Origin of the sequence: Actinophytocola sp. (assembly GCF_045807065.1) — a bacterium.
Lineage (GTDB): Bacteria > Actinomycetota > Actinomycetes > Mycobacteriales > Pseudonocardiaceae > Actinophytocola.
The window spans coordinates 1-41,879 of sequence record NZ_JBJMIE010000229.1 but is presented as its reverse complement, the minus strand read 5'-3'; the positions used below and the strand labels follow the sequence as shown (position 1 = coordinate 41,879).

General features: G+C 71.0%; 39 protein-coding genes and 1 pseudogene. 16 read left to right on the top strand and 24 right to left on the bottom strand.

What is annotated here, in order from left to right; all coding sequences use genetic code 11:
* The first annotated feature begins 138 nt into the window (after positions 1-138).
* Together ACJ73U_RS13685 and ACJ73U_RS13680 are read left to right on the top strand one after the other, a co-directional pair.
* A complete protein-coding gene (locus ACJ73U_RS13685) occupies positions 139-879 on the top strand; it encodes a maleylpyruvate isomerase family mycothiol-dependent enzyme (protein WP_407777969.1) in 741 nt (246 codons plus the stop codon).
* 62 nt (positions 880-941) lie between these two features.
* Entirely contained in the window at positions 942-1,574 is a 633-nt protein-coding gene (locus tag ACJ73U_RS13680) for a response regulator (RefSeq protein WP_407777968.1), read from the top strand.
* A 64-nt stretch (positions 1,575-1,638) separates the two neighbouring features.
* Here the strand turns inward: ACJ73U_RS13680 and ACJ73U_RS13675 are convergent, their stop codons facing one another.
* From ACJ73U_RS13675 to ACJ73U_RS13650, 6 genes are all read right to left on the bottom strand, one after another.
* Positions 1,639-4,122: an ABC transporter permease gene (locus tag ACJ73U_RS13675; protein WP_407777967.1), complete on the bottom strand. Its 2,484-nt coding sequence runs from the start codon at positions 4,120-4,122 to the stop codon at positions 1,639-1,641.
* Positions 4,122-4,877 (bottom strand): ABC transporter ATP-binding protein, encoded by a 756-nt coding sequence (locus tag ACJ73U_RS13670; RefSeq protein ID WP_407777966.1) that lies wholly within the window; start codon positions 4,875-4,877, stop codon positions 4,122-4,124. Before ACJ73U_RS13670 ends, ACJ73U_RS13675 begins: the two co-directional genes overlap by 1 nt.
* Positions 4,878-4,965: 88 nt before the next feature.
* Entirely contained in the window at positions 4,966-6,096 is a 1,131-nt protein-coding gene (locus ACJ73U_RS13665; protein WP_407777965.1) for a GAF domain-containing sensor histidine kinase, read from the bottom strand.
* A 74-nt stretch (positions 6,097-6,170) separates the two neighbouring features.
* On the bottom strand, positions 6,171-9,548 hold the full coding sequence (cydC, locus tag ACJ73U_RS13660; RefSeq protein ID WP_407777964.1) for a thiol reductant ABC exporter subunit CydC: 3,378 nt from the start codon (positions 9,546-9,548) through the stop codon (positions 6,171-6,173).
* Positions 9,545-10,519: a cytochrome d ubiquinol oxidase subunit II gene (cydB, locus tag ACJ73U_RS13655; protein WP_407777963.1), complete on the bottom strand. Its 975-nt coding sequence runs from the start codon at positions 10,517-10,519 to the stop codon at positions 9,545-9,547. Before cydB ends, cydC begins: the two co-directional genes overlap by 4 nt.
* Positions 10,520-10,530: 11 nt before the next feature.
* Positions 10,531-11,973, bottom strand: coding sequence for a cytochrome ubiquinol oxidase subunit I (locus ACJ73U_RS13650; RefSeq protein ID WP_407777962.1), 1,443 nt, complete (start codon positions 11,971-11,973; stop codon positions 10,531-10,533).
* 303 nt (positions 11,974-12,276) lie between these two features.
* Here ACJ73U_RS13650 and ACJ73U_RS13645 point away from each other — a divergent pair, with 303 nt between their 5' ends.
* The gene (locus ACJ73U_RS13645) at positions 12,277-12,699 is read left to right on the top strand and encodes a hypothetical protein (protein WP_407777961.1); all 423 of its coding nucleotides are present in this window, start codon (positions 12,277-12,279) and stop codon (positions 12,697-12,699) included.
* A 4-nt stretch (positions 12,700-12,703) separates the two neighbouring features.
* On the opposite strand, the gene ACJ73U_RS13640 is transcribed toward ACJ73U_RS13645, so the two are convergent.
* Together ACJ73U_RS13640 and ACJ73U_RS13635 are read right to left on the bottom strand one after the other, a co-directional pair.
* The gene (locus ACJ73U_RS13640) at positions 12,704-14,188 is read right to left on the bottom strand and encodes a toll/interleukin-1 receptor domain-containing protein (protein WP_407777960.1); all 1,485 of its coding nucleotides are present in this window, start codon (positions 14,186-14,188) and stop codon (positions 12,704-12,706) included.
* Between the two features lie 9 nt (positions 14,189-14,197).
* On the bottom strand, positions 14,198-14,686 hold the full coding sequence (locus tag ACJ73U_RS13635; RefSeq protein ID WP_407777959.1) for a hypothetical protein: 489 nt from the start codon (positions 14,684-14,686) through the stop codon (positions 14,198-14,200).
* Between the two features lie 344 nt (positions 14,687-15,030).
* Here ACJ73U_RS13635 and ACJ73U_RS13630 point away from each other — a divergent pair, with 344 nt between their 5' ends.
* A complete protein-coding gene (locus ACJ73U_RS13630; RefSeq protein ID WP_407777958.1) occupies positions 15,031-15,630 on the top strand; it encodes a TMEM165/GDT1 family protein in 600 nt (199 codons plus the stop codon).
* Here the strand turns inward: ACJ73U_RS13630 and ACJ73U_RS13625 are convergent.
* From ACJ73U_RS13625 to ACJ73U_RS13615, 3 genes are all read right to left on the bottom strand, one after another.
* Entirely contained in the window at positions 15,560-16,309 is a 750-nt protein-coding gene (locus ACJ73U_RS13625; RefSeq protein WP_407777957.1) for an ANTAR domain-containing protein, read from the bottom strand. The genes ACJ73U_RS13630 and ACJ73U_RS13625 overlap by 71 nt on opposite strands.
* Positions 16,309-17,139, bottom strand: a complete 831-nt coding sequence (locus ACJ73U_RS13620) for an ANTAR domain-containing protein (RefSeq protein WP_407777956.1) — start codon at positions 17,137-17,139, stop codon at positions 16,309-16,311. Before ACJ73U_RS13620 ends, ACJ73U_RS13625 begins: the two co-directional genes overlap by 1 nt.
* A gap of 79 nt (positions 17,140-17,218) precedes the next feature.
* Positions 17,219-17,824: a TetR/AcrR family transcriptional regulator gene (locus ACJ73U_RS13615; protein ID WP_407777955.1), complete on the bottom strand. Its 606-nt coding sequence runs from the start codon at positions 17,822-17,824 to the stop codon at positions 17,219-17,221.
* A gap of 48 nt (positions 17,825-17,872) precedes the next feature.
* On the opposite strand from ACJ73U_RS13615, the gene ACJ73U_RS13610 reads away from it, so the two are divergent.
* Positions 17,873-18,733 carry an oxygenase MpaB family protein gene (locus ACJ73U_RS13610; protein WP_407777954.1) on the top strand — a complete coding sequence of 287 codons (861 nt, stop codon included), beginning with the start codon at positions 17,873-17,875 and terminating at the stop codon, positions 18,731-18,733.
* A gap of 7 nt (positions 18,734-18,740) precedes the next feature.
* Here the strand turns inward: ACJ73U_RS13610 and ACJ73U_RS13605 are convergent, their stop codons facing one another.
* The 3 genes from ACJ73U_RS13605 to ACJ73U_RS13595 are packed head-to-tail and all read right to left on the bottom strand — an operon-like array spanning position 18,741 to position 21,503.
* Positions 18,741-19,406 (bottom strand): helix-turn-helix domain-containing protein, encoded by a 666-nt coding sequence (locus tag ACJ73U_RS13605; protein WP_407777973.1) that lies wholly within the window; start codon positions 19,404-19,406, stop codon positions 18,741-18,743.
* Between the two features lie 22 nt (positions 19,407-19,428).
* Positions 19,429-20,631, bottom strand: coding sequence for a fumarylacetoacetase (gene fahA / locus ACJ73U_RS13600; protein ID WP_407777953.1), 1,203 nt, complete (start codon positions 20,629-20,631; stop codon positions 19,429-19,431).
* A complete protein-coding gene (locus tag ACJ73U_RS13595; RefSeq protein WP_407777972.1) occupies positions 20,628-21,503 on the bottom strand; it encodes a hypothetical protein in 876 nt (291 codons plus the stop codon). Before ACJ73U_RS13595 ends, fahA begins: the two co-directional genes overlap by 4 nt.
* 67 nt (positions 21,504-21,570) lie before the next feature.
* On the opposite strand from ACJ73U_RS13595, the gene ACJ73U_RS13590 reads away from it, so the two are divergent.
* Positions 21,571-22,749, top strand: a complete 1,179-nt coding sequence (locus ACJ73U_RS13590; protein WP_407777952.1) for a homogentisate 1,2-dioxygenase — start codon at positions 21,571-21,573, stop codon at positions 22,747-22,749.
* Positions 22,750-22,884: 135 nt separating this feature from the next.
* Positions 22,885-25,107: a PQQ-dependent sugar dehydrogenase gene (locus ACJ73U_RS13585; protein ID WP_407777951.1), complete on the top strand. Its 2,223-nt coding sequence runs from the start codon at positions 22,885-22,887 to the stop codon at positions 25,105-25,107.
* 40 nt (positions 25,108-25,147) lie between these two features.
* On the opposite strand, the gene ACJ73U_RS13580 is transcribed toward ACJ73U_RS13585, so the two are convergent.
* A complete protein-coding gene (locus tag ACJ73U_RS13580; RefSeq protein WP_407777950.1) occupies positions 25,148-25,768 on the bottom strand; it encodes a LysE family translocator in 621 nt (206 codons plus the stop codon).
* 71 nt (positions 25,769-25,839) lie between these two features.
* Between ACJ73U_RS13580 and ACJ73U_RS13575 the strand changes: the two genes are divergently transcribed.
* Positions 25,840-26,610, top strand: a complete 771-nt coding sequence (locus tag ACJ73U_RS13575) for a DUF2470 domain-containing protein (RefSeq protein WP_407777949.1) — start codon at positions 25,840-25,842, stop codon at positions 26,608-26,610.
* A 129-nt stretch (positions 26,611-26,739) separates the two neighbouring features.
* Here the strand turns inward: ACJ73U_RS13575 and ACJ73U_RS13570 are convergent, their stop codons facing one another.
* The 4 genes from ACJ73U_RS13570 to ACJ73U_RS13555 form a co-directional block, all read right to left on the bottom strand.
* Positions 26,740-27,801, bottom strand: a complete 1,062-nt coding sequence (locus ACJ73U_RS13570; RefSeq protein ID WP_407777948.1) for a hypothetical protein — start codon at positions 27,799-27,801, stop codon at positions 26,740-26,742.
* The gene (locus tag ACJ73U_RS13565; protein WP_407777947.1) at positions 27,801-28,301 is read right to left on the bottom strand and encodes a SigE family RNA polymerase sigma factor; all 501 of its coding nucleotides are present in this window, start codon (positions 28,299-28,301) and stop codon (positions 27,801-27,803) included. The genes ACJ73U_RS13570 and ACJ73U_RS13565 overlap by 1 nt, the downstream gene beginning before the upstream one ends.
* Before the next feature lie 188 nt (positions 28,302-28,489).
* Positions 28,490-30,898: a DNA ligase D gene (gene ligD / locus ACJ73U_RS13560; RefSeq protein WP_407777946.1), complete on the bottom strand. Its 2,409-nt coding sequence runs from the start codon at positions 30,896-30,898 to the stop codon at positions 28,490-28,492.
* Positions 30,899-30,916: 18 nt separating this feature from the next.
* A complete protein-coding gene (locus tag ACJ73U_RS13555) occupies positions 30,917-31,699 on the bottom strand; it encodes a CPBP family intramembrane glutamic endopeptidase (RefSeq protein WP_407777945.1) in 783 nt (260 codons plus the stop codon).
* 35 nt (positions 31,700-31,734) lie between these two features.
* Here ACJ73U_RS13555 and ACJ73U_RS13550 point away from each other — a divergent pair, with 35 nt between their 5' ends.
* The 3 genes from ACJ73U_RS13550 to ACJ73U_RS13540 all read left to right on the top strand — a co-directional run bounded on the left by ACJ73U_RS13550 (position 31,735) and on the right by ACJ73U_RS13540 (position 33,805).
* A complete protein-coding gene (locus ACJ73U_RS13550; protein ID WP_407777944.1) occupies positions 31,735-32,193 on the top strand; it encodes a PPOX class F420-dependent oxidoreductase in 459 nt (152 codons plus the stop codon).
* A gap of 117 nt (positions 32,194-32,310) precedes the next feature.
* Positions 32,311-32,559, top strand: coding sequence for a hypothetical protein (locus tag ACJ73U_RS13545; RefSeq protein ID WP_407777943.1), 249 nt, complete (start codon positions 32,311-32,313; stop codon positions 32,557-32,559).
* 22 nt (positions 32,560-32,581) lie between these two features.
* Positions 32,582-33,805 carry an arginine deiminase gene (locus tag ACJ73U_RS13540; protein ID WP_407777942.1) on the top strand — a complete coding sequence of 408 codons (1,224 nt, stop codon included), beginning with the start codon at positions 32,582-32,584 and terminating at the stop codon, positions 33,803-33,805.
* On the opposite strand, the gene ACJ73U_RS13535 is transcribed toward ACJ73U_RS13540, so the two are convergent.
* Positions 33,786-34,682 (bottom strand): serine hydrolase, encoded by an 897-nt coding sequence (locus ACJ73U_RS13535; RefSeq protein WP_407777941.1) that lies wholly within the window; start codon positions 34,680-34,682, stop codon positions 33,786-33,788. The genes ACJ73U_RS13540 and ACJ73U_RS13535 overlap by 20 nt on opposite strands.
* Positions 34,679-35,551: a LysR family transcriptional regulator gene (locus tag ACJ73U_RS13530; RefSeq protein WP_407777940.1), complete on the bottom strand. Its 873-nt coding sequence runs from the start codon at positions 35,549-35,551 to the stop codon at positions 34,679-34,681. Before ACJ73U_RS13530 ends, ACJ73U_RS13535 begins: the two co-directional genes overlap by 4 nt.
* A gap of 73 nt (positions 35,552-35,624) precedes the next feature.
* Between ACJ73U_RS13530 and bla the strand changes: the two genes are divergently transcribed.
* From bla to ACJ73U_RS13515, 3 genes are all read left to right on the top strand, one after another.
* Entirely contained in the window at positions 35,625-36,512 is an 888-nt protein-coding gene (gene bla / locus ACJ73U_RS13525) for a class A beta-lactamase (protein WP_407777939.1), read from the top strand.
* A 163-nt stretch (positions 36,513-36,675) separates the two neighbouring features.
* The gene (locus ACJ73U_RS13520) at positions 36,676-37,185 is read left to right on the top strand and encodes a SigE family RNA polymerase sigma factor (RefSeq protein WP_407777971.1); all 510 of its coding nucleotides are present in this window, start codon (positions 36,676-36,678) and stop codon (positions 37,183-37,185) included.
* Positions 37,185-37,979 (top strand): hypothetical protein, encoded by a 795-nt coding sequence (locus ACJ73U_RS13515; RefSeq protein ID WP_407777938.1) that lies wholly within the window; start codon positions 37,185-37,187, stop codon positions 37,977-37,979. Before ACJ73U_RS13520 ends, ACJ73U_RS13515 begins: the two co-directional genes overlap by 1 nt.
* A 2-nt stretch (positions 37,980-37,981) precedes the next feature.
* On the opposite strand, the gene ACJ73U_RS13510 is transcribed toward ACJ73U_RS13515, so the two are convergent.
* Positions 37,982-38,527, bottom strand: coding sequence for a ferritin (locus ACJ73U_RS13510; protein WP_407777970.1), 546 nt, complete (start codon positions 38,525-38,527; stop codon positions 37,982-37,984).
* 132 nt (positions 38,528-38,659) lie between these two features.
* Here ACJ73U_RS13510 and ACJ73U_RS13505 point away from each other — a divergent pair, with 132 nt between their 5' ends.
* Entirely contained in the window at positions 38,660-39,799 is a 1,140-nt protein-coding gene (locus ACJ73U_RS13505; RefSeq protein WP_407777937.1) for a GNAT family N-acetyltransferase, read from the top strand.
* A 25-nt stretch (positions 39,800-39,824) separates the two neighbouring features.
* On the opposite strand, the gene ACJ73U_RS13500 is transcribed toward ACJ73U_RS13505, so the two are convergent.
* Positions 39,825-40,769 carry a DUF5926 family protein gene (locus ACJ73U_RS13500; protein WP_407777936.1) on the bottom strand — a complete coding sequence of 315 codons (945 nt, stop codon included), beginning with the start codon at positions 40,767-40,769 and terminating at the stop codon, positions 39,825-39,827.
* A gap of 10 nt (positions 40,770-40,779) precedes the next feature.
* Positions 40,780-41,574 (bottom strand): glycerophosphodiester phosphodiesterase, encoded by a 795-nt coding sequence (locus tag ACJ73U_RS13495; protein WP_407777935.1) that lies wholly within the window; start codon positions 41,572-41,574, stop codon positions 40,780-40,782.
* Positions 41,575-41,609: 35 nt separating this feature from the next.
* On the opposite strand from ACJ73U_RS13495, the pseudogene ACJ73U_RS13490 reads away from it, so the two are divergent.
* Positions 41,610-41,879 (top strand): annotated as a pseudogene (locus ACJ73U_RS13490) (cytochrome P450); the annotation flags it as partial.

The following is a 41,879-nucleotide window of genomic DNA, read 5'->3' as shown; positions in this document are numbered from 1 at the left end:
CGGCCTGTACCCGGTGTCTTCCCTCCCTGCGCTGCTCAGCGAGGGTCGCTCCGCTCCCGTCGCCTCCGCTGCTCACTCAGTCCAGACACCGGCGGCCGCTCACGGCCGGTTCGTCGGTGGTCCATGGTTGGGTGTGGCGTGGACGAGCGGAGATTCCTGGAGTGCCTCGAGGCCGACTACACGCGGCTGCGCGAGGTGGCTCCCGATGCCCTGGACGCGCCGGTGCCGACCTGCCCGGGGTGGACGGGCGACGACCTGGTGCGGCACGTCGCCGAGGTGTACCTGCACAAGGCCGAGACCATGCGGCGGGGCGCGTGGCCGGCGCCGTGGCCCCCGTCGTTACCCGACTCGCTGACGGCACTTGACGACGCCTACCGGCAGCTGGTCGGCGAGCTGACCTCGCGGAGGCCGGCGGACCCGGCGCTCACCTGGTACGGCCCGGACCAGACCGTCGGGTTCTGGTTGCGCCGGATGGCCCAGGAGACGGTCATCCACCGCCTGGACGTCGAGCTGGCGGCGTCGGTCCCGCACGATCCGATCCCGGCCGACCTGGCCGACGACGGGGTGGACGAGCTGCTGACGTGCTTCCTGGCGTACGCGTCGGCGGAGTACCCCGACGAACTGGGCGAGCACCTGTCCGAGTGCGACGGCCGGACGGTGCAGATCGCGACCGAGGAGTCCGGCTGGCAGGTCCAGCTCGGCCCGACGGAGGTCACGGTCGAACGCGGCCACTTCGACGCCGAGGCGGGCGTGTCCGGGGAGGCGGGCGCCGTGCTGCGCTGGGTCTGGCGCCGGGCGGGGGACGGCGCGGTCCGGCTGGACGGCAACCGGTGGGTCACCGGGAAGCTGCGGACGCTGTTGGGGGTCACCACGCAGTAGCACTTCACGCGCCGGCCCACGGCGAACGGGTCGCGGTGGCCGGGAGGCAATAGTCTGGCCGCATGGCCGTGCGGGTGGCGCTCGTCGATGATCATGAGATTGTGCGGCGTGGGTTGCGGGACCTGCTCGACGGTGAGCCCGGTATCGAGGTGGTGGCCGAGGCCGGGGGCGTCGAGGAGGCGTTGGCCCGCGTCCAGGCGACCTCGCCCGACGTCGTGGTGGTGGACGTCCGGCTGCCGGACGGGGACGGGGTGGCGTTGTGCCGGTCCCTGCGACAGCTGGAGCCCGCGCCCCGCTGCCTGGTGCTGACCGCCTTCGACGACGAGCGCGCCCTGGTCGAGGCGATCATGGCCGGCGCGTCCGGGTATCTGCTGAAGCAGGTCCGCGGGCAGGACCTCGTCGACGCGGTGCGCGAGGTCGCCGCCGGACGATCGCTCCTGGACCCGGTGACCACCGCGCACGTGCTGGAGCGCATGCGTGCGTCCGCCAAAACCGACGAGCTCGCGGGGCTGACCGAGCGTGAACGCGACGTGCTCGAGCTGGTGGGTGAGGGGCTGACCAACCGCCAGATCGCGGAGCGGCTGTTCCTGGCGGAGAAGACGGTCAAGAACTACGTGACCTCGGTGCTCGCCAAGCTCGGCATGGAGCGTCGCACGCAGGCGGTGGCCTGGATCGCGCGGCGACCGAACCGCTGAGACCGCCGGGAAGGCCGAAGCGGGCGGTCCCCCTGCGCCTGGGGAACCGCCCGCCGCCAACCGGTCAGGCGGGTGCGACCGCCGCCTCCACCGGTCGGGTCCGAAGGCCCACCCAGGTCGACATCAGGGTGGCGCCGAAGGTCAGCAACGCTGCCGTGCCCGTCACCGCCAGGTAGATCGCCATCGGGCCCTTCGGCAGCAGCGAACCGTCCGTGACCAGGGTGAACGGGACCAGCGTCGCGAACGCCACCACCGTGCCCAGGACCACGCCGATGATCGTGGTCATGCCCGCCTCCACGGTCATCATGCGGAGGACCTGGCCCTTCGTGGCACCCGTCAGGCGTTGCAGGCCGAACTCACGACGGCGGCCGCTCGTGGCCATCACCAGGCTGTTGACCACCGAGATCGCGGTGTACGCGATGAGCATGCCGGCCATCAGGTAGTTGATCCACGAGCCGACCTGCTGGTCCTTCGCGTAGCTGGAGACCAGGGAGTCGCGGTCCACCACGGCCAGACCCGGGTGCGCCGCCGCCAGGCGGGCCAGTGCCGGCGCCACCCGTCCCGGGTCGTCCGTGCGGACGACGATCTGCGACGGCAGGCCCGACGTCGTGTGGGTCGCCACCAGGCTCGCCGGCATCAGGACCGTCTCGAAGCCCTTGCGCGCCGGGTACAGCGCCACGATCCGCACGTCCACGGAAGCGCCGTCACCCATGCGGATGGTGATGCGGTCGCCGATGCCCCTGCCGATGGCCGCCGCGTGCGCCTCGGGCAGTGCCACCGTGTCACCGGTCAGGTCGGACAGGCGGCCGGCGGTCGGGTGGAAGGCCGTGGTCTGGGCGGCCGCCGAGCCCGACACCCCCTGGACCGGCCAGCCGTCCTCGGACTGGGCGGAGTCGTACGGCTTCGCGACGTACACCGTGCTCGTCGCGTACTCCGACGCCGCGCGCACGCCGGGCAGCGCCCGCACCTCGTCCACCAGACCGGCGGGCACGTCGCCCGCCAGCACCAGGTCGGCACGCAGGTTCTCGACGAACGCCTCGTTCGCCACCGCGATCGTGGTCGTCTGCAGGTAGATGTTCGCCGTCGCCACGCCGGTGGCCAGCATGATCGGGGTGACGACCGCCGCCACCCGCACCGCGCGGGTCTTCGTGGACAGGACGGCCAGGTGGCCGGCGGCACCGGAGAAGGCCCGGACCGGCCAGCGCAGGACCGCCAGGAGCACCTTCGTGATCCCCGGCGCCACCAGCGCCAGCGCGATCGCCCACAGCATCACCGACGGGCCCGCCGTGCTCGCCGCGACCGGACCGGTCATCACCGCGACCGTCACGATGAACAGCGCGATCCCGCCGCCGAACGCCAGCACCGCCAGCACGACCCGCACCCAGCTCAGCCATCGCCGCTGGATCGCGGCGTCGGCGAGCGCCTCGGTCGGGCGGGTTCGGGCCGCGCGCCGGCCCGCGACGAGCGCGGCGAGGAACGAGCCGATCAGCACCGCGCCGGTGGCCACGACCATGGGGATCCAGCCGGCGTGGTGGACCATCGCGGTCGGCGCCAGGCCGTGCGCCACGAGCTGGTCGAACAGCCACGGGCCGGAGAACCTGCCCAGCAGACAGCCGAGCGCGACCGCGAACACCGCCATGACCAGCGACTCGCCGATCACCATCCGCCGCAGCTGGCCCGGGGTCGTGCCCACCGCACGCAGCAGGGCCAGCTCGCGCTGCCGTTGCTGGATCGACAGGCCGAGCGTCGTGGCCACCACGAACAGCATCACCATGATCGCGAAGCCGCCGAACACCGCGGCCAGCACGATCAGGTCCGCGCCCGACCGACTCGACTCCGGGTACTCGGCGATGCCCCGATCGTCACCCGAGAGCAGTGTCGCGTCGCGACCGTCCAGCACCTTCGCGATGCGTTCGCCGGCGTCGACGGAAGCCCGCACCCCGATCAGGTCCACCAGGCCCGGGTGCCCGGACAGCCGGTCGACGTCCGCGTCGGCGACGAACACGGCCGTGCCCGGCACGAGCCCCGAGACGGTGAACGCCTTCGCCTCGCCGCGCACCCCCAGTGACACCCGCTCCCCCACCCGGGCACCCGTCCCCTGACCGAGCACGACCTCACCCGACGACGGCTCGGTGCCGGACGCCAGCCGGACCGGCGTCAGCGCGGCCGACGACCAGCCGTGCGCGTCGACGCGGTCGCCGCCGAGGAGAACCGGCATCGTCACGTCCCCCACGGCGGCCGTCACGCCCGGCACCCGCGACAGGTCGGTCACCAGCGCGCGCGGCAGCCGGGCCCGCTCGCCCAGGAACGCCGTCTCGGTGTCCTCCTCCGGGTCGTCCGGGTTCTCCTTCGGCAACGTCCACGTCTGGTTGCCGGTCACGACGAACCGCGTGTTCGCCAGCCGCTTCGCCGGCACCTCGGACCGGATCCCGGTCTCCATCAGGCCGCCGCACGCCAGCACGAGCATGGCGCCGACCGTCATCGCGAGGAACGTCGCGACGAACGCGCCCTTGCGGAACCGCAGCGTCCGCATCGCGATCCGGAACATCAGTGCGTCCTCGCCGGCTCGTCACTCCACGCGCCGAGGTGGGTCATCCGCTCGGCCACCGCCTCCGGCGACGGCCGGTGCAGCTCGCCGACCAGCCGCCCGTCGGCGAGGAACACGACCCGGTCGGCGTAGGACGCGGCGACCGGGTCGTGGGTCACCATCACGACCGTCTGCCCCGCCTGGTCGACCGACGCACGCAGCAGGTTCAGCACCTCGCGCGCGGTGCGGGTGTCGAGCGCGCCGGTCGGCTCGTCGGCGAACAGCACGGCCGGGCGGGTGATCAGCGCGCGGGCGATCGCGACCCGCTGCTGCTGGCCGCCGGACAGCTCGCCGGGCAGGTGCCTGCGCCGGTCGGACAGACCGACCTGGGCCAGCACGTGGTTGACGGCGTCCTTGGGCGCGCGCCGGCCGGCGAGGCGCAGCGGCAGGGTCACGTTGTCCTGCACGGAGAACGCCGGCAGCAGGTTGAACGCCTGGAAGACGAAGCCGACGCGCTCGCGGCGCAGCTTGGTCAGCTCGACCTCGGACAGTTTCGACAGTTCCTGGTCCTCCAGCAGCACCGAGCCGCTGGTCGGCCGGTCCAGGCCGGCCGCGCAGTGCAGGAACGTGCTCTTGCCGGACCCGGACGGGCCCATGACGGCCGTGAAGGTCGCCCGCGGGAAGCCGATGGTGATGCCGTCGAGGGCGGTCACGGTGTTGCGGCGCCCCCCGTACGTCTTGCGGACCTCGGTCAGCCGCACCACGTCTGCGCTCATGTCATTCTCCTGTCGCACAAGGAAAGCTTCGCGTCTGCGCACGCCTCGATCACTGGTGCGGGCAGGCGGAACGACGGTGGGGGTAGCCCTACCGCTCGAGCGGCACGGTCCAGGTGACGGTCGTGCCCTTCGGCGAGGACCGCACGACGCACCGGCCGCCGGCCTGGCGCGCACGCTCCTCGAGGTGCTTGAGGCCGCGGTGGGTGACGCCCTCCGGGATGCCGCAGCCGTCGTCGGCGACGACCAGCTCCAGCGCGTCACCGCGTCCGATGTGGACGGACACCTTGTGGGCGCCGGAGTGGCGGACCACATTGGACAGCGTCTCCCGCAGAGCGGCGCGGGCGTGGTCTGCGAGCGCCGGCGGGACGCCGGACAGGTCGCCGTCGATGTCGAGCTCCGGTGGGAAGCCCAGCAGCTCGCCGGCGATCGCGACCTCGGTGCGTGCGGACTCGGCGAGGTCCGTGACCTGGTCCGCCTCGGGGTTGCGGAGCGTGCGGACGACCGCGCGGACGTCGGCGATGGACGCGTCGAGCTGGTCGATGGCGTCGGCGAGGCGCTGGGCGTCCTTGCGGGCGAGCTTGCGCGTCGGGCGGCGGGCCAGCAGGTCGAGCTGCATGCCGGCGGCGTAGAGGCGCTGGACGAGCACGTCGTGCAGGTCGCGCGCGATGCGTTCGCGTTCCTGGTACAGGGTGAGGCGGGCGCGGGCGGTGGCGCCCTCGGCGAGCACGAGGACGAGCCCGGCCTGCGCGGCGAACGCGGTGAGCACCTCGACCGCCGGCTCCGCGAACGGCCGCGCGCCGCGGCGCCGGTAGACGGTGAGGGCGCCGAGCCTGCGCTGGGTGGTGCCGAAGGGAGCGGCGGCGAACGGGCCGAAGTGACGCAGCTCGCGCGGGACGAACGGCGCGGTGCGCGGGTCGGCCGCCACGTCGTCGACGACGGTGGCGACGCCGCTGCGCGCGGTGCGGGCGGCGGAGCTGCGGGCGGACAGGACGAGCCCGATGGGGTTGGTGAAGGTGGGCCCGCCGTCGCCGTGCGCGGCCTCGACGGTGAGGGAGCCGTCGTCGGCGCGGGTCATGACCAGGCCGAGGTCGGCGTCGGCCAGCTCGGCGGCGTGACGCACGACGAGGCGCAGCACCGCCTCCGGGTCCTCACCGGACAGTGCCGCCGTCGCGATCTCGGTGGAGGCGCCGAGCGCCTGCGCCGCAAGTGCGGGTTCCATCTCGACGCTGAGGCTAGTTCGCACGCGGCGTCGGTGTGCGCCGGTACGCTCGGGTCGTGCCTTCACGGGGCACGTCAGGACAGTTCGAGGATCGCGTCGGCGCGGGCCGCCTCCTCCGGGCGGTGGGTGACGTGGACGACCGTGCGGCCCTTCAGGCTGGCCAGGATCTTCGCTGCCGTGGGTTCGTCGAGGTGGGCGGTCGGCTCGTCGAGCAGGAGGAGGTCGGCGTCGGCGAGCAGGGCGCGGGCCAGGGCGATGCGTTGGGCCTCGCCGCCGGAGGCGGTGGTGGGGTCGTCGTCCAGGCGGTCGGCCCAGGTGCCGATCTCGGCCTGTCGAAGGGCCTGGCGCAGCTGGTCGTCGGTGGCGTGCGGGTCGGCGATGCGGAGGTTCTCGCGCAGGGTCGTCGCGACGAGATGCGGTTCCTGCGGGACCCAGGCGGTCTTCGGGAGTCGGACGGTGCCGCGCTCGGCGGGCAGGAGGCCGGCCATGAGCGCGAGGAGCGTGGACTTCCCGGCGCCGGACGGACCGACGACGGCGAGGTGCGTACCCGGCTCGATCTCCAGGTCGACGTTCTGGAGGGTGGGTTTCGCCGCCCCTGGCCACCGGACGTCCACCTCCCGCAGCCCGATGCCGTGAGAGGTGGGTTCGACGCCCTGAACGCGCCTCTCAGGGCACGCGGTGTGGGCGGCGCGGAGCGGGGCGAGGTGCTGGGCCGCGGCGGGGAGCGGGGTGAGGGTTTCCGTCAGGGCCAGTGGGACGAGGGCCAGGACGGGGACGAGCAGCGGGTTGACGTTCGTGGCCAGGGCGATGCTGACGACCGAGGCCGCACCCAGTGCCAGGACGATCAGCGCGGTGGCGGCGCCGGCACTCAGGGCCTGGCGGCGGGCCTCACGGGCGAGTTCGGCGTCCTCGCGTGCCAGGTCGGCGCGGAGGGCGTGGTGCCGCCCGAAGGCGATGAGGTCCGGCGCGGCCGCCAGGAGCGTGAGGACCTTGCCGGCAACGCGGCGCCGGCCCGCGGCGAGCGCGCGGGTGGCGTGCCGGTCCACCGCGAGCGCGACGGCCGGTGCACCCAGGCCGGCCGCCGCGACCGCGATGGCGAGCGCGAGTCCGGCCGCCGGCAGGATCGCCGACTGCACGGCCACGGCCGCCACGCACACGAGTGCCGCCACGAGCGGCGGCAGCAGGACGCGCGGGGTGAGGTCGCGAACGGTGTCGAGGTCGGTGGTGAGGCGGCGGAAGTCGGCGGTGCGCCAGATCCCGACCCGCTGGTCCGCGGCGGCACGGAAGGCGGCGTCGTGCGTGACGAGGCGCTCGGCGTAGCGGAGCCCGGCGCGAGCGAGCCCGAACGCCCGGACCCCGACGACCGCGACGCTGAGGGTGAGGATTGGCGGCTGGGTGGCCGCCTTGGCGATGAGCCAGGCGGAGGTGGCCGCGAGGGCGACGCCGGCGAGGAGCGCGGTCGCGCCGAGCGCGGCACCGGCCAGCAGCCGCGGGGTGACGAGCGTGCGCAGCGGAAGGCGTTGAGGCGCCACGGTTTCGGTGGTGTTGACGGATCGGTTGGACGGCGGTGCGGCGGCGATGGTGCCCGCACGGTGGCTGGCGAGGATGACGGCGGCGTTGGTACCGGCGGTGGTGTCGGCGATGGCGGCCTGGACACGGGCGGCGTTGGCGGGGTCCTGGTGGGCGGTGGGTTCGTCGAGCAGGAGGAGGTCGGCGCCCTGCTCGACGCGCAGAAGAGCACGGGCCACGGCCACCCGCTGCCGCTCACCGACGGAGAGTTCACTGGTGGAACGGTGGAGAAGGTGAGCGAGGTTGAGCCGCTCCGCGACATCGAGGACCGCTGCCGGAACAGTTCGAGTGGACGGTCCGTTGGTGCAGGTCGTCGTCTCGGTTTTGTCGGTGGCCGCGAGTAGCATTGAAATCGGGGGACCCCCGGCCGCACGAATGGGACTTTCGTGCACGCCACAGGGTGCGAGGGCCTTCGGCGACAACGAGCACTGGCCAGAAATGTCGGTGCCCTCTGATAGCGTCGAAACCGGGGCGCTCTCGGCCGCACGAGTGGGACTCTCGTGCGAGCCACGAGGTGCGAGGCTGTTCGGCGACAACGGCAGCTCGGCAGAAATGTCGGTGCTCGCTGGTAGCGTGGAAATCGGGGGACCCCCTGGGATACGAAAGGTCCTTTCGTATCCCGTGTGGGACTTGGGCTGGGTCGACGCCAGTTCTTCTGCCACTGTGTCGGCGGTGAATCTCGGGGTTTGTGGGACCCAGGCGATTCTGGCTCGCCACGCTTCTATGTCTACCTCGGACAGGTCGTGGTCGCCTACCCTGATGCCGCCTTCGCTCGGGGCGACGAAGCCCAGTAGGGCGGCGAACGTCGTTGACTTGCCCGAAGCGCTCGGGGTGTTCAGGTGGATCGTCTCGCCCGGGGTTGCGGTGAAGGAGATGCCGTTCGGGGCGTTGCCGTTTCGGCGGCGGACTTTCAGGTTGGTCACCGTCAGTACGCCTGTGGCGGGGTTGGTGCCGAACGTCGGTGGGTCCGGGAGGTCGGCTATCTCGCGGACCGTCTCCATGCCCGCCTCGCTCGCGTGGTGGGCGGCGCCGGCCTGGCGCAGCGGGAGGTAGCACTCCGGCGCCAGGATCAGCACGAACAGGCCCACCGCCAGTGGGAGATCGCCGCCGACCAACCGCAGTCCGATGAGCACCGCCACCAATGCGACCGACAGGGTGGCCACCAGCTCCAGCACCAGCGCGGAAGCGAACGCCACCCGGAGCGTCGCCATCGTGCTGCGGCGTTGGGTGTTCGAGATGCGGCGGATCGTCTCCGCCTGGGCGTCCACGCGGCGGAACGCCGTCAGGATCGGGCGCGCCTTGACCAGTTCCCGCAGGTGGCGGGCCACGCGCTGCTCGGTTGCCGCCGCTTCGCGGACTCGGTCCCGGGTGTGCAGGCCCACCAGCGCGGCGAACAGCGGCACCAACGGCAACGTCGCGCCCACCACCAGTGCCGACGGCCAGTCCGCTGCCAGCAGCACCGCCAACACGCCGAGCGGGAGGACGGCGGCGTTCACCAGCGCCGGGAGGTACACGGTGAAGTACTCGTCCAGCGCGTCGAGGCCGCGGGTCGCCAGAACGGTCAGCTCGGCGTCACGTGACACCGTCCACTCCGGACTCAGCGCCAGTGCTCGGTCCAGTAGGCGGGCGCGTAGCTCTTCCTTCGCGCCCGCCGCCGCTCGGGCCGCCACCACCTGGGTCACCCAGGTCAGGACCGCGCGGGCGAGCACCGCGCCGGCCAGTACCACCAGCAGCGGCGAGCCCGTCACCACGCCTGCCAGTGCCCACGCCTGCACCACCAGTGCGCCACCGCTCAGGCCCGCCAGCACCGCGCAGGCGGCCAATGCTCGGCGCGCCGCGCGCGACAGTCGCGGCAACGCGCCGAGCGGGCCGGTTCGCCTCATGCCGTCACCCGCTTGCGGAACACCCAGTACGTCCAGCCCTGGTAGACCAGCACCGCGGGGGTGCCGAACGCCGCCACCCACGTCATCACGGTCAGCGTGTACGAGCTGGACGCGGCGTCCGCGACGGACAGCGAGTACGCCGGGTCGAGGGTGGATGGCAGGACGTTCGGGTAGAGCGCGCCGAACAGCGCCAGCACCGCCGCGGCGAGCGCCACCCCCAGCAACCCGAACGCCTGCCCCTCCCTGGCCGCGGCCAACTTCAGCCAGGCGAAGACCGCGGCGACCAGCACCGCGAACACCGCCAGCCAGGTCCAGTCGGCGCCGGACCGGACCTGCGCGAGCACCACGACCGCGAGCAGCGGCGCCAGGCCGACCGGTGCGAAGGCCACCGCGAACCGGCGGGCGCGGTGCCGCAGCGGGCCGTCCGTCTTCAGCGCCAGGAACACCGCGCCGTGCACCAGCGCGAAGCCCGTGAACGCCAGCGCACCCAGCACGGTGTCCCAGCGCAGCGCGGCGAACGGGGACCCGACGCGGTGCCCGTCGGCGTCGATCGGCAGGCCCAGGATGTTCCACGACAGCAACAGACCCACGCCCAGCGTCGCGACCAGGGAACCGGCGCCGATGACCACGTCCCAGCGCGCCCGCCACCGGTTCTCGTCGACCTTGCCGCGCCACTCCAGGGCCACGCCGCGGCCGATCAGCGCCAGCAGGACGACCAGCAGCGGCAGGTAACCGGCGCTGAACAGTCCCGCGTACCAACCCGGGAACGCGGCGAACGTGGCGCCTGCCGCGACGATCAACCACACCTCGTTGCCGTCCCACACCGGGCCGATCGTGGTGAGCATCGCGCGGCGGTCAGGCTCCGTGCGGCCGAGGAACCGCAGGAGCATACCGACGCCGAAGTCGAAGCCCTCCAGGAAGAGGTAACCCAGCCACAGCACCGCGATCGCGACGAACCAGAAGGTCTCCACCGCATAGCTCCTCAGTAGGCGAACGTCAGGGTCGACTGCTCCGCCGGTTCCTCGACCGGCAGTCCACCTCGGACATACCGGCGGATCAGCGCGACCTCCACCACCGCGAGCACGCCGTACACCAGCGTCAACGCGATCAGCGACGTCAGCACCTCGCCGACCGTCAACCCGGACACGGCCCGGGCGGTGAACATCCACACGCCGTCCACACCGGACGGGTTGGGCGCCACCACGAACGGCTGCCGACCCAGCTCCGTGAAGATCCAGCCGAAGCTGTTGGCCAGGAACGGTGTCGCGATGCTCGCCAGCGCCAACCGGGGGAACCACACCGACCTCGGCACCCGGCCGCGGCGCGTGAGCCACAGCACGGCGACGCCCGCCAGCGCGCCGATCGCGCCGAGCCCGATCATCAGGCGGAAGCTCCAGTAGGTGACCGGCAGGTTGGGCACGTAGTCGATCGGCCTGCCCGACAGCTCGCCCAGTCGCGGGTCGACCGGGTAGTTCGTGCCGTACTTTTCCCGGTACTGCCCGACGAGGTCGTCGACGCCGGTGACCGGGGCGTCGAAGTCACCCTTGGCCAGGAAGGAAAGCAGCGCCGGCACCGTGATCGACTTGACGTTCTCGCAGTCGGGACTCGACACGTCGCCGAGCGCGAACACCGAGAAGCCGGCCGGTTGTTCGCTGTGGCACAGCGCTTCCGCGGACGCCATCTTCATCGGCTGCTGCTCGAACATCAGCTTCGACTGGAGGTCACCGCTGATCGCCAGCCCGGCGAACGCGACGACGCCGACCCAGGCCCCCAGCCGCACCGACGTCCGCCACATGCCCTCCCGCGACCGCCACAACCGCCACGCACCGATCCCGACCAGAAAGGTCGCGGCGACGGCGAAGGCGCCGAAGATCGCGTGCGGGAAGGCGGCGAGCACGGTCGAGTTGGTGAGCACCGCGCTTATCGAGGTGAGCTGGGGCCGCCCGTCGACCAGCTCGACGCCGACCGGGTGCTGCATCCAGGAGTTGGCCGCCAGGATGAAGTACGCCGACGCGACCGTGGCCAGCGAGAACGCCCAGACACAGGCGAGGTGCGCCTTCTTGGGCAGCCGATCCCAGCCGAACATCCACAGCCCGAGGAAGGTCGACTCGACGAAGAACGCGACCAGGCCCTCCATGGCCAGCGGCGCCCCGAAAACATCACCGACGAAGCGGGAGTACTCGCTCCACGCCATGCCGAACTGGAACTCCTGGACGATGCCGGTCACCACCCCCATGGCGAAGTTGATCATCAGGAGCTTGCCCCAGAACTTCGTCATCGCGAGGTAGCGCTGGTCCCCGGTGCGCACCCATGCGGTCTGCATACCCGCCACCAGCAGTGAAAGGCCGATCGTCAGCGGCACCATCAGGAAGTGATAGACGGTCGTGATGCCGAACTGCCAACGTGCGAGGTCCAGAACGTCCACGTGTCCAGGTTGCTCGCCCGTGCCGTGGCGCGGCAGGGCTCCGGGTCCTGTTCTGGCGGGACCTAGGTCCTGGAGATGACTGGCACCAGAGCCGGCGAATTGTTGCGTCCTGATAAAAAGTCATCCGGTCGTGTGACACACACAAAACATAATGACCGAAAGCGTGTCAACCCGCTGCCCAGCTCCGCCGGGATGTGAAGATGGTATGACGCTGTCGCCGGTTTGGGATCGAGGGTTTGTGGGATGAGCACGGAAATTTCCAGAAGGGTAGTCATCTGTGGATCAATGAAGAACCTCGGTCTCATGACGAGGATCGGCGAAATACTCGAGTCCACTGGCCTCGAGGTCGTGACACCCGTGCCCGACGAACCCGAAGGGCCGTGGTCGGTGGAGATGTCCACGGACCTGAAGCGGAAGGCGTCGCGACGTCATATCGCGCACATCAGGCACCATGCGACCGCCGCGGTGCTCGTCGTCAACGTCGATCGCGACGGGGTGCGCAACTACGTCGGACCCAATTCGTTCGCGGAGATCAGCATCGCGTTCGCCGATGACCGCCAGGTGTTTCTCCTGCAGGGCATGCCCGAGTACTACGCCGACGAACTCGCCGCGTGGGGTGTGAATTGCCTGCAGGGCGACCTACGCCCGTTGGTGAGAGACCTTGGCGGTCGGCATGAGATCGACTGGCCGGGGTGGCAGGACCTCTTCGGCGTCCCGGTCGCCTGACCCGTCACCAGCCTGGCTCCGGCTGCGACAGTCGGTTGGCCGGTATCTCCCTCAACGGCGACTGCCCGGTGGCGCTGACGATGGCGGCGATCACGTCGGGGTGCGATCGAAGCTCCGGTAGCCGCTCGGGTCTGGCGTTGAACACGAGATCGGCCACGCGGTGTGCGTCGAGCTGACGCAGCAACGTGCTGAACGGAAGGTCGAGCGCCGTCCTGCCGCCGGGACGCGGGCTGTTGAGGTACGTCAACTCGGTGATGATTCCCGCGTCCAACTCCGAGGTGTAGCTTGCGAAGTAGGCGGAGTTGACCTCCGATCCCGCACGCCGCGCCACGATGAGTTCCGGTCCGGTCGTCGGCATGGGGTCGAACAGCAGCCGCGCGACGTACTCGGGAGTGAAGGCCCGTCCGGCCAGCGCCTCCGGCACGCTTTCCCAGCGCCTCTCGAGCTCACTGGCCGGCACCGCGTCGCGTGGCAACCCCTCGGTGATCGCGGAGAGGTCGTGCAGCCGCCGCTGCCAGGCCATCGTGATGTCCGACGTCGCGGAGCTCTGCCGGGACCTGAACGGCGGTGTCACCCTCGTCGACGACAGGACCGACTCGTATCGCTCGTACCGCGTCCCACCCGGCTCGTACTGCAGGAGCTTGCGGGTCGCGAAGTCCACGATGTTGGCTTCACCGCCCACGAGCACGATCTGGCCCGTGTCGAACAGGTCCCGGTACTCGTTGATCGTGTCCGCACAGAGATCGGACTCGATATAGCTCGCGGCGGGCACGAAGACCGTCTGTGCCGCCAGGACAGCAAGGCGCGTCGCCCGGTTGGCTTCGCGTGCGATGAAGTCGGCGTTCCTGCCGCGGGAAACCTGGTCGAGGAAATGTGGATCGAAGAAATGCAGGAAAAGCCGGTAGAACGGCGCCACCTGAGACGCTTCCTGCCAACTCTGCCTGCTCGGCAGCAGTGGGCGCCGGCCCAGTGGCGCGGGTTTCACGAGGGGCTGGCGAGTGAGCACACGGATGAGCTCTTCGGCGCCGGCGAGAGTGAAGTCGTCGACACGGTAGCTCGTGCCCGAGTTGGGGCCGAGCCAGGCTGGAATATCCGCCGTCGACCTTCCCGGCAACAACACGGGCAGGAATTTGCGCACCGCCGACGCCCGGTCGGAATAGACCTCTTCGCGGATGAGCGCGGCCTCCCACTGGACACCGAGGCCCTGCTCGGCGGGCGGTTTGCCTTCCCCCCGCCGTCGATACTCCGGTGACGCGACGACCAGGACGAAATCTGCCGCTCCCACTTCTTCGAGCATCCACAGCGGCCAGTCCTGGCGCCTCGTCGCCGCTGGTAGGTCCAACCTGGCGTCGATGCCGTTCGCGCGCAACAGGTTCCACAGGGCCCATACCTGGTCTATGTGCGCCGGGTCTTCGTGGGCATACGAAATGAAGACTCGCGGCGGAGGCTCGACTGTTCTAGCCGAGGGCGTGGAATCGGGCCTGGACATGATCGCGGTTCACAGCTCAAGATATCTTCCCGCGACCAACTGTCGTTCCCACTCAGCGTACGTACCCGCCGCTTGGCCGAACAGCGGCGTCGGCGGCTCGGCCGTGCACCGCGAGATCAGTTGGGCCGATGTCAGAACGTGGGATTCAGGGATCGCGATCGGCAGGTCTGCCGGCCGCTGGCTGAAGTACAGGGGTTGTTCCGCCTGCACGAGCCGACCCAGTTCATAACACGTCGTGCGGCCGACGTAGCCGCGCGGCGCCACGACATAAGTGAGACCCGCCCGCAGAATTCGATGCAGTGCCACGGTCTGCACCGTGGGGTCGTCCCACGTGGGTTCGTCTGTCTCGAATCTGACGAACGGAATTCCCTGCTCGATGATCGCGCTTCCGAGCGGGCTCGTCACGGTCCAGCCGGCGCGGTCGAACTCCAGCCAGGCCAGGAGGACGTCCTGGTAATGCCGTCGAAAGCTGCCGATGATCGAGACGGTCGACCCCATACTTCACAGAGTGTGCAGAGGGGGGACGGATTGCACCCGGATCAGTACTGTACGTCCGCCTTGGGCAGTTGTTTCAAACATATGATCGAGCAAATTGACGTGCGTGAGGTCACGGTCGGTGCTCGGGTGGGTCCGGTAGACTCGCGGGTGCCAGAGGGGAGTAGTTCCCGTGATCGGCCTTCGGGGCGGTCCGGCGAGTGCGTCGACATACTGATCCGCTTTTGCGGGTCCGGTGCCTCACCCGTTCACGAGCGGGCGAACGAGACCTCCGGCCGGGTTGTGCAATGCCCGGCTGGAGTCGTGATGCCTCCGGACGGGCCCGACGCGGAGGAGTATCCGTTCCTATGGGCCACTGGCTCCTGGCTTTCGTTTCCGCCTACGGTGCGGTTTTCCTGCTTGAGCTGCCGGACAAGACGACGGCGCTGACGCTCGTTCTCTCCGGTCGTTTCCGTAGTCGGCCCGTGTTGGTCGGGGCGACGGTGGCGTTCGCGTTGCAGTCGGTGATCGCGGTGGCGTTGGGGAGTGCGATCACGCTTCTGCCGGAGCGGGTTGTCGCCGGGGCGATTGCCGTGTTGTTCGGGATCGGGGCCTTCCTGTTGCTGCGGGAGAGCCTCCAGAAGGAGTCGGACGAGGCCGATGGCGGTGGCACGTCGAGTCGGGACACCACCAGGTTCGCGCGGGCCGCGATGGTCTCGTTCGGCACCTTGTTCCTCACCGAGTGGGGGGATGCCTCGCAGGTCACGGCCATCGGGGTGGCCGCTCGCTACGCGAGTCCCGTCGCGGTGGGGATCGGGACGTTCCTGGCGTTGGTCAGTGTGACCGTGTTGGCGCTGCTGGTCGGGCGCAAGCTGCGGGCCAGGGTGCCCGCGCACTTCATCCAGCGGGGAGCGGCGGCGGTGTTCGCGGTGTTCGCCCTGCTGGCCTTGTGGCAGGCAGTCCTGTGATGACCAGTGCGCCGGTCAGCACGTCGCTCGCCACGTCGTGCAGTTTCGCGTTGTGGCTGCGGGCGTAGCGGCGTAACAGCTCGAAAGCCTGGGGGATGGGGAGGTCCAGCCGCTCGGCCAGCACGCCCTTCGCCTGTTCGATGACCACCCTGCTGTGCAGTGCGTGTTGCAGCTGGTCCGCGAGCTCCGCGCGGGCGCGCTCCTTGAACACGGTCACGCCCAGCGACACCGCGTTGGCCATCGCCTGGCCCAGTTCCGCGCTCGGTGCGCCGGTCCGGGTCGCGTACACCGTCAGCGTGCCGAGTACGCCGTCGCGGTTGAGGCAGGGCACGGCGTGTGCGGCGGCCAGGCCCGCGTCCATGGCCGCCGGGGCGAACTTCGGCCAGCGCGGTTCCGCGACGAACAACGTCGGGCACTCGACCGGCACGCCCGACCGGTACGCCTCGACGCCCGGGCCCTCGTCGAAGTCGACCTCGCACCGCGCCATCGCCTCGCCCAGCTCGCCGGAGCTCGCGACCACGTCCAGCACACCGTCGTCGGCGAAGAGCACGGCCACCGCGCGCACGTCGAGCAGCTCCGCCGCGCGGATCGCGAGGCGCCGCAGGTAGGCGTCGACGTCGCCGCACGCCATCAGGTCGTCGGTCACCGCCAGGAACGCGTCCAGCACTGTTCGATCCATTACTCGAACATCACCTCCCGATTGACGACCCGCAGCGCGAGGACGCCGATCGCCTCGTTCTCGGCATAAGCCCTGGCCCGCAGGACGGCGAGCGCGTCACCGACCGGGCAGCGGAGCCGGGCCGCGATCATCCCCGTGGCCTGGTGCACGACGCTCCGGTCGTCGGCCGGCGCGGGTTCGGCGACGAGGACCCGGTCGAACAGGGCTCTGGCCACGTCGTCGACCATCGCGAGGGCCGTGTCGCCGGGTGCGTTGAACGCGGTCAGCACGCCGATGCACGTCCGGCTCAGGCACAGCGGCGCCGCCGTGACCGACCGCACACCGAGCTCGGTCACCGCCGGCGTGTACTGCGCCCAGCGGGCCAGCATGGTCGACGCGTCCGCGATCACCAACCGTCCGGTCTCGGCGGCATCGTGCACGGGACCCTCACCGAGCGTGAACTCCAGCTCCTGGGCGGCCGCCGCTCGCGGGCTGGACGCGATAGCCGCCTCCTCGTACCGCGCGGTGCCGAGCAACGTCAGTGCGGCGCCACGGGCACCGAGCGCGCCGGCGACCACGCCGAGCGATGCCGGCCCGAGGTTCGCGGTCATCAAACGCCTGGCCTGTGCCCGGTAGGCATCGGCCGACCGGCGCAACCGGTGTTCCACCCGCCGCTGCGTGGCGGCCATCGTGCGGTGGAGCCGGCGCATGCGCACACTGCCCTGGTCCACGAGGCTCTCGTGCCGTGCGGCGACCTCCGCGGCGACCGTCGCGGCGCGTTCCGCGTTCAACTCGGCCCGGGCGCAGACCCACGTCCAGGTGCCTGCAGCCGCTGGTTCCGGGAACGGCACGTGTGGAGTGTAGGTCCGCTGGTGGTCACGAAACGTGGCGAGGAAGCAAATGGTCACCGGAAAGGAGTAGCTGAATCCCTCATCGGAGGCCGCCGGTGGTGCGGACCATGGCGACGAGGAAGTCGGTGAGGTGTTCACGGGTGACGTCCAGCTCACCGCGCAGCCAGCTGGCGAACAGCTCCAGCGTGCCGTGGACGAGGGTGAGCGCGGCCAGTTCGCGGTCGCGTTCCGGCGGGGCCTCGTCGCCGAGCATGACGACGCCCTGTTCGGCCACGAGCCGGGCCATGACGCGGACGGTGGCCTGGCGGGCGCGGCGCAGCTCGTCGGTGGCCTGCGACTGAAGCAGCAGGTGGCCGCGGCGCGGGTCGACCGTGAAGAAGTCGATGACCGCCGCCACCACCGCCCGCACGCGCACGTCCGGGTCCGGCTCGGTGTTCCTGATGGTCTCGGTGACGGTTTCGAACACCTGGGCCGTGACCTGCTCACGGACGGCGAGCACTAGGGCCTCGGGGTCGCGGAAGCTCTCGTAGAAGTAGCGGTCGTTGAGCCGGGCCCGCGTGCAGACACCGCGGACGGTGACGCGCTCCCACCCGCCCTCGGCCAGCAGGCCCAGGGCGGCCTCGCACAGGGCGGCGCGGCGCTTCGCCCTGCGCTCCGCGGGGCTGGCGCCGCCGTACGTCCGCATGAGAACCTAGGTTATCTGGTGACGGCCTTCACCAGAAGGGAGCGGGGCATGCGCCAGCCGATCGAGCCGGGGACGCGGTTGTGGGACGAGACCGGGCTGGTCACGTTCTCGCTGACCGCCGCGGCCGCGTTCGCGTTGCAGGTGATGCACCCGGCGGTCGGGGCGGTCGTCGGTGAGCACTCCGTGTTCCGGACGGACGCGATCGGCCGCGCGCGGCGGTCCATCGCCTCGGTGATGACCTGGGTGTACGGCGGCGAGGAGGCACTGACCGAAGCCGATCGGCTGCGAGTGCTGCACGCACCACTGAAGTCCACCGTGGACGGCGTGACGCACAAGGCACTGGCGTCCGGACCGTGGGCGTGGATCATCCTGACCGCGCCGTACGCGTACGAGACGGGCGCGCGGTACTTCTCGCGGCGAGCGTTCTCCCCCGCCGACGCCGAGGCGTTCTACGCGGAGCTCGTGCAGCTGGCGCGGAACCTGCACGTGGCGGAGAAGGAGATCCCGCCGACCTACGACGCGTACCGCAAGTACTTCGACGACATGGTCGACCACACGCTCGTGGCACACCCGACGGCGTACGACTTCCTGGCCGGAACGCGCCGGGTTCCCCCGCCGCCGGCCATGCCTCGCGCCCTGCGTCCACTGTGGCGGATCGCCATGGACGTGCCGGGACGGGTGCAGTACTTCGTGACGGTCGGGACGCTACCCGCGAAGGCCCGGGAGATCCTCGGTCTGACGTGGACGGACCGCGACGAGCGGGCGTTGCGGGCACTGGGTTCCGTGGTCGGCCGGGTGCTGCCGTTGCTACCGGAACGGTTGCGGTACTTCCCCATCGCGTACGAGGCGCGGCGGGTCGAGCGTGCTCGACAGGCGTTGCGACGGGCGCTGGTTCGCCGACCGGTGTGACCCCGGGTCAGCGCAGGGCCGCCGCCACCGCGGTGGCGGCGGTCAGGACCTGGGGGCCCACCATCTCGCCGTCCAGGGACTGGAAGCTGATCACGCCGACGCTGGCGCGCAGGCCCGGGACGCCGCGGACCGGGGCCGCTATGCCGGAGGCGCCGGACTGGAGTTCGCCCGTGGTGGCCAGCCAGCCGGGGTTCTCCTCGCGGAGGCCGATGGCCTTGCCGGCGGCGCCGCGGGACAGCGGGTGACGGGTCCCCACCCGGTACGCCACGTGGTAGGTCGTCCAGGACGGTTCTATGACCGCGATGGCCTGGGCCTCCTCCCCGTCGGCCACGGTCAGGTGGGACGTCGCCCCCACCGACTCCGCCAGCTCGCGCAGCGCCGGGAGGGCGGCCAGGCGCAGTTGGGGGGTCACCCGGGCGGCCAGGCGCAGCAGGCCCAGGCCCAGGCGGACCTTCGAGCCGTCGCGGCGGACCAGGCCGCGGTCCTGCAGCGGCACCAGCAGCCGGTACACCGCCGCACGGGACGCGCCGATCGCCGTGGCCAGGTCGCTGATCGTCGGGGCCTCCGACTCCGAGTCGGCCACGGCCTGCAGCAGGGCCAGGCCGCGTTCCAGGGTCAGTGAGCTTTCCCGGCCGGCCGCCGTGGATGACGGCCGTGCCGACGAGGGCTGGATGGGGCGGATCGGGCGGGCCACGTCAGAGGTCCACTGCCGGGAGCACGGTGCCCGCCACCGGCGCGATGCCCACGACCGAGCCGTCCTCGCCCGGGGCCGTCGCTCTGATGACCACCTCGTCGCCGTCCTCCAGGAACGTCCTCGTCTCGCCGTCGGACAGCGCGATCTCTTCGCGGCCGCCCCACGACAGCTCCAGGAAGCAGCCGCGCTGGGTCCGCTCCGGGCCCGAGACCGTGCCCGACGCGAACAGGTCACCCGGCCGCACGGTCGCGCCGTTCACCGTCATGTGGGCCAGCTGCTGGGCGCACGAGTACGACATGTGCGCGAACTGCGGCCGGGACACCACCGTGCCGTTCCACTCGATGGCCAGCCGCAGGTCCAGGCCCCACGGCGCGTCCTCCGCCAGGTACGGCAGCCGTGGGTGGCCGACGTCCGGGACCGCGATGCGGGCGGTCGCGAGCGCGTCCAGCGGGGTCACCCATGCCGAGATGGACGTCGCGAACGACTTGCCGAGGAAGGGGCCCAGCGGCTGGTACTCCCAGCCCTGGATGTCCCGCGCGGACCAGTCGTTCAGCAGCACCACGCCGAAGATGTGCTCGGCCGCCGACCTCGTGGGCACACGGCGGGCGACCGGGCCGCCGCACACGAACCCGACCTCCGCCTCGATGTCCAGCCGGCCCGACGGGCCGAACTTCGGCACCGGGGAACCCTTGCGCTGGCCGTGCGGGCGCTCCACCGGCGTGCCCGACACCACGACCGTGCCCGAGCGGCCGTGGTAGCCCACGGGCAGGTGCGTCCAGTTCGGCAGCAGCGGGTCGGAGTCGGGCCGCATGATCCGGCCGACGTTCTCCGCGTGGTACCGCGACGAGTAGAAGTCCACGTAGTCACCGACGGTGAACGGCAGGGACATCCGCACGTCCGACAGCGGCACCAGCTGGGCGCCGGCGGGCGCGGTGGATCCCGGCGAGACCAGCGAGACCAGCCTGGCCCGCAGTGCGCTCCAGTCCGCCCTCGTCGCCGCCAGCAGCGGGTCCAGCGACGACGCGGACACCAGCGTGGCCAGGTCGCCGAGCGAGTGCGCGACCGACGTCAGTACCAGCGCGTGGTCGCCCAGCCGGACGGCCACCCGCGGCCCGTCACCCGCGTCGACCACGCCATACGGCAGCGTCTGCGGACCGAACGGCTGGTCGCGGGCGAACGCCGGGTCGCGCACCCACACGCTCACAGCAGTCCTAGTCCCTGGAGGTCCTTGACCGGGTCGGTCAGCGAGCAGGAGCCGTAGGACGCGAACACGCCGCGCACGGACAGCGCCTCGTGCTCGGTCAGGTTCTGGGCCTCCGCCGCGAGCGCCGTGCCGTCGGTCAGCTCGAGCGCGGCACGCACGTCGGCGACGTCCGCGCCGGCCAGCAGGCGGGCGGTGGCGAGCAGGAGGTTCAGGAAGCCGTGGTGGGTGAAGCCGGTCTCCGCGTCGGTGTGCCGGACCGCGTTGTGCAGACCGGCGGTCGCCTTGAAGGACGCGCCGCCGTTGTTGATCACGGCGAGGAAGTCGGCGACCTCCTCCACACTCGGGAAGTTCTGCGCGGACACCCCGCCGCACCGGATCTTCGGCCAGCTGCCGTGCTCGATCACGCGCTGGATGCCGTCGAGCCATCCCGCGCCGCCGCGCCGCGGCTCTATGACGCGGATCACATCTTCGGGCACGAATTCCGAGACTCGCTCCAGCCACACCTCGTCGACATCCGACGGTGCGGGCATCTCCACCATGCGCAGCGCGAGCAGCTCGGCCCGCGACTCGACGATCGACAGGGCCTTCGGCACACCCCCGAGACCGGTGTCGATGACGAGTGACAGCTCCACCGGCTTACCCGGCTTCACCTTGATCAACTCGGTGATCAGTTCGGGTAGACGGGAGGCCGGACAGAGGAAAAGTCCCAGCACATCGGCGTAGTCGCCCGATCTGCTCGCCAGGTGCAGTTTGATCGCTTCGGGTACGGCCGCGTTGCATGGCGGGAACAACGCGGCGTCGTCGATGAGGCGGGCGAGCAGGGAGGGCACGTCTCGTTGAGCGGAGGCGGGCTCGGGTGCGGCGCTTGACACGGCTGACACGCTAGTAGCGTATCAGCAACTGAACAAAGATGTCCGACTATCGAACACGGGATAGGGCATGCCTTACTACCGCCGCGTCGGGGAGATCCCCCGGAAAAGGCACACGCAGTTCCGCTCGCCGGACGGGTCGCTGTACGCCGAAGAGTTGATGGGCGTCGAGGGCTTCTCCTCGGACTCCGCCCTCCTCTACCACCGGTTCCTGCCGACGGCGATCGTCAACGCCGAGGTCGTCGAGGACCACCGCGGCACGCTCACGCCCAACCACCCGCTGATGCCCCGGCACTTCCGGACCCAGGACCTCAAGTCGGAGGCGCGGCACGAGGTCGACGCGGTCACCGGCCGGCGCACGCTGTTCGGCAACAGCGACCTGACCATCGCGTTCGCCATCGCCACCGCGCCCAGTCCCCTGTACCGCAACGCCGCCGGTGACGAGCTGATCTACGTCCAGACCGGCGCCGCCACGATCGAGACGATCTACGGGGTACTGGAGGTGACCGACGGTGACTACATCGTCCTGCCGACCTCCACGACCTACCGCGTGCTCCCCCACGGCGAGACGCGGCTGTACATCATCGAGGCGACGGGGCACATCGGACCGCCCAAGCGGTACCTGTCGACGAAGGGCCAGTTCCTGGAGCACGCGCCGTACTGCGAGCGCGACCAGCGCGGGCCCGGCGAGCCGTGCCAGGCCGACGGCACCGACGTGCCCGTGCTGGTCCGGCACCGCGCGGGCCTGACGCGGTTCACCTACGCCAACCACCCGTTCGATGTCGTCGGCTGGGACGGCTGCCTGTACCCGTGGGCGTTCAACATCCGCGACTTCGAGCCGATCACCGGCCGCGTGCACCAGCCGCCGCCGGTGCACCAGACGTTCGAGGGGCCGAACTTCGTGGTGTGCTCGTTCTGCCCGCGCAAGGTCGACTACCACCCACTCGCGATCCCCGTGCCGTACAACCACGCGAACGTCGACTCCGACGAGTTGATGTTCTACGTCGGCGGCAACTACGAGGCACGGAAGGGCTCGGGGATCGGGCTGGGGTCGCTGTCGCTGCACCCGTCCGGGTTTACCCACGGGCCGCAGCCGGGCGCGCCGGAGGCCGCGCTGGGCGTGGACTACTTCGACGAGACCGCGGTCATGGTCGACACGTTCCGCCCGCTGGAGATGGGCGAGGCGGCGGCGGACTGCGAGGACCCGGCCTACGCGTGGACGTGGTCGGGGCGCGGCCCGGCCAAATAGCTCAACGCGAGGGGGCCAGGCGGTCGCAGATCCACTTTCGGGTGAAACAGGAGGGGCCGGTCCGCCGACGTTCCGGACAACCTCATCGCCCGAATCCGGGGGTCCCTCGTGCGCGTGCTGCTGGCTGCTGTCCTGATGACCGGTGCTCTGTCGGTCTTACCGGCCCCCCTCGCCGCTGCCGCGGTGCCGACCGGGTTCACCGACACCGCGGTGATCAGTGGGCTCGTCTCCCCCACCAACGCCGTGTTCGCGCCCGGCGGGCGGGTGTTCGTCAGCGAGAAGAGCGGGTTGGTCAAGACGTTCGACTCGCTGGCCGACAGCACCGCGACCGTCACCGCGGACCTGCGCGCGCAGACCCAGGACTACTGGGACCGCGGCCTGCTCGGCATGGCGCTCGACCCCCAGTTCCCGACCCGGCCGTACCTGTACGTCCTGTACACCTACGACGCCCTGCCGGGTGGCACCGCGCCTCAATGGGGTGACACCTGCCCCAGCCCGCCTGGTGGGACCGAGGACGGCTGCCTCGTCACCGGGCGCCTGTCCCGGCTGACGATCGGCGCGGACGGCGTCGCGACCGGTGGGGAGCAGGTGCTGCTCACGGACTGGTGCCAGCAGTTCCCCTCGCACTCCATCGGCACGGTGGCGTTCGGGCCGGACGGCGCGCTGTACGTCGGCGGCGGGGACGGCGCGAGCTTCAACTACGCCGACTGGGGCCAGCGCGGCAACCCCTGCGCGGACCCGCCGGGCGCGGCCGGGACGAACCTCGCGCCGCCGGACGCGCGGGGTGGCGCGCTGCGGTCGCAGTCCGTGCGGCGGCCGGCCGGCGAGCCGGTGGTACTCAACGGCGCCATCTCGCGGATCAACCCGGACACCGGCGCGCCCATGCCGGGCAACCCGTTCGCGAGCAGCCCGAACGCCAACGCGCGGCGGATCATCGCCTACGGCTTCCGCAACCAGTTCCGGTTCGCGTTCCGGCCCGGCACCAACGAGCTGTGGGCCGGTGACGTCGGCTGGAACACGTGGGAGGAGATCGACCGGATCCCCAACGCCACCGACAACGTCGCCGAGAACTTCGGCTGGCCCTGTTACGAGGGCGCCGCCAAGCAGTCCGGCTACGACGGCGCGAACCTGAACCTCTGCGAGTCGCTCTACGGGACCGGGCAGACCGCGCCGTACTACACCTACAACCACACCGCCTCGGTGGTGGCGAACGACGGCTGCCCGACCGGCGGCTCGTCGATCAGCGGCATCGCGTTCGAGACCACCAGCAACTACCCGGCCGCCTACGACGGCGCGCTGTTCTTCAGCGACAGCTCGCGGGGCTGCATCTGGGCCATGCGGCGCGGCGCGAACGGACAGCCCGACCCCGCCACCACCACGCCGCTGGTCACCGGGGCGAACACACCGGTGCAGCTGCTGATCGGGCCCGGCGGCGACCTCTACTACGTGGCGCTCGGCTCCGGCGAGCTGCGCCGGATCAGCTACCCGCCCAACCAGCCGCCGACCGCCCGTGCCACCGCGACTCCCTCGTCCGGGGCGGCGCCGCTGACCGCGCAGTTCAACGGCTCGACCTCGTCGGACCCGGAGGGCGGTGCGCTCACCTACGCCTGGGACCTCGACGGTGACGGCGCGTACGACGACGCCACGATCGTGAACCCGACCTACACCTACGTCGCGCAGGGTGTCGTGAACGTCGGACTGCGGGTGACCGACCCGGTTGGACAGTCGGCGACGACGTCCGTGCCCGTGACCGTCGGCAACCCGCCGAGCAACGCGCCGGTGGTGACCATCGACAACCCCACCGCGTCGACACCGTGGAGCGTCGGGGAGACCATCCCGTTCGCGGGTCGGGCCGCCGACGCGCAGGACGGGCCGCTGCCGCCGTCCGCGTTCACCTGGCAGCTGACGCTGCAGCACTGCACGTCCTCGACGAACTGCCACGCGCACAACGTGCAGAGCTGGACCGGCGTCAGCTCGGGCAGCTTCACCGCACCCGACCACGAGTACCCGTCCTATCTGGACCTGACGTTGACCGCGACCGACTCGGACGGACACTCGACGTCGAAGACCGTGCGGCTCAACCCGCGCACCGTGGTGCTGACGTTCCAGTCGAGCCCGAGCGGCGCGCGGCTGGTGGTCAACGGGACCGAGCAGGCCGCGCCGTTCACGCGGACGGTCATCGTCGGCTCCAACAACACGATCAGCGCGCCGAGCCCGCAGAACCTGGTTCTCGGCCTGCGGTTCCGGTGGACGAGCTGGTCGGACGGCGGCGCGCCGACCCACAACATCACCGCGCCGGCCGCCGCGACGACCTACCGCGCGAACTTCCAGCTGTCGCTGGGCGTGGCCAGGAGCTGACGGCGATCAGGAGCTGACCGCGATCAGCAGGTGAGGGCGGTCAGGAGGTGGCGGCGATCCGCAGGCCGAGGGCGATGAGGATCGTGCCGGTCACCGCGTCGATGGCGCGGCGGACCTTGGCGGCGGTGAGGAACCGGCGCAGCACGGTCACGACGTTGGCCAGGACCAGGAACCAGAGCAGGGCGGTGCCGGCGGCGACGGCCGCCAGCGCGGCCGTGTCGAGAACGCTCGCGTGTGCGGGCAGGAACTGCGGCCACAGGGCGAGGAAGAAGACGGCGACCTTGGGGTTGAGCAGGTTCGTGAGGACACCGGCGGCGAACGCGCCGCCGGTGGAGCGGGCCTTGGCGGGCTCGGCCTCCTGTGTGTACCCGCCGCGCCGGGCCGCCAGCAGCGCCCGCACGCCGAGGTAGACCAGGTAGCCGGCACCGGCCAGCTTGACGACCGTGAAGGCGACCGCCGAGGCGGCGAGCAGGCCGGCGATGCCGACCGAGGTGACGGCCGCCCACACCAGCAGTCCACATGCGATACCGGCGGCACAGGCCATGCCGGCGCGGCGTCCGCTGGAGAGCACGGAGCGGAGCACGACGAGGAAATCGGGGCCGGGTGCCATCGCGCTGAGGAGGATGACGCCCGCGAGGGCGAGGGCCTGGGTTACCGTCACCGGGTCAGGCTACTCAGGGGCCGTTGGAGCCCACCATGAGTTAGGCTTGCCTAACAAGCGGAGGTGGAGCCTTGACCGACCGACCCCCGGCGCCCAGCCCGGACGAACGCGCCAGGACCGTGGCAGCGCGCGGTCCGGCCACGCTGCTGCCGCCGGTGCCGTCCCTGCCGCCGACCAGCGCGCCGGCGGATCGCGTGACGCCGCTGCTGCACCACGTGCACGACGACGGCGCGGTGTCGGTGCTGCTGCCGTCCAACCACGACCTCGTGCGGTGGGACGGGGAGCTGACGTCGATGGTCGAGCTGGTCGACATCGCGCCGGTGCCGCTGCGGGAGTCGGTGCGGGGCCTGCTGTGGATCACCGGTCAGCTCGTGCGGCTGCCGCTGCCGGAGGCACGCACGGTCGCGCTGTCGATCGCCGCCGTCCGGCCGGACCCCCGGCTGCTGGACCTCGGCCACGGCGCCTCACTGCTGCGGCTGACCCCGGTGTCGATGGTGATCGCCGACGCCGACGGCACGCACCCGGTGACGCCGGCGGCCTTCGCGGCCGCGCAGCCCGACCCGGTCTGCCACCAGGAGGGCGGCTGGCTGCGGCACCTCGACCTGTCGCACACGGAGGTCGTGCACACGCTGCGCCGGCACCTGCCGGAACAGCTGCGGGGCGGTCACCTGCGGCCACTGGGGCTCGACCGGTACGGGTTGCGGTTGCGGGTGGAGAGCATCGACGGCGACCACGACGTGCGCCTGGCGTTCTCGCGGCCGATCGGCACGTTGCGGGAGCTGTCGGAGGAGCTGCGGCGGATGGTGGGGTGCCCGTTCCTGGCGCTCCAGCCCGGGGTCTAGGCGCTCGTCCAGGCGGTGCCGTCCGACGGGAACGGCATGCCCCTCGGACTTCGACCGGCCAGTGCCGGGACAACACGCGGGTCCTCCTCGCCCGAGGGAGAGGAGGACCCGCGTGGTGTGTGGATCGGCTCAGGGCAGGACGAGGCCGTTGGCGACGGCGTACAGGTCGGTCAGCGGCACGGCGCCGGCGACGGCGATCGGGGCGCCGTCGACCGCGTCGTGGATCCACAGGGTGTGGTAGCCGCGCTCGTCGCTGTAGCTCGTCTTGTGGCCCTGTACGGGTTGACCCGGGGTGGCGGACACGTCCTCCTTGGGACGGGTGTTGATGTCGATCGACGCCCCGGTGGCGCACGTGCCCAGCGTGTAGCTCGTATCGGGCTTCGAGCCGGACGCGTTCGAGCCGGCCGACAACGGACCTCTGTTCTCCGAGACGCTGAAGGTGCACATCTGCGTTCCGCTCGGCAGGTCGCCCAGGCCGAACGACGGGGTGACGGTCGTCGTGCCCGGGAAGCGGATGTGCTGCGCGACCTGGTGGCCCATGTCGATCAGCTGCTGCGCCTGCCCGGTGTTGCCGCCCTCGAAGGACACGCCCACGTACAGGGACCCGCCATCGGGGTGCGCCATGTACAGCTCGTAGCCGCCCGGACCTTCGGGGTTCGAACTCTCGACCGCGGGCCGCCCGTCGATGGTGACGTGCTTGCCCGGGCCGGACTTGAACGCCGCCTCGTCCGGCTGCGCCATCTTCATCTCCTGGACGTCGACGTCGAGGACCTTGCCGTTGGCCGTGACGGTGAGCAGGTACTCACCGCCGTAGACCGGCTTGTCCGGGTCCGCCGCGGAGCCTCCGGTGTTGATCCGGCGCGACAGGTAGTCGACCTGACCCGCCGGTAACCAGTCGAGGGAGTAGGGCATCGTCAGGTCCGCGATCGGCCGGGGCACAACGTTCGCCGGGCCGGCGGGCAGGACCTCGTCGGTAGGGCCGGCTGCCTGGGTGTTGCCCGGGTCCGGCCGGTTCAGCACCACGACCGTCGCCGCGGCGACGGTCAGCGCGACCACCCCGGCGCCGACCGCGAGTGGCCGGCTCAGCTTGCGGTCGATGCGCCGCTGCGCGGCGGCGAGCACCCTGTCGCCGTCGGGCGCGACGTGTTCGTGCGCCGTGAAGGTGTCCGTGAGCAGTTCCTCGATGTTCATCAACTCTCCTTGACCTTGGCCATCTTCTCGACGGTCAAGCCGGTTCGCAGTGTCGTGAGTGCCCGATGGGCGTGTGTGCGCACGGTGGCCTGGGCACACCCGAGCAGGTCGGCGATCTCGGCGTCGTCCCACTGCTCGTAGTACCGCAGCACCACCACCGCCCGCTGGCGCCGCGGCAACCGCCCCAGGCGCTGCCACATGTCCTCGCGCAACGCGTGGTCCGAGGCGAAGTCGTCCGCCCGCACCTCGTCAGGAAGGTCACCCGTGGCGATCAGGCGTGCCCACCTGCTGCGCCGCCAGGACAGGTAGCCGTTGGTGACCATCCGCACGACGTACCGGTCCGGGCGGTCCAGGTCGCTGATGCGGGACCAGCGGCGGTAGACCTTGACCAGCACGTCCTGCACCAGATCAGCGGCCTGCTCCCGCTCGCCGGTGAGCATCGTCGCGTAGCGCAGCAAACGCGGCAGGTGCGCTCGCACGAAGTTCTCGTAGTCAGCCATCGCTACTAAAGACTTCGCCGGCGCGCGATCTGTTTACCTGAGTTCGAGGCTCGACCGAACCGAACGCGCACACCCGTTCTCGACCTGGTCGCGCCGGGGCCCTCCCCCGGGTCCATTCTACCGGGCAGCGCCGACGATTCCGGGGCTGTTGATCTTGGCTGTGGACAGTCGGGGCGGCTGTGGATGAGTCACAGCTCCGGGAGTTGGGGGCGCTTCTTCGCCAGCAGGGGCTTCAGCAGGTCCGCGTGGTCGTCCAGGCGGGCCAGGGTGTCCTTGGCGGTGAAGGTGACGTCGTTCGGGTGGCGGCAGTTGGCCACCTCGTCCCAGGTGATCGGGGTCGAGGCCGTGGGGGTCGGGCGGCCGCGCAGGGAGTACGGGGCGACCGTGGTCTTGTACTGGTTGTTCTGGCTCCAGTCGATGAAGATCTTGCCGGGGCGCAGGTCCTTCGCCATGCGGGCCACGATCAGTTTCGGGTCCTCGCGGGCCAGGTGCTCAGCGACCGCCTTCGCGTACTCCGAGGTGCGTTCCGCCGCCGTCGTCCTGATCGGCGCGTACAGCTGCATCCCCTTGCTGCCACTGGTTTTCGCGTACGCCTTCAGGCCGTGGGAGGCCAGGACCTCGCGCAGTCTCAGTGCCACCTCGCAGCACTCCACGATCGTCGCGGGGGCGCCCGGGTCCAGGTCGAACACCAGCAGGTCGGGGGTCAGGCGCTCGCCCTTCCCGTCCACCTTCCACTGCGGGATGTGCAGTTCCAGTGCCGCCATGTGCGCCGCCCACACGAGGCTCGGCAGGTCGTTGAGCAGCACGAAGTCCAGTGTCTCGTTGCCCTTGCTGCTGCCCGGGGTCTCGATGCGGACCGTGCGAATCCACTCCGGGGCGTTGCGGGCCGCGTTCTTCTCGTAGAACGGTTGGCCCGTCACGCCGTCCGGGAACCGCCGAAGGGTGACCGGGCGGTCTTTCAGGTGCGGCAACATGGCCGGTGCCACCCTGCTGTAGTAGTCGATCACCTGGGCCTTGGTGAAGCCCGTGTCCGGGTACAGGACCTTGTCCAGGTTCGTCAGGCGCAGGCGGCGGCCCTCCACGTCCACCAGGACGTTCGTCTGTGGTGGCTCCTCGGGTTCCTCCTCCTCGACCGGTGGTGCCACGTCCACCTCGGCCGCCTCCGGTTCCAGGTCCGCCGCGTCCTTGTCCGAGCGCAGGCCCCGCCAGGACGGGGCGCGTAATCGGCCGTCCGGGGTCCAGTTGCGGAACTCGACCTCGCCCACCAGTTCCGGGCTGACCCACGTCGCGCCCTTCGCGCGTTCGCGGGGGACCTCGTTGGTGAACGGGTTCTGCTTCTGCACCAACGGTTTCAGGCGCTCCAGGAGCGCGTCCAGCACCTCGTCGGTGAAGCCGGTGCCCACCTGGCCGACGTACCGCACCCCCGCGTCCGTCGGGACGCCCATCATCAGGGAGCCGATCCCTCCCGTCCTTCGACCCTCGCCGGGGCGCCAGCCGCCGATCAGCACCTCCAGGGTCAGGACCTCGGTGATCTTCAGCCAGTCGGCGGTCCGCCGGCCGGGGTAGTACCTCGACGAGCGGCGCTTCGCGATCACCCCTTCCAGCCGCTGCTCGCGGGCCGTGGCCACGACCGCCGCGCCCTCGTCGAAGGACGGGGAGACGTGCCAGTGCGGGCCGTTCAGGTTCAGGCTCTCCAGCAGTTCCCGGCGTTCCGCGTACGGCAGGTCCACACAGGAACGGCCGTCCAGGTGCAGCACGTCGAAGATCAGGTACGTCACCGGGACCGAGTTGGACAGGCTCCGCGCGTGCCGCTCGTTGTTGACGTGCATCCGTTGCTGCAGCGCGGGAAAGCTGGGACGGCCATCGGCGAGCGCCACGATCTCGCCGTCCAGCCACACCTGCGTCGAGCCCAGTTCCTCGCCCAGCTCCTTCAGCTCGGGGTAGGTCACCGTGATGTCGTTGCCCTTGCGGGAGTGCAGGCGCAGGCGGCCGCCCTCGACGCGGGCCAGTGCGCGGACGCCGTCCCACTTGAACTCGTACGACCAGTCCGGCTCCTCGTCCGGCAGCGTGCCCGGGGACGCCAGCATCGGCTCCACGAGCTCCGGCAGCGGGACGAAGTCCCGGCGCAGCGGCGGGTCGGAGCGGCGGACCATCCAGTCCTTCTCGTCCTTGCCGCTGCGGAAGAACGTGTACTTGCCCTGCGCCCGCTGGCCGGAGAACACCACCGCGACCTCGCGGTCGGACCACTTCACCGTCTCGTAGCGGCCACGGTCCCAGATGAACATGCGCCCGCCGCCGTACTCACCCTTCGGAATCTCGCCGGAGAAGTTGAGGTACTCCATCGGGTGGTCCTCGGTGTGGACCGCCAACCGGATGTCACCAGGCACGTCCGGCAGACCCCGCGGCACCGCGAACGACACCAGCACGCCGTCGCGCTCCAGCCGGACGTCCCAGTGCAGGGAGGTCGCGTGGTGCTCCTGGATCACGAAGGTGTCGTTGTTGCCCGTTCCCTCGGGCGGGGAGTCCGTCGAGCCCGGCACGGGCTCCGGGGTCCGGTCGGGGTCCCGCTTGCGTCGGTACTCGTCGAGGCCGGCCATGACCTCATCAAACCCCGACTACGGCAGCCAGGCCACATGACCTCGCAAAATCGCGTAGCCGACGAACGCCACGAAGTCGATCAGGAAGTGCGCGAGCACCAGCGGCCACAGCCGGTTCATCCGCTGCCACACCCGGCCGAAGACCAGCCCCATGACCACGTTGCCGAGGAACCCGCCGAACCCCTGGTACAGGTGGTACGAGCCCCGCAGCACGGCCGAGACCAGCAGCGACGAGTTCTCCCGCAGGCCGAGCTGGCGCAGCCGCGTGATCAGGTAGCCGACGACCAGCACCTCCTCGGCCCACGCGTTGCCGAACGCCGAGAGCGGCAGCGTCAGGAACTGCCACCAGTGGTCCAGAGTGGTCGGCACCACCGTCAGGTTCGCGCCGACCGCCCGCGCGACCAGGTAGAACCCGAGGCCGGGCACCCCGATCAGTGCCGCGAGGCCGACCCCACCCGCGATGTCGCGGCCGGGACGGGTCCGGTCGAGGCCGATGTCCCGCAGCCTGACGCCGGCGCGCCACAGCAGGTACAGCCCCAGCGCGCCCCACGCGAACAGCTGCGTGGCCGACAGCAGCTGGCGCAGGAAGTCGAGCACCTGGTTGGTTGCCTGCGACACGTTCAGCGCCACGCTCTGTTCGGCGAGCGCCTGCTCCTGGAGCAGCGAGTCGACCAGCGACAGCAGGCTGCGCAGCCCGGACATGCCCAGCGTCAGCACGAAGACCAGCACGACCTCGACGACCACCTGCCGGCGGTTCTCGATCGGTGGGGTGTCGGGACGCGGCGGGTTCAGCCAGATCACGCCCGCACGGTACCGGCCGTCGTAGGGTGGTGGTCGTGCCCAAGTTCGCAACCGCAGACCAGGTCGATCGCGACGCGCTGAACGAGTTCATCCGCCCGCGCCACCACGCCGTGCTGGTGACCAGGCGGTCCGACGGCGGCCCGCAGCTCTCCCCCGTGACGTGCGGGTTGGACGGCGACGGCCGGATCGTGATCGCCACGTATCCGCAACGGGTCAAGTCACGCAACGCGAAGCGGGACCCGCGCGTGTCCGTGCTCATCCTCGGCGACGAGTTCAACGACGCGTACGTGCAGGTGGACGGCACCGCGGAGGTGCTGGACCTGCCGGACGCGCTCGAACCGCTGGTCGAGTACTTCCGGGTGATCTCCGGCGAGCACCCGAACTGGGACGAGTACCGGAAGGCCATGCTCAAGCAGGGCAAGTGCCTGATCCGCGTCACGATCGACCGCTGGGGCCCGGTCGCCACCGGTGGCTTCCCGCCGGAGCTCGGCTAGCCGCCCCATCAGGCACGAATTCCCGCCGAAATGCTTCACATCCTGGACTGGTGGTCAGACCCTGCTGACGATGAAATCCAAGGGCAATGAAAATCGTTTGCCTGAGGAGTTCGCCACATGATCGAGGTCCGTGTCTACTTCTGGAGTGGGACAGCCGACGAGCAGATCCACACCATCGCGATCAACGACGACAACGCCACGGTGCTGGACCTGAAACAGGTACTCGTCAGCCCGGATGGTTCCCCGTTCGCCGGTTACCAGGAGTGGCAGTTCGGGATCGCGGATTACCCGAACGGCTACCCCAACGGGTTGGCCGACGATCAGGCGCTGGTCGACGACGCGGAGTACATGGCCGTGATGGAGTAAGTCCGGTACTAGGCTCCGGAACGTGACCGCACCTGATCTCGACGTTCACGAGCAGCCCCGCGCCGAGAGCGAGGTCGGGCCGCTGCGCGCGGTGCTCCTGCACCGGCCGGGTGACGAGCTGAAGCGCCTCACGCCGCGCAACAACGACCAGCTCCTGTTCGACTCGATCCCGTGGGTCGACCGGGCGCAGGAGGAGCACGACGCGTTCGCCGAGACGCTCCGCTCGCGTGGCGTCGAGGTGCTGCTGCTCGCGGACGTGCTGGTCACGGCTCTGGGTGACGAGCGTGCGCACGCCGCGGCCGCCGACACCGCGGTCGACCGGCGGCGGGTCGGGCACGAGCTGGCCGACGCCCTCAGCTCGCACCTGTCGACGCTGACGCCGGCCGGGCTCGCGCACGTGCTCATGGCCGGCATGACCTTCGAGGAGCTGCCCGACGCCGAGGGCGCCTCGCTGGTGCGGCGGATGCACCACCCGCACGACTTCGTCGTCGACCCGCTGCCGAACCTGCTGTTCACCAGGGACTCGTCGGTGTGGATCGGGAACAGGGTGGCCATCGCGTCGCTCGCCATGCCGGCGCGCAACCGCGAGACCGCGCTGCTCGACCTCATCTACGCCTACCACCCGCGGTTCCGGTCGGCCGGCCGCGCGTACGGCGCGCACTCGGCGCCGGTCGAGGGTGGCGACGTCCTCCTGCTCGCGCCGGGTGTGCTCGCGATCGGCGTCGGCGAGCGGACCACGCCGGCCGGCGCGGAGTCGCTGGCGCGGTCGGCGTTCGCGGACGGGCTCGCGCACACCGTGCTGGCCGTGCCGATCGTGCAGGACCGGGCGACCATGCACCTGGACACCGTCTGCACGATGGTCGACCGCGACGCCGTGGTCATGTACCCCGCGGTGCGGGACACGCTCGTCGCCTACCCGCTGCGGCCGAGCGACGACAAGGGTGTGCTGGTCGAGGGTCCGGTCCCGTTCCTGGCGGCGGCCGCGGCGGCCATGGGCATCGACCGGCTGCGGGTGATCGACACCGGCCTCGACCCGGTCACCGCCGAACGGGAGCAGTGGGACGACGGCAACAACACGCTGGCCGTGGCGCCGGGCGTGGTGGTCGCCTACGAGCGGAACGTGGAGACGAACGAGCGTCTGGAGGACGCGGGCGTCGAGGTGCTGCGGATCAGCGGTTCGGAGCTGGGCAGCGGGCGGGGCGGGCCGCGGTGCATGTCCTGCCCGATCACCCGCGCCCCGCTCTGACCTCGTCGTGCAAGGCCCGCGCGACCTGTGCCATGAGTGCTTCCGCGCCCGGTTGGACCACCGCGGGCACCTGGGACTCGGTGAGGGCGGCGACCGCGAAGGCCTGGCCGTTGGCGTGTTCGACGACGCCGACCTCGTGGCGCAGGTTGAGCAGGCTGCCGGTCTTGGACGACCAGCGGGACGCGTCCGAGGTGAAGTCCGGGGCCAGACGCTGGCGCATCACGCCGTTGCCCATCAGTTCGCGGACCCGCTCGGCCGCTTCGGGCCGGATCGTCGACGGCCGCCACAGCGCCTGCAGCAGGGTCACGAAGACCCTGGCGGTGCCGGTGTTCGCGCGGCTGACGTCGAGTTGGGGCAGCGCGTGCCCGCGGCCGGCCGTGGTCGCCATGATGGCCAGCGAGTGGGCTAGGTGCGCGTCCTCGCGGCCGAGCCGTTCGGCCGGTGTCCGGGTCATGTCGACCATCGGGTGGCGGACCGCGATGCCGTCGAGGCCGAGCCGGCGCAGCTCCGCGACCACCTCGGCGGGCGGAGTGAGGGCGAACAGGGCCTCCGCCGCCGCGTTGTCGCTGATCGCGACGGCGAGGTAGAGCAGGTCGTCGAGTGCGACCGTGGCGGGGTGCCGGAACTTGCTCAGCCCGTTCGGCCCCGGCGCGACGACCCGTTCCGGGTGTACGACGATCGGCGCGGCCGGGTCCAGCTCACCGCGTGCGACGCGTTCCAGCGTGGCGATCGCGAGCGGCACCTTGACCAGCGACGCGATGGGGTACTCGACGTCCGGGTCGATGCCCAGCTCGTCGCCGGTGTCCAGGTCGCGGACGAGGAACGAGCCGCGCAGGCCGCCCTCCTCCAGTGCTTCACGCAGTTCGCGCAGGGTCACGGTTCCCCCAGGCAGCGGCCGATCGCCGCGTCGACCGCGGTCCGGATGCGTTGGGCGTCATCCCTCAGGGCGGCCGTCAGCTCGTAGCCGCGCGCCGGCGACAGCTCGCCCATCGGCCGCCAGTGCAGGCCGAGCTCGTCGGCCTGGGCCCGCGAGCAGAGCAGGAGGTCGGTCGAGCCGAGCACCTCGGCCGCGGCGGTGACGAGCGAGTTCGCGACGACCACCTGAGCCGGTTGGAGACCGACGGCGTCCCGCAGCCGGATGACCTGGTCGCGGATGTGGGGCACGTCGTCCTCCGGCTGGAGCCAGACGCGGCGCTTGCGCGCGGTCCGCTCACGGCGGCTTGGTCGCAGGGTCTGCAGGTAGATGGTCGCGCCCCGGGTCTCGGCACGGACGGCGAGTCCGAGCGGCACCCGCCACGTGCCCACGTCGGGTGGCACGGCGACGAGTGCGGCCCGGACGTCCAGCGTGCGCACGAGTTCCGCACGCTCGTCGGGACCGGCCGGGTGGGGGTCGAGGTTCAGGCCGTACCGGCGACCGTCGGCGACGAGTTCGGCCTGGTCGCGAGGGGTGCAGATCGCGGGCAGGGCGAGCCGGAAGGGGCGGAGCTTGGCGCGTTCGGCGTCGTGGGCCATGGCCTCGGCGAGTTCGACGAGGCGACGGGCGGACGGGAGCATCTCGCGGCCGAACTGGGTGAGGGTGACGCTACGGGAGGTCCGGTCGAGCAGGCGGGCGCCGAAGTGTTCCTCGAGCGCGGCCACCCGGCGGCTGGCGACGGACTGCGGGATGTGCGCGGCGGCCGCACCGACCGTGAAGCTGCCGTGTCCGCTGACGGCCACGAACGCCTTGCAGGCCGCGACCACGTCCATGTATGCGAATCTAGCATTGATGCCGGTCTTCGTGTCTTGGACAGCATTGCCGCCCACTGCCAGGGTCGGGGTCATGTTCAAGCGAGTGAGCGTGACTGTTGTGGCCGTGCTGGCGCTGGGGGCGTGTCAGGCCTCTCCTTCTCCTTCGTCGGACCCGGCACCGAGCACGAGTTCCGTCCGGGTGGTGCCGGCGGACTTCAGCGGGCTGGAGGCGCGGTTCGACGCGCGGCTCGGGGTGTTCGCCGTCGACACCGGGTCCGGCCGGGTGGTCGAGCACCGGGCGGACGAGCGGTTCCCGTTCTGCTCGACGTTCAAGGCGTTGCAGGCCGGGGCGCTGCTGGCCAGGACCGAGCCGGCGGACCTGGACCGGCGGGTCACCTACACGAGCGCGGACGTCATCGCGAACTCGCCGATCACTGAGCGGCACGTGGCCGACGGGATGACGCTGCGCGAGCTGATGGACGCGGCGATCCGGTACAGCGACAACACGGCGGCCAACCTGCTGTTCGCGGAGCTCGGCGGGCCGGACGGGCTGGAGAAGGACCTGCGTGCGCTCGGTGACCGGGTGACGGAGATGGACCGGATCGAGGACGCGTTGAGCGAGGGCACGCCGGGCGACGTCCGCGACACCAGCACACCGCGGGCGTTCGCCGCCGATCTGCGGAAGTACGTGCTCGGCGACGCGCTGCCGGCCGGGGACCGGACCCTGCTGACCGGGTGGCTGCGGAACAACACGACCGGCAACGCGGCGATCCGCGCCGGCGTGCCCGCGGGCTGGGTGGTCGGCGACAAGACCGGGACCGGCGGGTACGGCACCCGCAACGACATCGCCGTCCTGTGGCCGCCGGACGGGTCGCCGATCGTGATCGCGGTCATGTCCACCCGCGGCGAGAAGGACGCCACTCGCGACGACCGCCTCCTCGCCGAGGCCGCGAGGACGACCATCGCCGCACTCCGCTGATCCCGCTCACGGATCGCGCCTGCTGGCGGGGGGTTCTGCGCGGCACTTCACGCGTTCCGCGTGATCGTCACGGATTCCGAGCAACTTCCGGGCAACCTCCGGCGTCTCGCATGTGTGTATCCAACTGGTGGTGCCGAGTGACACCACGGGAGGAGGCACGCATCTGGACGGGGGAAGAGGGGCCACCACCGTGGAGGACTTCGCCGAGTTCGTGAAGGAGGCATTGCCGGGGTTGCTGAGGTACGGGCACATGCTGACGGGCAACCCGCACGACGCGGCGGATCTTGTCCAGACCGTGCTCGAGCGGGTGGGGGCACGGTGGCAGACGATCGCGCGCAAGACCGGGGACCCCGTCGCCTATGCGCGGAAGGCCATGGTGAACACGCACGTCAGCCGGTGGCGGCGGGCGAAGAGGGAGAGCCTCCTCGCCGACCTCCCCGACACACCCGACGTCCCCCGCGACGACCCGTTCGAGAACGAGCCGTTGTGGGAGGCGCTGCGTGGGCTGCCACCGCGCCAGCGTGCGGTGATGGTCCTGCGTTACTACGAGGAGATGTCCGAGGCGGAGATCGCGGCTGTCCTGGGGGTCAGCCGCGGCACCGTCAAGAGCCAGGCCAGCAAGGCGATGACGACCTTGCGGGGCAGGCTCGGCGCGTCGGTGGGAGGTGCCTGATGGATCACCTCGACGACGAGCTGCGGGCGCTCCTCCACAGTGACCGGCTGGACGTGGCGGTCCGGTCGGACGCCGACGAGATCATCGTGGCCGGCGCTCGCCGGGTACGTCGACGGCGGATCGTGGCGGCCACCGCGAGCGGCGCGCTCGGCGTCGTCGTGGTGGTCGTCGCCGCGTTCCTCACTGCCGGTGGCGCGCCGGACGCCATGCCGCCGGCGACCTCCACCACCACCCGGCCACCGGCGGCGCCATCGATCGAAGTCGAGACCCTGCTGCCCAGCGCGGCGACCGCCCAGGCGCCACCGCTGGGCACCACGACCACGACGACGACCCGGCCCAAACCGCCGCGGACGCCCACCAAGACGACCGATCCCGGCCCGCCCGATCTCAACTACCTGGTCATCGGGCCGACCGGGCTGCGTTCGGTCAGGCTCGGCCAGACGCTGGAAGACGCCCAGGCCACCGGGATGCTGGGGAGCGTCACCACGCACACCAGCGGCGGCTGCGACATCTACCAGCTCATCTCCGACGACCGGGTCACCGGCTCCGTCCGCATCTCCGACACCGTGCGGTCCATCTCCGCCAACCCGGTGCAGACACCGCAGGGCGTCGGTCCGGGATGGACACTGAGCCAGGTCGAGGAGGTGTACCCGGACGTCGACACGCAGGCCGCCACCGAGACCGGGGAGGCTCGTGTCCCGGTTCCGGGCAACGCCGCGGCGGTCTTCCGGCTGCTGATCTCCGGCGGCAAGGTCACCGGGGTCGCCCTGGAGCTGGCCGACGCGACCTGCTGACCCTAGACGGCACCACCGGCGGCACGCGGAGCGAGCGGGTCGGCACCCTCGTCGCCGACGGCCTCGCGGGCGAGGAAGTTCTCCACGTCGAAGAGGTTGCCGCCGGCCCGGCGCAGCACGTTCAGCAGCGTGGTCATCTGGGCGACTTCCTCGACCTGCTCCTTGAGGAACCACTGCATGAACTGCTCGCCCTTGTAGTCCTCCTCGTCGCGGGCGACCTTGGCCAGCTTGACGATGTCGTCCGTGACGGCCTTCTCCTGCTTCAGCGCCAACGCGACCAGGTCGGCGGCCTCGACGAAATCGTTGCGAACCTCGTCCACACCCGGAATGGGCGGCTGGATGTCGTTGTCCAGAAGGTATTGCACGATCATCATCGCGTGGTTCCGCTCTTCGAGCGACTGGCGGTAGAAGTGCTTCGCCAACTGGGGCAGATCCTGCCCGTCGAACCACACGGCAAGGGCGATGTACTGCTGTGATGCGGTGAACTCGTGCCGCACCTGCTCCTGCAGCAGTGAGTGGAACTTGGTGAGTGTGCCTGGAGTGCCCATAAATTCGATAATACCCCTGACCGCTAACGGAATCAATTTCGGCGCCATTTAGGCAAGCCTAATGAAATGCAATTCAGGTAAGGCACGCCTAATCAATTGCGCCGTGTGGCCGCGGTCGTCGAGGATGGGGTGGTGACGGATGCTCCTGTACTCAGTGACGGCGTGGTGACCCTGCGCGCTCATCGACTGTCCGATGTGGATGACGTGGTCGCGCAGTGCGTCGACCCGGTGTCGATCGCGTGGACGTCGGTGCCGGCCCCGTACGACCGCACGATGGCCGAGACCTTCGTGGGCGTGACCGTGCCGGAGGGCTGGCGCACCCGCACGGACCTCTGCCTCGCCATCGAGGCGCCGCACCCGGACGGCGAGCGACGCTTCTCCGGTTCGGTCTCGTTGCGCCCCATGCCTTACGGCCACGCGGAACTCGCGTTCGGCCTGCACCCGGCGGTGCGCGGGCAGGGTGTGTGCAGCCGTGCCGTGAAGCTGTTGCTGGACTGGGGTTTCCGGCAACCGGACATCGACGTGGTGGTGTGGCACGCACAGGTCGGCAACTGGCCGTCGTGGCGCGTGGTGTGGGCGAACGGGTTCTCGTTCCACGGCACGATCCCCCGGTTCCTGCCCTACCGCGGCGAGCGCCGCGACGGCTGGCACGGCACCCTGCGCGCGGACGACACCCGGGAGCCCAAGCACAGGTGGCACGTCCCGCCGGTACTGGAGTCCGACCGCCTACGCCTGCGCCCGCACCGCGACGACGACGCACCCCGCTACGGCGAACTGCTGAACGACGACAGCAGCCGCCGGTACGCGGGCCGCAACTCGGGCATCTTCAAGATGCCGAGCACGGCGCACGTCATCCACCGCGCCCGCGAGTACAACGCGAAGGGCGAGCGGGTGGACTGGACGATCGCCGACCGCGCCACCGACGAGTTCATCGGCCAGATCCAGCTGTTCAACCTCGGCGGCATGGACGTGACGTCGGCGGAGGCCGGGTACTCGGTGCACCCGTCGTGGCGCGGGCGGGGCGTGGTCACGGAAGCACTGGGCCTGCTGGTCGACTGGGCGTTCCGCCACCGGGACGAGGGCGGCCTTGGCCTGCGCCTGGTGGGGCTGGGCATCAGCACGACCAACGACGCGTCCCGCCACGTCGCGGAGAAGGCCGGCTTCACCCACGTGGCGACCCTCCCGCAGGCCTTCCCGGCCGGCGAAACGGGCTTCTCGGACGAGATGATCTACCACCGGTTCAACCCCGCGTGGCGGCCGTCCTGGGAGTGACCTCAGCCGAAGACCCCTGGGGTGGTCAGCGGATTGTCACCTGGCGGCCGATCAGGCCGTCGCGGGCGCGGCGTTCCTCGCCGGTCAGGGGCGTTGCCTCCAGGGACTTGAGTGCCTCGTCCAGGCGGGTGCCCAGTTCCTCCGCCGGCTTGGTCCACTCGCGGGCGTGCTGTTCGCGGTCCAGGTCCCACACCGGCACGAGCAGGCCGTGGGCGCGGAACGAGCCCGCGTACCGGGAGCCCTCGCCGAGGCCCAGTTCCCCGCGGGCCGACAGGCGGGCCAGGGCGAACAGCAGCTGCTCCTCCGGTTCCGGGCGCACCCAGCGCAGGTGGGCGCGGTCCCCCGCGTCGACCCAGTACGCGGCCGGGCCGATGCGTTCCGTCGGCATGATCGCCTGGTTCGCCCGTTCGAGGGACAGGGCCACCTCGCCCGCCGGTTCCTCGTCCTCGGGCAGCCACCACGAGAAGTCGCCGTGCAGCTCGGGGGACAGGTCGGCCTGGGCGTCGACCATGTCCTGCAGGCGCTCACGGTCGTCCTCCGCGGCCGTCTCCGGGCCGACCACGGGGAGCACGTCGCCCGGCTTGGCGTCCACGATCCAGCGCAGCGCGCGGGCCAGGTCCCGGCTGATGTCGCTCGACCGGGTCTGGACCTGCAGGCCCAGGAAGGCGCTGCCGTCCGCGCGGACCAGGCCGGCCGCAGCCATCGGCAGCACGGTCGCCAGGGTGACCACGCGGTCGGTGTCCACCGTCAGGGTGAGTGGTGCCGTCGCCGACGGGACGAACTCACGCAGGGCGATCAGCTCGCACTCGCCGGCCAGTCCCTCGAACGGGCGGCCCACCGGTACCTCGACCGGGCCGCCGGACAAGCCGTGGCACGCCTTGTACCGCTTGCCGGAACCACACGGGCACGCCTGCCGCGGGTTGATGCCGTCGACGGGCTTCTTGCTCTTCACGGCGGAACGCTTGGCCATGGGCCAGACGCTACCGGTTCAGCAGAGCGCGGGTCGTGGCCGGGGAGTTGGTCGCCAGGAACCGCACGCCCAGCTTCGCGCACAGGGCCACGTCGTCGGGCTCGTCCACCGTCCAGGCGTACGTCTCGTGCCCCTCTGACCTGACCCTTTCCACGTAGTCCGGGTCGCATCGCAGGAGGTGCACGCCCGGACCCGCGTAGTCGGCGTACGGCGGCAGCGTGCCGTCCCAGCGGGTGAACGACAGCTGCTCCAGCAGCAACACCGTCGGCAGGGTGTCCGTGTGCCCCCTGATCCGGCGGACCGCGCGCGACGAGAACGACATCATCACGATCTGCGAGTCCTCTTTGGACCTCGGTCGGGCCATGCCGTAGCGGCGCAGCATCGCCACCAGCTTGGCCTCGACCAGGCCGCCGTAGCGGACGGGGTGCTTGGTCTCCACGAACAGCTTGACGCCCGGGGACTCCTTCACCAGGTCCAGCAGCGACTCGAGGGTCAGCACCCCGCGTTCGGACTCGTCGGGGGCGCGTAGCACCAGGTCGTCGGCGTTCTCCGGCAGGCCGGGGTACCAGCTGCCGTAGTCCAGCTCCGACAGGCGCGCCAACGTCAGCGTGGACACGACGCCCCGGCCGGACGACGTGCGGTTGATGGTGCGGTCGTGGACGCACACGAGGTGCCCGTCGCGGGAGAGACGGACGTCGCACTCGAGCCCGTCCGCGCCCTGTTCGATGGCGAGCGCGTAGGCGGCGACGGTGTGCTCCGCCCGGTGCGCGGACGCGCCCCGGTGTGCGACAACATCGAGCTGCACGGCCGGAATCATCGCACAGCTAACGTGGACGCATGGTGTTCGACCCCCGCGATCCGGTGTTCCTCGCCGACCCCTACCCGGTGTTCGACGCGTTGCGGCAGCAGGCACCCGTGCACTGGCACGACGGGCTCGGGCTGGCCGTCGCGGTGTCGCACGCGGCGTGCTCGGAGGTGCTGCGGGACCGGTCGGCCGGGCGCCTCTGGCGGGACAGGGAGCCGGCGTCGGACTTCGCCGCGTTCAACCTGCTGCACCAGAACTCGCTGCTGGAGAGCGAGCCGCCCCGGCACACGCGGCTGCGGCGGCTG

Bases quoted from the DNA above. Each gene is read 5' to 3' on its own strand.
- ACJ73U_RS13610 (WP_407777954.1), top strand. From the start codon at position 17,873: ATGCGCCAGCCGATCGAGCCGGGGACGCGGTTGTGGGACGAGACCGGG.
- ACJ73U_RS13590 (WP_407777952.1), top strand. From the start codon at position 21,571: ATGCCTTACTACCGCCGCGTCGGGGAGATCCCCCGGAAAAGGCACACG.
- ACJ73U_RS13585 (WP_407777951.1), top strand. From the start codon at position 22,885: ATGACCGGTGCTCTGTCGGTCTTACCGGCCCCCCTCGCCGCTGCCGCG.
- ACJ73U_RS13665 (WP_407777965.1), bottom strand. From the start codon at position 6,096: ATGGAACCCGCACTTGCGGCGCAGGCGCTCGGCGCCTCCACCGAGATC.
- ACJ73U_RS13615 (WP_407777955.1), bottom strand. From the start codon at position 17,824: ATGCGGACGTACGGCGGCGCCAGCCCCGCGGAGCGCAGGGCGAAGCGC.
- ACJ73U_RS13545 (WP_407777943.1), top strand. From the start codon at position 32,311: ATGATCGAGGTCCGTGTCTACTTCTGGAGTGGGACAGCCGACGAGCAG.
- ACJ73U_RS13530 (WP_407777940.1), bottom strand. From the start codon at position 35,551: ATGGACGTGGTCGCGGCCTGCAAGGCGTTCGTGGCCGTCAGCGGACAC.
- bla (WP_407777939.1), top strand. From the start codon at position 35,625: ATGTTCAAGCGAGTGAGCGTGACTGTTGTGGCCGTGCTGGCGCTGGGG.
- ACJ73U_RS13670 (WP_407777966.1), bottom strand. From the start codon at position 4,877: ATGAGCGCAGACGTGGTGCGGCTGACCGAGGTCCGCAAGACGTACGGG.
- ligD (WP_407777946.1), bottom strand. From the start codon at position 30,898: ATGGCCGGCCTCGACGAGTACCGACGCAAGCGGGACCCCGACCGGACC.
- ACJ73U_RS13640 (WP_407777960.1), bottom strand. From the start codon at position 14,188: ATGTCCAGGCCCGATTCCACGCCCTCGGCTAGAACAGTCGAGCCTCCG.
- ACJ73U_RS13680 (WP_407777968.1), top strand. From the start codon at position 942: ATGGCCGTGCGGGTGGCGCTCGTCGATGATCATGAGATTGTGCGGCGT.
- ACJ73U_RS13635 (WP_407777959.1), bottom strand. From the start codon at position 14,686: ATGGGGTCGACCGTCTCGATCATCGGCAGCTTTCGACGGCATTACCAG.
- ACJ73U_RS13630 (WP_407777958.1), top strand. From the start codon at position 15,031: ATGGGCCACTGGCTCCTGGCTTTCGTTTCCGCCTACGGTGCGGTTTTC.
- ACJ73U_RS13515 (WP_407777938.1), top strand. From the start codon at position 37,185: ATGGATCACCTCGACGACGAGCTGCGGGCGCTCCTCCACAGTGACCGG.
- ACJ73U_RS13625 (WP_407777957.1), bottom strand. From the start codon at position 16,309: ATGGATCGAACAGTGCTGGACGCGTTCCTGGCGGTGACCGACGACCTG.
- ACJ73U_RS13500 (WP_407777936.1), bottom strand. From the start codon at position 40,769: ATGGCCAAGCGTTCCGCCGTGAAGAGCAAGAAGCCCGTCGACGGCATC.
- ACJ73U_RS13675 (WP_407777967.1), bottom strand. From the start codon at position 4,122: ATGTTCCGGATCGCGATGCGGACGCTGCGGTTCCGCAAGGGCGCGTTC.
- ACJ73U_RS13565 (WP_407777947.1), bottom strand. From the start codon at position 28,301: ATGGCTGACTACGAGAACTTCGTGCGAGCGCACCTGCCGCGTTTGCTG.
- cydC (WP_407777964.1), bottom strand. From the start codon at position 9,548: ATGAGGCGAACCGGCCCGCTCGGCGCGTTGCCGCGACTGTCGCGCGCG.
- ACJ73U_RS13570 (WP_407777948.1), bottom strand. From the start codon at position 27,801: ATGAACATCGAGGAACTGCTCACGGACACCTTCACGGCGCACGAACAC.
- ACJ73U_RS13645 (WP_407777961.1), top strand. From the start codon at position 12,277: ATGACGAGGATCGGCGAAATACTCGAGTCCACTGGCCTCGAGGTCGTG.
- ACJ73U_RS13510 (WP_407777970.1), bottom strand. From the start codon at position 38,527: ATGGGCACTCCAGGCACACTCACCAAGTTCCACTCACTGCTGCAGGAG.